Annotated in this window: 54 protein-coding genes (1 of these 54 cut by a window edge); 33 read left to right on the top strand and 21 right to left on the bottom strand. The window is 68.6% G+C overall.

The features are described from left to right. The 4 genes from ACIBH4_RS37015 to ACIBH4_RS37000 form a co-directional block, all read left to right on the top strand. Positions 1-2,054: the 3' portion of a multifunctional oxoglutarate decarboxylase/oxoglutarate dehydrogenase thiamine pyrophosphate-binding subunit/dihydrolipoyllysine-residue succinyltransferase subunit gene (locus ACIBH4_RS37015; protein WP_362521497.1), read on the top strand. The gene continues 1,702 nt to the left of window position 1, outside the view; 2,054 of the gene's 3,756 nt are visible here — the last part of the coding sequence; its start codon lies beyond the left edge, outside the window; its stop codon occupies positions 2,052-2,054. A 134-nt stretch (positions 2,055-2,188) separates the two neighbouring features. Further along, positions 2,189-2,365, top strand: a complete 177-nt coding sequence (locus ACIBH4_RS37010) for a DUF6104 family protein (RefSeq protein ID WP_329094229.1) — start codon at positions 2,189-2,191, stop codon at positions 2,363-2,365. A gap of 70 nt (positions 2,366-2,435) precedes the next feature. After that, complete coding sequence (locus ACIBH4_RS37005; RefSeq protein ID WP_362521450.1) at positions 2,436-3,233, top strand: DUF4097 family beta strand repeat-containing protein; 798 nt, start codon at positions 2,436-2,438, stop codon at positions 3,231-3,233. Beyond that, positions 3,230-3,919: a helix-turn-helix transcriptional regulator gene (locus tag ACIBH4_RS37000; RefSeq protein ID WP_362521446.1), complete on the top strand. Its 690-nt coding sequence runs from the start codon at positions 3,230-3,232 to the stop codon at positions 3,917-3,919. Before ACIBH4_RS37005 ends, ACIBH4_RS37000 begins: the two co-directional genes overlap by 4 nt. Positions 3,920-4,141: 222 nt before the next feature. Here the strand turns inward: ACIBH4_RS37000 and ACIBH4_RS36995 are convergent, their stop codons facing one another. Further along, positions 4,142-5,104: a zinc-binding dehydrogenase gene (locus ACIBH4_RS36995; protein WP_362521443.1), complete on the bottom strand. Its 963-nt coding sequence runs from the start codon at positions 5,102-5,104 to the stop codon at positions 4,142-4,144. 48 nt (positions 5,105-5,152) lie between these two features. Further along, the gene (locus tag ACIBH4_RS36990; protein WP_362521439.1) at positions 5,153-6,034 is read right to left on the bottom strand and encodes a hypothetical protein; all 882 of its coding nucleotides are present in this window, start codon (positions 6,032-6,034) and stop codon (positions 5,153-5,155) included. Positions 6,035-6,746: 712 nt separating this feature from the next. On the opposite strand from ACIBH4_RS36990, the gene ACIBH4_RS36985 reads away from it, so the two are divergent. Further along, on the top strand, positions 6,747-7,862 hold the full coding sequence (locus ACIBH4_RS36985) for a serine protease (protein WP_362521436.1): 1,116 nt from the start codon (positions 6,747-6,749) through the stop codon (positions 7,860-7,862). A 140-nt stretch (positions 7,863-8,002) separates the two neighbouring features. Here ACIBH4_RS36985 and ACIBH4_RS36980 read toward each other — a convergent pair whose 3' ends face one another. Beyond that, positions 8,003-8,356 (bottom strand): SSI family serine proteinase inhibitor, encoded by a 354-nt coding sequence (locus ACIBH4_RS36980; RefSeq protein WP_362769034.1) that lies wholly within the window; start codon positions 8,354-8,356, stop codon positions 8,003-8,005. A 529-nt stretch (positions 8,357-8,885) separates the two neighbouring features. Here ACIBH4_RS36980 and ACIBH4_RS36975 point away from each other — a divergent pair. The 5 genes from ACIBH4_RS36975 (at position 8,886) to ACIBH4_RS36955 (ending at position 17,708) form a co-directional block, all read left to right on the top strand. Further along, complete coding sequence (locus ACIBH4_RS36975; protein ID WP_362769031.1) at positions 8,886-10,478, top strand: hypothetical protein; 1,593 nt, start codon at positions 8,886-8,888, stop codon at positions 10,476-10,478. A 215-nt stretch (positions 10,479-10,693) separates the two neighbouring features. Beyond that, positions 10,694-11,884: a hypothetical protein gene (locus ACIBH4_RS36970; protein WP_362769028.1), complete on the top strand. Its 1,191-nt coding sequence runs from the start codon at positions 10,694-10,696 to the stop codon at positions 11,882-11,884. A gap of 125 nt (positions 11,885-12,009) precedes the next feature. Continuing rightward, positions 12,010-13,182, top strand: coding sequence for a hypothetical protein (locus tag ACIBH4_RS36965; protein ID WP_362769026.1), 1,173 nt, complete (start codon positions 12,010-12,012; stop codon positions 13,180-13,182). Between the two features lie 491 nt (positions 13,183-13,673). Next, positions 13,674-15,266, top strand: coding sequence for a hypothetical protein (locus ACIBH4_RS36960; RefSeq protein ID WP_362769020.1), 1,593 nt, complete (start codon positions 13,674-13,676; stop codon positions 15,264-15,266). Positions 15,267-16,115: 849 nt separating this feature from the next. Continuing rightward, a complete protein-coding gene (locus tag ACIBH4_RS36955; protein ID WP_362769020.1) occupies positions 16,116-17,708 on the top strand; it encodes a hypothetical protein in 1,593 nt (530 codons plus the stop codon). 17 nt (positions 17,709-17,725) lie between these two features. Here ACIBH4_RS36955 and ACIBH4_RS36950 read toward each other — a convergent pair whose 3' ends face one another. Both ACIBH4_RS36950 and ACIBH4_RS36945 read right to left on the bottom strand, forming a co-directional pair. Then, the gene (locus ACIBH4_RS36950) at positions 17,726-19,327 is read right to left on the bottom strand and encodes a hypothetical protein (RefSeq protein WP_362769017.1); all 1,602 of its coding nucleotides are present in this window, start codon (positions 19,325-19,327) and stop codon (positions 17,726-17,728) included. A gap of 317 nt (positions 19,328-19,644) precedes the next feature. After that, entirely contained in the window at positions 19,645-20,838 is a 1,194-nt protein-coding gene (locus ACIBH4_RS36945) for an NADP-dependent malic enzyme (protein WP_362521493.1), read from the bottom strand. A 278-nt stretch (positions 20,839-21,116) separates the two neighbouring features. Here ACIBH4_RS36945 and ACIBH4_RS36940 point away from each other — a divergent pair, with 278 nt between their 5' ends. Then, on the top strand, positions 21,117-21,647 hold the full coding sequence (locus ACIBH4_RS36940; RefSeq protein ID WP_362521409.1) for a CGNR zinc finger domain-containing protein: 531 nt from the start codon (positions 21,117-21,119) through the stop codon (positions 21,645-21,647). Positions 21,648-21,649: 2 nt separating this feature from the next. Here the strand turns inward: ACIBH4_RS36940 and ACIBH4_RS36935 are convergent, their stop codons facing one another. Beyond that, complete coding sequence (locus ACIBH4_RS36935; protein WP_362521406.1) at positions 21,650-21,952, bottom strand: S24 family peptidase; 303 nt, start codon at positions 21,950-21,952, stop codon at positions 21,650-21,652. A 90-nt stretch (positions 21,953-22,042) separates the two neighbouring features. On the opposite strand from ACIBH4_RS36935, the gene sodN reads away from it, so the two are divergent. The 3 genes from sodN to ACIBH4_RS36920 all read left to right on the top strand — a co-directional run bounded on the left by sodN (position 22,043) and on the right by ACIBH4_RS36920 (position 24,008). Further along, a complete protein-coding gene (gene sodN / locus ACIBH4_RS36930; RefSeq protein ID WP_362521403.1) occupies positions 22,043-22,444 on the top strand; it encodes a superoxide dismutase, Ni in 402 nt (133 codons plus the stop codon). Positions 22,445-22,785: 341 nt separating this feature from the next. Then, a complete protein-coding gene (locus ACIBH4_RS36925) occupies positions 22,786-23,211 on the top strand; it encodes an anti-sigma factor (protein WP_030924831.1) in 426 nt (141 codons plus the stop codon). Positions 23,212-23,228: 17 nt separating this feature from the next. Continuing rightward, a complete protein-coding gene (locus ACIBH4_RS36920) occupies positions 23,229-24,008 on the top strand; it encodes an RNA polymerase sigma factor SigF (protein ID WP_344893659.1) in 780 nt (259 codons plus the stop codon). Here ACIBH4_RS36920 and ACIBH4_RS36915 read toward each other — a convergent pair. After that, positions 24,005-24,400 carry a hypothetical protein gene (locus tag ACIBH4_RS36915; protein ID WP_362521399.1) on the bottom strand — a complete coding sequence of 132 codons (396 nt, stop codon included), beginning with the start codon at positions 24,398-24,400 and terminating at the stop codon, positions 24,005-24,007. The two genes, ACIBH4_RS36920 and ACIBH4_RS36915, sit on opposite strands and share 4 nt — an antisense overlap. Before the next feature lie 133 nt (positions 24,401-24,533). Between ACIBH4_RS36915 and ACIBH4_RS36910 the strand changes: the two genes are divergently transcribed. Both ACIBH4_RS36910 and ACIBH4_RS36905 read left to right on the top strand, forming a co-directional pair. Beyond that, positions 24,534-25,493: a diacylglycerol kinase family protein gene (locus ACIBH4_RS36910; protein ID WP_362521396.1), complete on the top strand. Its 960-nt coding sequence runs from the start codon at positions 24,534-24,536 to the stop codon at positions 25,491-25,493. 280 nt (positions 25,494-25,773) lie between these two features. Then, positions 25,774-26,028, top strand: coding sequence for a WhiB family transcriptional regulator (locus tag ACIBH4_RS36905; RefSeq protein ID WP_350949771.1), 255 nt, complete (start codon positions 25,774-25,776; stop codon positions 26,026-26,028). Positions 26,029-26,164: 136 nt separating this feature from the next. Here ACIBH4_RS36905 and ACIBH4_RS36900 read toward each other — a convergent pair whose 3' ends face one another. Next, positions 26,165-27,628: a histidine kinase N-terminal domain-containing protein gene (locus ACIBH4_RS36900; protein ID WP_362769014.1), complete on the bottom strand. Its 1,464-nt coding sequence runs from the start codon at positions 27,626-27,628 to the stop codon at positions 26,165-26,167. Between the two features lie 59 nt (positions 27,629-27,687). On the opposite strand from ACIBH4_RS36900, the gene ACIBH4_RS36895 reads away from it, so the two are divergent. The 5 genes from ACIBH4_RS36895 to ACIBH4_RS36875 all read left to right on the top strand — a co-directional run bounded on the left by ACIBH4_RS36895 (position 27,688) and on the right by ACIBH4_RS36875 (position 33,560). Next, positions 27,688-28,857, top strand: coding sequence for an 8-amino-7-oxononanoate synthase (locus tag ACIBH4_RS36895; protein ID WP_399173695.1), 1,170 nt, complete (start codon positions 27,688-27,690; stop codon positions 28,855-28,857). Next, positions 28,854-29,573, top strand: coding sequence for a GntR family transcriptional regulator (locus ACIBH4_RS36890; protein ID WP_350949774.1), 720 nt, complete (start codon positions 28,854-28,856; stop codon positions 29,571-29,573). The genes ACIBH4_RS36895 and ACIBH4_RS36890 overlap by 4 nt, the downstream gene beginning before the upstream one ends. 180 nt (positions 29,574-29,753) lie before the next feature. Further along, complete coding sequence (gene bioD, locus ACIBH4_RS36885; RefSeq protein WP_362521386.1) at positions 29,754-30,476, top strand: dethiobiotin synthase; 723 nt, start codon at positions 29,754-29,756, stop codon at positions 30,474-30,476. Positions 30,477-30,513: 37 nt separating this feature from the next. Next, positions 30,514-31,509, top strand: a complete 996-nt coding sequence (bioB, locus tag ACIBH4_RS36880; RefSeq protein ID WP_350949776.1) for a biotin synthase BioB — start codon at positions 30,514-30,516, stop codon at positions 31,507-31,509. A 398-nt stretch (positions 31,510-31,907) separates the two neighbouring features. Next, a complete protein-coding gene (locus tag ACIBH4_RS36875) occupies positions 31,908-33,560 on the top strand; it encodes an acetolactate synthase (protein WP_362769012.1) in 1,653 nt (550 codons plus the stop codon). A gap of 201 nt (positions 33,561-33,761) precedes the next feature. Here the strand turns inward: ACIBH4_RS36875 and ACIBH4_RS36870 are convergent, their stop codons facing one another. Further along, positions 33,762-35,468 (bottom strand): protein kinase, encoded by a 1,707-nt coding sequence (locus ACIBH4_RS36870; protein ID WP_362521379.1) that lies wholly within the window; start codon positions 35,466-35,468, stop codon positions 33,762-33,764. Between the two features lie 325 nt (positions 35,469-35,793). Continuing rightward, positions 35,794-36,003 (bottom strand): hypothetical protein, encoded by a 210-nt coding sequence (locus ACIBH4_RS36865; protein WP_362521376.1) that lies wholly within the window; start codon positions 36,001-36,003, stop codon positions 35,794-35,796. On the opposite strand from ACIBH4_RS36865, the gene ACIBH4_RS36860 reads away from it, so the two are divergent. Further along, complete coding sequence (locus ACIBH4_RS36860) at positions 36,002-36,400, top strand: thioesterase (protein WP_362521373.1); 399 nt, start codon at positions 36,002-36,004, stop codon at positions 36,398-36,400. The genes ACIBH4_RS36865 and ACIBH4_RS36860 overlap by 2 nt on opposite strands. Here the strand turns inward: ACIBH4_RS36860 and ACIBH4_RS36855 are convergent. The 6 genes from ACIBH4_RS36855 to ACIBH4_RS36830 all read right to left on the bottom strand — a co-directional run bounded on the left by ACIBH4_RS36855 (position 36,390) and on the right by ACIBH4_RS36830 (position 41,635). Then, positions 36,390-36,602, bottom strand: coding sequence for a biotin/lipoyl-binding carrier protein (locus tag ACIBH4_RS36855; protein ID WP_362521370.1), 213 nt, complete (start codon positions 36,600-36,602; stop codon positions 36,390-36,392). The two genes, ACIBH4_RS36860 and ACIBH4_RS36855, sit on opposite strands and share 11 nt — an antisense overlap. A gap of 251 nt (positions 36,603-36,853) precedes the next feature. Continuing rightward, complete coding sequence (locus ACIBH4_RS36850) at positions 36,854-38,155, bottom strand: HD domain-containing phosphohydrolase (RefSeq protein WP_362521367.1); 1,302 nt, start codon at positions 38,153-38,155, stop codon at positions 36,854-36,856. After that, on the bottom strand, positions 38,152-39,507 hold the full coding sequence (locus ACIBH4_RS36845; protein WP_362521364.1) for an HD-GYP domain-containing protein: 1,356 nt from the start codon (positions 39,505-39,507) through the stop codon (positions 38,152-38,154). The genes ACIBH4_RS36850 and ACIBH4_RS36845 overlap by 4 nt, the downstream gene beginning before the upstream one ends. Before the next feature lie 264 nt (positions 39,508-39,771). Further along, on the bottom strand, positions 39,772-40,716 hold the full coding sequence (locus ACIBH4_RS36840; RefSeq protein ID WP_362521358.1) for an NAD-dependent epimerase/dehydratase family protein: 945 nt from the start codon (positions 40,714-40,716) through the stop codon (positions 39,772-39,774). Positions 40,717-40,767: 51 nt separating this feature from the next. Then, a complete protein-coding gene (rsrA, locus tag ACIBH4_RS36835) occupies positions 40,768-41,034 on the bottom strand; it encodes a mycothiol system anti-sigma-R factor (protein ID WP_350949785.1) in 267 nt (88 codons plus the stop codon). Between the two features lie 64 nt (positions 41,035-41,098). Next, the gene (locus tag ACIBH4_RS36830; protein WP_386206211.1) at positions 41,099-41,635 is read right to left on the bottom strand and encodes a sigma-70 family RNA polymerase sigma factor; all 537 of its coding nucleotides are present in this window, start codon (positions 41,633-41,635) and stop codon (positions 41,099-41,101) included. A gap of 357 nt (positions 41,636-41,992) precedes the next feature. Between ACIBH4_RS36830 and ACIBH4_RS36825 the strand changes: the two genes are divergently transcribed. Beyond that, positions 41,993-42,730: a methyltransferase domain-containing protein gene (locus tag ACIBH4_RS36825; protein WP_362521350.1), complete on the top strand. Its 738-nt coding sequence runs from the start codon at positions 41,993-41,995 to the stop codon at positions 42,728-42,730. An 11-nt stretch (positions 42,731-42,741) separates the two neighbouring features. On the opposite strand, the gene ACIBH4_RS36820 is transcribed toward ACIBH4_RS36825, so the two are convergent. Beyond that, positions 42,742-43,479, bottom strand: a complete 738-nt coding sequence (locus tag ACIBH4_RS36820) for an SOS response-associated peptidase (RefSeq protein ID WP_362769009.1) — start codon at positions 43,477-43,479, stop codon at positions 42,742-42,744. 200 nt (positions 43,480-43,679) lie between these two features. Here ACIBH4_RS36820 and aroA point away from each other — a divergent pair, with 200 nt between their 5' ends. After that, complete coding sequence (gene aroA, locus ACIBH4_RS36815; protein ID WP_362521340.1) at positions 43,680-44,957, top strand: 3-phosphoshikimate 1-carboxyvinyltransferase; 1,278 nt, start codon at positions 43,680-43,682, stop codon at positions 44,955-44,957. Positions 44,958-45,024: 67 nt separating this feature from the next. Beyond that, a complete protein-coding gene (gene rsgA, locus ACIBH4_RS36810; protein ID WP_362521490.1) occupies positions 45,025-46,083 on the top strand; it encodes a ribosome small subunit-dependent GTPase A in 1,059 nt (352 codons plus the stop codon). A 78-nt stretch (positions 46,084-46,161) separates the two neighbouring features. On the opposite strand, the gene ACIBH4_RS36805 is transcribed toward rsgA, so the two are convergent. Beyond that, on the bottom strand, positions 46,162-46,605 hold the full coding sequence (locus ACIBH4_RS36805; RefSeq protein WP_362521333.1) for a DUF4442 domain-containing protein: 444 nt from the start codon (positions 46,603-46,605) through the stop codon (positions 46,162-46,164). Positions 46,606-46,744: 139 nt separating this feature from the next. On the opposite strand from ACIBH4_RS36805, the gene hisN reads away from it, so the two are divergent. The 6 genes from hisN (at position 46,745) to ACIBH4_RS36775 (ending at position 52,465) form a co-directional block, all read left to right on the top strand. Beyond that, positions 46,745-47,548, top strand: coding sequence for a histidinol-phosphatase (hisN, locus tag ACIBH4_RS36800; RefSeq protein WP_362521330.1), 804 nt, complete (start codon positions 46,745-46,747; stop codon positions 47,546-47,548). A gap of 478 nt (positions 47,549-48,026) precedes the next feature. Beyond that, a complete protein-coding gene (locus ACIBH4_RS36795) occupies positions 48,027-49,037 on the top strand; it encodes a PstS family phosphate ABC transporter substrate-binding protein (RefSeq protein WP_362521323.1) in 1,011 nt (336 codons plus the stop codon). Further along, a complete protein-coding gene (pstC, locus tag ACIBH4_RS36790; RefSeq protein ID WP_362769006.1) occupies positions 49,037-49,978 on the top strand; it encodes a phosphate ABC transporter permease subunit PstC in 942 nt (313 codons plus the stop codon). The genes ACIBH4_RS36795 and pstC overlap by 1 nt, the downstream gene beginning before the upstream one ends. Then, the gene (pstA, locus tag ACIBH4_RS36785) at positions 49,978-50,868 is read left to right on the top strand and encodes a phosphate ABC transporter permease PstA (protein WP_362521312.1); all 891 of its coding nucleotides are present in this window, start codon (positions 49,978-49,980) and stop codon (positions 50,866-50,868) included. The genes pstC and pstA overlap by 1 nt, the downstream gene beginning before the upstream one ends. Positions 50,869-50,906: 38 nt before the next feature. After that, complete coding sequence (gene pstB / locus ACIBH4_RS36780) at positions 50,907-51,725, top strand: phosphate ABC transporter ATP-binding protein PstB (RefSeq protein ID WP_399173688.1); 819 nt, start codon at positions 50,907-50,909, stop codon at positions 51,723-51,725. 20 nt (positions 51,726-51,745) lie between these two features. Next, positions 51,746-52,465, top strand: a complete 720-nt coding sequence (locus ACIBH4_RS36775) for a response regulator transcription factor (RefSeq protein ID WP_362521309.1) — start codon at positions 51,746-51,748, stop codon at positions 52,463-52,465. A 34-nt stretch (positions 52,466-52,499) separates the two neighbouring features. On the opposite strand, the gene ACIBH4_RS36770 is transcribed toward ACIBH4_RS36775, so the two are convergent. Together ACIBH4_RS36770 and ACIBH4_RS36765 are read right to left on the bottom strand one after the other, a co-directional pair. Continuing rightward, the gene (locus tag ACIBH4_RS36770) at positions 52,500-53,489 is read right to left on the bottom strand and encodes a serine hydrolase (RefSeq protein WP_362769003.1); all 990 of its coding nucleotides are present in this window, start codon (positions 53,487-53,489) and stop codon (positions 52,500-52,502) included. Positions 53,490-53,644: 155 nt separating this feature from the next. Beyond that, positions 53,645-54,532, bottom strand: a complete 888-nt coding sequence (locus tag ACIBH4_RS36765; RefSeq protein ID WP_362521301.1) for a phenylalanine 4-monooxygenase — start codon at positions 54,530-54,532, stop codon at positions 53,645-53,647. A gap of 131 nt (positions 54,533-54,663) precedes the next feature. Between ACIBH4_RS36765 and ACIBH4_RS36760 the strand changes: the two genes are divergently transcribed. Next, positions 54,664-55,131: an Lrp/AsnC family transcriptional regulator gene (locus tag ACIBH4_RS36760; protein ID WP_362521293.1), complete on the top strand. Its 468-nt coding sequence runs from the start codon at positions 54,664-54,666 to the stop codon at positions 55,129-55,131. Positions 55,132-55,258: 127 nt separating this feature from the next. On the opposite strand, the gene ACIBH4_RS36755 is transcribed toward ACIBH4_RS36760, so the two are convergent. Beyond that, positions 55,259-55,870 (bottom strand): TetR/AcrR family transcriptional regulator, encoded by a 612-nt coding sequence (locus ACIBH4_RS36755; protein WP_362521290.1) that lies wholly within the window; start codon positions 55,868-55,870, stop codon positions 55,259-55,261. 199 nt (positions 55,871-56,069) lie between these two features. On the opposite strand from ACIBH4_RS36755, the gene ACIBH4_RS36750 reads away from it, so the two are divergent. Further along, on the top strand, positions 56,070-56,507 hold the full coding sequence (locus ACIBH4_RS36750) for a nuclear transport factor 2 family protein (protein WP_362769000.1): 438 nt from the start codon (positions 56,070-56,072) through the stop codon (positions 56,505-56,507). The last annotated feature ends 191 nt before the right edge of the window (positions 56,508-56,698 follow it).

Raw genomic sequence — 56,698 nt, 5'->3', positions numbered from 1 at the left:
AGGCCGTGATCGGCATGGCCCACCGCGGGCGCCTCAACGTGCTCGCCAACATCGTCGGCAAGTCGTACGGGCAGATCTTCGGCGAGTTCGAGGGCAACATCGACCCGCGCAGCGCCCACGGCTCCGGTGACGTGAAGTACCACCTGGGCGCCGGCGGCGACTTCGTCTCGCCCGACGGCTCCAAGCTCAAGACCTCGGTCGTGGCCAACCCCTCCCACCTGGAGACGGTCGACCCGGTCCTGGAGGGTGTGGTCCGCGCCAAGCAGGACCTCCTGGAGCGCGGCGAGGAGGGCTTCACCGTCCTGCCGGTGCTCGTCCACGGCGACGCGGCCTTCGCGGGCCAGGGTGTGGTGGCCGAGACGCTCAACCTGTCGCAGCTGCGGGGCTACCGCACCGGCGGCACCGTGCACATCGTGGTCAACAACCAGGTCGGCTTCACCACCAGCCCGGCCAGCTCGCGCTCCAGCGTGTACGCCACCGACGTGGCCCGGATGATCCAGGCCCCGATCTTCCACGTCAACGGCGACGACCCCGAGGCCGTGGTCAGGGTCGGCAGGCTCGCGTTCGAGTACCGCCAGACGTTCCGCAAGGACGTGGTGATCGACCTCATCTGCTACCGGCGTCGCGGCCACAACGAGTCCGACAACCCGGGCTTCACCCAGCCGCTGATGTACGACCTGATCGATGCCAAGCGCTCCACCCGCAAGCTCTACACCGAGGCGCTGATCGGCCGGGGCGACATCACGGTGGAGGAGGCCGAGGGCGCGCTCCGCGACTACCAGGCCAAGCTGGAGAACGCCTTCGCCGAGACCCGCGCGGCGGCCAAGGACCCGACGGGCGAGTTCTCCCGTCCGGTCGACATGGAGACCGTCCCCTGGTCGCACGAGGACGTCAAGACGGCCGTCTCCGAGGAGGTCGTCAAGCGGATCGTGGAGACCCAGCTCAACATGCCCGAGGGCTTCACCGTCCACCCGCGCCTGCTGCCGGTGCTGCAGCGTCGCGGGCAGATGGTCGCCGAGGACCGCATCGACTGGGGGATGGGCGAGACCCTCGCCTTCGGCTCGCTGCTGATCGACGGCCACCCGGTCCGCCTCGTCGGCCAGGACTCGCGGCGCGGCACGTTCACCCAGCGGCACGCCGTGCTGGTCGACCGTGTCACGGGCGAGGAGCACACCCCGCTCAAGACGTTCAACCAGGGCACCACGAAGTTCTACGTCTACGACTCCCTGCTGAGCGAGTACGCCGCGCTCGGCTTCGAGTACGGCTACAGCGTGGAGCGGCCCGAGGCGCTGGTCGCCTGGGAGGCGCAGTTCGGCGACTTCGTCAACGGCGCCCAGTCGATCATCGACGAGTACATCACCTCGGGTGAGCAGAAGTGGGGCCAGCGCTCCGGCGTCGTCCTGCTGCTGCCGCACGGCTACGAGGGGCAGGGCCCCGACCACTCCTCGGCCCGCATCGAGCGCTTCCTGCAGATGTGCGCCCAGGACAACATGACCGTGGCCCAGCCCACGCTCCCGGCCAACTACTTCCACCTGCTGCGCTGGCAGACGCTGTCGAACCGGCACCGTCCGCTGGTGGTGTTCACGCCCAAGTCGCTGCTGCGGCACAAGGCGGCGATCTCGGCGGTGAGCGACTTCACCTCGGGGTCGTTCCGGCCGGTGCTCGGCGACACCACGGCTCCCCCGGCCGACGTCCGCAAGGTCGTGCTGGTCTCCGGCAAGCTCTACTACGACCTCGCGGCGGCCCGCGACAAGCAGGGCCGCAACGACGTGGCGATCGTCCGCCTCGAGCGGCTCTACCCGTTCCCCGGCGACCCGCTGGAGGCCGAGCTGAGCCGCTACTCCGCCGACATCAAGCTGGTGTGGGCGCAGGACGAGCCGCTCAACATGGGTCCGTGGCCCTTCCTGGGACTGAAGATGGCCGAGAATCCGGGTGTCTTCGGCGGGCGTTCGATCAAGCGGGTCTCCCGCAAGGCCAACTCCTCCCCGGCGACCGGCTCGCACTCCACCCACGAGGTCGAGCTGCAGCAGATGCTCGGCGAGATCTTCGACTAGGCGACCGACGGGTCCCAGACAGGCATCACCACGGAAGTCCCCCGCAGGAGCCCTTGCGGGGGACTTCCCCGTTGTCGCGGGCGTCACCGCGAGGGTGAACCACGGCGTCATCAGCGTCACTGAAGGAGAACGTGATGTATTTCACCGATCGGGGCATCGAGGAGCTGGTCGCGCGCCGGGGTGAGGAGGAGGTCACCGTGGTGTGGCTCGCCGAACGCCTGCGCGAGTTCGTGGATCTGAACCCCGACTTCGAGACGCCGGTGGAACGGCTCGCCACCTGGCTGGCGCGGCTGGACGACGAGGACGACTGACAAAAACACGATATATCTTGACCTTCCGGTGGACGCGACATATCGTGTTCACCAGAAGGAGGTCACGCACATGCGGCAGTGGACGATCGAGAAACCAGAGCAGCTCACCTTCGACTCCGTGAGAAAACTCAACGTGCGGATCGTGGCGGGAAAGCTGGCGGTGCTGGCCAGCGACGGCCCTCCCACACTTGAGGTCACCGAGGTCGACAGCCCTCCGTTGCTCGTCACCCACGACGACGACGGCACGCTCACCGTCACCTACAAGGACCTCACCTGGGACGGTCTGCTGGGCTGGCTTCGCCCCGGGCGCCGCAGGGCCACGCTGGCACTGACCGTGCCGAAGAACTGCCCGGTCAACGTGGGCGTGGTCTCCGCGTCCGCGGTCGTCGCCGGGTTCGAGGACCGCACCTCGGTCAGAAGCGTCTCCGGCGAGATCGTGCTCGACGGGGTGAGCGGCGAGATCAACGCCGACACCGTCTCCGGTGCCGTGGAGAGCCGCGGGCTGGTCGGAGACCTCTCGTTCAAGAGCGTCTCCGGCGAGCTGACCGTCGCCCAGGGCACACCCCGGCGGCTGAGCGTCACCACCATCTCCGGCAAAATCACCGCCGATCTAGAGCTCCCGCCGACCGGCCACGTCACGATGAACAGTGTCTCCGGCGACATCGTGCTCCGGCTCCCGTACACGGTCGAGACCGATGTCAAGATCCGTTCCACCTCGGGCAGGCTCGACACCGGCTTCGCCGAACTCGACCACTCCGTCCAGCCCGGCGCGAAGACACTGGGCGGCCGGATCGGCGGCGGCATGGCCTCACTCACGGCCAACACCGTCTCCGCCGACGTCACCCTCCTGAAGGGATCACAGGCATGAGCCCGGTCTTCGGCCACGGAAGGCTCCGGCTCTACCTCCTGAAGCTGCTGGAGGAGAGCCCCCGTCACGGCTACGAGGTGATCCGGCTTCTCCAGGACCGCTTCCTCGGCGTCTACTCACCCTCCCCCGGCACGATTTACCCGCGCCTCGCCCGTCTGGAGGAGGAGGGCCTCGTCACCCACGAGGTCGTGGACGGCAAGAAGGTCTTCACCATCAGCGACCGGGGCCGCGCCGAGCTCAACGGGCGGCTCGACGAGCTCGCCGACCTGGAGCAGGAGATCTCCGACTCCGTCCGCGACATCGCCCGCGAGGTGAAGGAGGACGTGCGCGACACGGTCAAGTCGCTGCGCGAGGAGCTCACCCAGATGGCGCGCGACGTACGCCAGGGCTCCGAGCAGGACTCGCGCAAGGTCTGGCGCGAGCAGAAGACGGAGTGGCAGCGCCAGAAGCAGGAGTGGCAGCGCCAGACCGACGCGTGGAAGGACGAGTGGAAGCGCGTCTGGGCCGACGGCTTCGCCGGCGAGGGGTCACGCGCGGGAGACGCCCGGCTCGGGCAGATGCTGGCCGATTTCGTCGAGGAGGTCCGCAGGGACGCGGCGTCCGCGCAGGTCAGCGAGGAAACCCTCGCGACCGCCCAGGACGCCCTGTACGACGCGGCCCGCCGCATCCGCGAAACGCTCCGATGACCTGCGGCGGTGCCTCGTACGGCACCCGCCGGTCGTGACGTGCGGCGCCCGACGGTCTCCATAAGATGGCGGCCCCGGAGCCGGTGAGCCCCCGGCCGCCGGACTCGCCGGCCCGTGGGCCCAGCCGGCCAGGGGACAGGCCGCGCCCAGGGTTCCCCGGGTCGCCCCACGGGGCCGGGCGACCCGTGCGGCCGCCCGGACGACCCACGGGATCGGCCGGGCTCATCCCGGCAGGGTGAAGACGACCTTTCCGAACAGCTCGCCCTCGTACATCGCCGCGAAGCCCTCGCGCGCCTCGGCCATCGGCAGGACGCGGTCGATCAGCGGGCGAGTGCCGGTCTGCTCCAGGAAGCGGGCCAGCCTGCCCAGCTGGTCGCGGGTGCCCATGGTGGAGCCGATCACGGAAAGCTGCAGGAAGAAAACACGGTTCAGGTCGGCCGGAGGGACCGCGCCGCTGGTCGCGCCGGAGACCACGATCCGGCCGCCGGGGCGCAGCGCCTTCAGTGAGTGCCCCCAGGTGGCCTGACCGACGGTCTCCATCACCGCGTCGACCCGCTCGGGCAGCCGGGCACCGCTCTCGAACGCCTGGTCGGCGCCCAGCTCCAGAGCCCGCGCCCGCTTGCTCTCCGAACGGCTGGTCACCCAGACCCGGTATCCCCCGGCCCGGCCCAGCAGGATCAGCGCGGTGGCCACTCCGCCGCCCGCGCCCTGGACCAGCACGGTCGAGCCCGGCTCAAGGCCCGCCTTGTCGAACAGCATGCGGAAGGCGGTCAGCCAGGCCGTCGGCAGGCAGGCGGCCTCCTCGAAGCTGAGCCCGGCGGGCTTGGGCACGAGGTTGCGCCGGGGCACGGTGACCCGCTCGGCGAAGGTGCCGTCGTACTTCTCCGAGAGCAGGGAGCGCTTCGGGTCGAGTGTCTCGTCGGCCCCGCTGCCGATCACCGAGTGCACGATGACCTCGTTGCCGTCCTCGTCCAGCCCGGCGGCGTCGGCGCCGAGCACCATCGGGAGTTGCTCCTCGCGAAGCCCCACCCCCCGCAGACTGAACAGGTCGTGATGGTTGAGCGAGGCGGCTCTCACCGTGACGGTGGCCCACCCGTCGGGAACCTTGGGTTCAGGGCGCTCACCGAGCGTGAGACCGTCGAGAGGATTGTCGGGATCGATCCGCGTGGCGGTTACAGCGAACATGGCCGCACCCTACGCCGTCCGCGTCGGGTCCACCGCGAACGGGGTGTCCTACGCCGTCCGTCTGATGGTTATGCCGGCCATTGTCCGCTCGACGTGTCCCTGCTCCCCCGAGGCCGCGACGTACACGCCGTCCTGGCAGGTCTCGGCGGAGAAGCGACGCCGCCGCTCGATGACGGAGAGTTCGATCGACGCGACGTCGCAGCCGGGGATCGGAGCCAGCACCAGCAGCGTCTCCCTGGCCCCGCCGAACCACAGCTGCGGCCCCAGCGGCTCACCGCGAAGGGTCTCCCCTCGCCCGGCCAGCCGCAGCGGGGGCCTGGCGTCGAGCACGAGGTAGCCGCCCTTGGTCACCCTGCCGCGCAGGTTGCGCGCCCAGAGCATCCGCTGTTCGAAGGGCATGCCGTTCTTGAGATCGCGCAGCGCCACGAACCACGGGTCGAACGCGAACAGCAGCACCTCCCCCTCGGCCGCGCTCATGGGAGGCCAGAGCGTGACCCCCTTGACCAGCCGCCGGATCATCGGTCGTCCCTGGGAGACCCCCGACGGGCCTCCCGAGGGCACGTTCAGTTGCCGGTAAGGACCGGTGTCGCCGTCGAGCCGGCCCGACATCGCGGGCCGCACCCCCAGCTTGGCGAGTCCCACCTCCACCGGGTAGCTCACCTCCGCCGCCGAACCGTCGGGGAAGACCACGTCGATGATCTCCCTGCCGCCCTCCTGGCGAAACCGCGGGTGAAGCACGTTCGGGACCTGCTCCGCGACGACGCCCGCCCGCGTGGGCACCGACTGCGGCGGGGGCGGCGGAACCACGTCCGGCTCCCGGCCCGTCAGCAGGTTCCACGCCACGAGTGCGACCAGCGCCGCGCCGGCGATCCAGCGCCACGGACCCCCCTGGGACCTCGCCTCGATGATGTCGTGCTGCCCACCGGCCACGTCTTCGGCCGCCTCCTGCGGAAGGTACGGTTCTCGGCCCCATCTTCGGGGCCCGGCGGTCTCGGCACCCGTGTCAGTACCGTCACGAATCAGAGTCGATACCCACGGGGAAGGTGCCGCCGCACCGCCGGGTCACCCGGCCCGCCGCGTCCGGCGCCCCGACGTCTGTGTTCCGGTGCCCGATGCACGACCTCCGAGCCCGTGTTGCGGGGGCCGATGCACGAGAGCGGGACTTCGACGTCCGAGCCTGTGCTCCGAGGTCCGATGCACGAGGGCCGGGGGCCGTGTTCCGGGGTCCGTGGTGCGACATCCGTGTCGCGGGACCCGTGTTCCAATATCGCTCTCGCGCCCGCGAGAACCCTGTACCGTCTCCCGGAAAATGACCATGAGAAGCCGTGACACAGCACCAAGAAGGTCACTTCGCTCCACGGCCGGAAGATACCGGAGTTACTTGAGAAGCTCTCGGTAATCGCTGTTACCGATGGTGCCGGCGATGTCCTAGCGACCACCACACAGCCATGGTGAGCTGCGGAAATGCCTATCCGTTAAGTTATAACAAATAGCTATTTAAATAACGAGACAGCATCGGATGGAACCGACCGAGACTTTTTCCCGTCAATTCCTGCCGAGTGCTCGATCCAGTCAGTAACGTTCCGATCGTTTTCCCGGCGAGGAGAAGTCCCGTCTCCCCGCTGAGAACGAAAGGAGCTTCATGAATTCCCGAGCACGGCGCCTCACGATCCCCCTCACCGGTGTTCTCATGATCGCCGGAGTGATCGGCGCCACCACCGGTGCCAACGCCGGTACGGCCCCCAAGGACGTGGTCAGTTCCGCCGCCTCCGAGACGGCAGGCGAGGCCACCGCCTTCTGGTCGCCCGAGCGCATGCGCAAGGCCACCGACGCCACCGGCGACGTCGACCTGAGCGTCAAGGGCGGCAGGTCCTCCAACGCCGCGGGCCCCGACGGCCCCGGCGGGTCGGTCCCGCCGATCGGCGCGGAGGGCGCCAAGTCCGCCAAGAGCAAGCAGGTGAACCTGCCCAACACCGTCGGGCGCATCTTCTTCACCCTGCCCGGCGCCAACCCTGCGGATCCGAAGAGCTGGAAGTACTGCTCAGGCAGTTCGGTCCAGGGCAAGTACCGCAACGTGGTCGCCACCTCCGCGCACTGCGTCTACGACGTGAAGACCAACCAGTTCTACGACAACTGGATCTTCATCCCGTCCTACTGGGACGGCAACCAGGCGTGGGACGGCAAGAACCCCTACGGCATCTACGCGGCCAAGTGGTTCAACGCGCACGACGACTTCGTGGTGAAGGAGGACTACGACTACGACTACGCCTTCGTCAACGTCCACTCCGGGTTCAAGGTGAACTGGGAAAAGGACAAGGACGGCAAGTGGCAGCCGATCATCAAGAACGTCGGCCGTCTCGGCGACAACGTCGGCGGGCAGGGCTTCGCCTGGAACCAGAAGGTGAAGAACTCCGTCTTCTCCTTCGGCTACCCGGCCGGCCTGCACCCCGACGGCGACAAGCCCTTCTCCGGCCGCACGATGAAGTGGTGCTACGGCACGACCGGCGCCATGCCGGCCGCGCCGAAGTACAACGTCCAGGAGCACGTCGGCTTCAAGTGCGCCTTCACCTCGGGCGCGAGCGGCGGCCCCTGGCTCTACAAGTACAAGAACTCCAGCCGGACCGGCTACCTGGTCGGCGTGAACAGCATCGCCTGGGACACCGACAAGAACGACCGGTACGACAAGATCTCCTCGCCGTACTTCAACGGCGACACCTACAAGGTCTACAAGACCGCGGCCAACCGCTGGACCAGCTGACTCGCGCGCTCCGGCCGGCTGTAAGGCCATTCGGCCGGCCGGAGTGAACGAGGAGGACCCGTCCCGTACGGGTGGCGGCCGACCACGAACCCGGTCTCCGGATCGCTTCGGGGAAGGCCGCCACTTCGCCCGGGAACGTTCTATGCACGCACCGACCTCCCAAGGTTGTCCGTGAAGGCGAAGAGGGGGCCGGTGGCGGCCCGCATCGAGCAGAGGCTGCCGTAGATGCGTTCGAACCGGATGAAGCGACCGTTCCATACCCCGGTGGCGGTCACCGTGACCGGGTCGTACTCCAACGTGCAGGCCACCCCCGGCCTCGGCCTGAGCTTGCCGGGATCGCCCAGCACGTCGGTGAGCAACGCGCACGCGTGGACCGCGTCGGGATGGGTGCTGCCGAGCCGATCGCACAGCAGCAGGGCGTGGCCCAGCGCGGGCAGAGGCTTCTCTCCCCGCGCGAGGCTCAGCACGAGCACCTTGCCGCTACGCGAGGGCATTTCCCCGGGAAACGGTCTCACCGGTGCGGGCATGATCTGGGCGGGCTCGCCCGGATGGAGCGGGAGCGGTCTCCTCACCTGCGGTCCTCGGTCATCGGGCCGCACCTGCGGCCCGGGAACGGGGTCGCGAGGGGGCGGTGTGGACGCTGCGGCCGTACCCGAGAAGTGGAGAAGACCGGCGAGAGCAAGGCAAAGAAGACGCCGCATGAGATCTCCCGAGGACGTGTGACGCGGATGCCGGCTCAGCCTGCCCTCTCCCGCACTCGTGAGACGGCCACCAGCCCCGGTGTTTCCCCAGTTCATACGGTCACATGACCCGCGGCGGGGGCCCCGATCAAGATGAAGGAGATCAGACGGTCCCTGCGGGTTCCCGGTTCCATGGATTTTGTAACAAAAATATAACGGTCCAACTGACTGCCCGTTTTATAGCTTTTTAACCCATCTTTACCGAGTACGGTCACCTCTTGTCTCTTTACGCATGCGTGGGTTGCCGTCCCGAGCGACGACCCATGACAAAGAAGGAGCTTCATTGAACTCCCGAGCCAAGCGCCTCATCCTCCCCGTGGGCGGTGCCCTCGCCGCCGCCACGATGATCGGCGCCACCCTCCCCGCCACCGCACAGGCGAGCACGGCCGATCCCGACATCAAGTCGTCGGCCCTCACCCCCTCCGGTAACGCGAAGGCCATCGCGGGCTACTGGACGGCATCGAAGCTGAAGTCCGCGGCGACCTACACCGCCGACTCCACCGTCTCCGCCAAGCTGACCAAGACGGGCGCCGCCAAGGCCGCCGCCGACGGCAAGCCCGGCGTCGTCGCCCCCACCGGTGAGGGCGCCAAGAGCGCCGGCAAGTCGCGGAACGTGAACCTCCCCATCACCGTCGGCAAGGTCTTCTTCGTCGACGACAAGGGCAAGGAGCGTTGGTGCTCCGGTAGCGCCGTGCAGTCGAAGTTCCGCAACCTGGTCGCCACCGCGGCCCACTGCGTCTACGACACCGACACGAACAAGCCGTTCAGTAACTTCGTGTTCATCCCGGGCTACTACCAGGGCAAGGCCCCCTGGGGCATCTACGTCGGCGCCAAGGTCAACACCCACGACGACTTCACGGTCTACGAGGACTACGACTACGACTACGCCTTCGTCAACGTCTACAACGGCATCAAGCAGACCGGCGTCAAGGAAGTGACCGCGCCCACGTACGCGGCGACCAAGGGTCACAAGTACACCGAGGACAAGGAGATCTCCAAGTCCGAGTACGAGTTGGGGATCGAGAAGTACGGCGAGAGCGGGCCGTACTGGAAGAAGACCCTCGACCCCAAGGTCGAGACCGTCGCCAAGCCCGCCGACGCCCAGCAGTACATCGAGCAGTACGTCAAGGATGGCCGCAACGGCGTCAAGCTGACCGCGGTCGAGGTCGTCGAGAGCGTCTACAAGGCCGCCCCCGACAACCTGGAGAACAACGCCAAGTTCACCCGCTTCAGCGACGACAAGGGCAAGGTCGCGATCAGCCAGGAGGAGTACAAGCAGCTCCTCAAGGACAAGTCCGAAGGCAACTTCCTCGGCAAGCTCGAGGCTACCAAGGACGCCAACGGCAACGAGATCGCCTGGTTCAAGACGCGCTACTTCATCAAGAAGTGGGTGAAGACCAGCGTCAAGGAGGTCTACTTCTACACCCGGTTCTTCGTGGTGCTCCTTGCCGACGCGGGCCGTCTCGGCGACAACGTCGGCGGCCAGGGCTTCAGCTGGAACCAGAAGCTGGGCAAGAAGGTCTTCACGTTCGGCTACCCGACCTCGGCCCACCTCGACGGCAACAAGCCGTACTCCGGTCACACCCAGAAGTGGTGCTACGGCACGACCACCGCCGCGCCCGTCGTGGCGGCCTACAAGGCCGAGGAGCACCAGGCGATCAAGTGCGCCTTCACCCCTGGCGCGAGCGGCGGCCCCTTCCTGCTGCAGTACAAGAACGCCAAGCGGACCGGCTACCTCAACGGTGTCGTGAGCCTCACGATCGACAGCGACGGCAACAAGCGCTACGACCGCGTCACCACCCCGTACTTCAACGGTGAGACGTACGGCATCTACAAGCACGCCGCCAACCTCTGGACCGGGAAGCTTCCCGCCTAGGCACAGGCTTCGTGAACGAGAAGGGGCCCGGTGCACATCGGGCCCCTTTTTCCACCTTCACGGGGTGCTTATACACCGTCAGGCACACTGATCAGGTAACAGAGTAAGAGCGGATCGGTCCAACGAACTGCCCAAAACCAAGTTGATCTGGAAAAATCACCCCTTACGCCCCTGGTAGCCACCAGAAACTCCCCGGTCCCCGGAAAGGATCCCCCATGTCCTCCCGCGCTCGGCGGCTCACGGCCACACTCGGCGGGCTGGTCGCCGCCTGTGTGACCATGACGTTCGCGTTCGCCGGGAGCGCGGCGGCCGCCCCGCTGTACGGCCCCCCCAACGGGATCACCTCGATCACGCTGACCAAGAGCAGCGCCGACATGAAGCGGATCGCGGAGTACTGGAGCCCGGCCAGGCTCAAGCAGGCGATGGACAACGTGCCGGCCACGCCCGGCAATCCTCCCTCCTCCGCGTCCCCCCCTTCCGCCTCTCCTTCCTCCGGCGGCCCTTCGGGGAGCGCGACGCCGGGAAGCGCCACCGCCGCCGCGGCATCCGGCACCGGGGAGACCGGCGCGGCCACCAGTGGGAAGAGTTCCACCATGTCCGGGAAGACCGCGCCGGTCGTCAAGCCCACTCTCCCGAAGAAGCGGGCCCCCTCCTCCGGCGGCTCACCGGTGACCGTGGGCAAGGTGTTCTTCCGGATCGGCGCCAAGGACTACTGGTGCTCCGCCTCCTCCGTGGCGGCGGCCAACCGTAATCTGGTCGCGACGGCCGGGCACTGCGCCTACGACGCCAAGACGGGCAGCCAGGCCGAATACTGGATCTTCATCCCCGGCTACGACAAGGGCAACACCCCGTACGGGATCTACGTCGGCCACTCGCTCAACCTGCACGAGGACTTCGTCGGCCAGGGCGACTACGACTACGACTACGCGTTCGTCACCGTGCACGACGGCTTCAAGTGGAAGGCCGGCAAGACGTCCGGCAGCTACGAGATGGAGAGCGTCGGGAGCCTGGAGGACAACGTCGGCGGGCAGGGCCTGGTGACCAACCGCGGCACCGGCCTGTCCACGGTCGCCTTCGGCTATCCCGCCGCCCCGCACCCCGACGGTTACCGGCCCTACGACGGTCAGCGGCTGAAGTGGTGCGACGGACGCACCATCAAGGTGAAGGCCCCCACCCGCCTGGTCGAGCAGGGCATCGCGCTGACCTGTGGCTTCACCAACGGTGCGAGCGGTGGCCCCTGGCTGATCTCCTACAGCAACGGCCTCGGCTACCTCAACGGCGTCAACAGCTTCGCCTGGGACGTCAACACCGACCGCAGGTTCGACAGGATCTCCTCGCCGTACTTCATCGCGTCGACCTACGTCGTCTACCACTGGGCCGCGACCCAGCAGGCGCCCCGATCATAACGCCGCCTTAAGAGAGTCTTAAGAGACCCTTATACGGGGTTTGCTCCGCCGATCGCTGCATAGGTTGCTTGTCGTCCCGCAGTTCCCGGATGTCCGGGAACGTTGCAGCGCAAGGAGCTCGTCTTTTGAAGCACTCTCTTCTCCCCCTCGGTGGCGCCGCAGCCACTACCGCCCTGTTGGCCACCACCCTGGTCGGCCCTCTCGCCGGCACTGCCCAGGCGGCCCCCGACTGGGCGACCGACCCGATGGCGAGGAACAACGCCTCGGCGATCTCGGTCATCAACTTCTGGGCGGCCTCGAACTTCGCCGCCCTCAAGAAGGCGACGGTCTACAACCCCGACCCCGGGGCACCGAAGATGAAGGTCGGCGGCGGTTTCTCCCCCGACGGCAGGCCCGGCAGCGTCGGTCCGACCGGCTCACAGAAGGGCGCCCCGTCGACCGCCAAGAACGTCAACCTGCCGAGGACCATCGGCAAGGTGTTCTTCGTCGTCAACGGTCAGTACCGGTGGTGCTCGGCCACCTCGATCCAGGGCAGGTACCGCAACCTGGTCGCCACGGCCGGTCACTGCGTCTACGACCCGGGCAGCAACAGCGACACCCTCGACAAGTGGGTCTTCGTCCCCGGCTACTACCAGGGCAAGACCCCGTGGGGCATCTACGTCGGCAAGTCGGCGTGGACGCACTACGACTTCGCCAACTACGAGGACTACGACAAGGACTACGCCTTCGTCACGGTCTACAACGGCGTCGCCTTCAACGGGGTCAAGCAGGTCACCAAGCGTGAGTACGACGGGTTCAGCGGCCCCAAGTGGTCACGTGGCTCGCGCTACCACATCCTGCTGTCGAAGGACGTCGGCCGTCTCGGCGACAACGTCGGCGGCCAGGGCTTCACCTGGAACCAGAGGACCGGCAAGACCGTCTACGTCTTCGGCTACCCCACCGCCCCGCACCCCGACGGCGACAAGCCCTACAGCGGCGTGACGCCCAAGTACGTGTACGGCAAGACGTCGGGCAAGGAGTACGTCTCCTCGGCACACAAGGTCGAGGAGCACGTCGGCCTCAAGGGCGCCTTCACTCCCGGCGCCGATGGCGGACCGTGGATCTCGCAGTACAGCAGCTCCACCCGCCTGGGACTCGTCAACGGCGTCACCAGCCTGTTCGGCGACCAGGACCAGAACGACCGCTACGACCTCATCACCTCGCCGTACTTCGACGGCGAGACCGCCGATATCTACCGCAAGGCCGCCAACGTGTGGTCCGGCAGGATCGTCGGCCCGAACGGCGAGCTCTACAGGTGACTCGCATCTCCTGAGGGGGTCTCCCCCTGACCGTTCGCGGGACCCGGCGCGCAGCGCCGGGTCCCGCACCCGTTTTCCGGGGGAAGAGGCGGGTTTCCAGGGATCGAGAAGGCGTTTCACAGGGCGATCCGGAAGCTTCTCCAACCGGATGTGAGCGTCTTAGACGTGCCCACCACGAAATCGGTGCCATCGACCCGATGTGATCTGCATCACATATCGATCATGACTTACCGTAACCGACCCATCACACCTAACCGGCTGCTTTCGCCTCACCCTTACCCCTATCTGCGAAAACAACCCGAGTCCGCCTCAATCGCAACATCAGCATCAGAAGTGTCTAAACATCACGAAACGGTCTCGGCTCGCCGGGTCCACCTCTTCCCTCTCAAACCGGCTTCCGGTGTTCAAGATCGGCGCTGTATGTTTCTGGCAATCCCTTTACTGACGCATGGGACGCAAGAGGCGTTCCACATCAGACCAAGGAGTTTCCCTTGAAGCGCATCCTCCTCCCCGCCGGTGGCGCCGTTCTGGCCACCGGTCTGCTGGCCGCCGGTCTGGCCGGCACCGCCAACGCCGCCCCCGACTGGGCCTACGACACGATGGCCAAGGACGCCCCGTCCGCGGTCGAGGTCGCCAAGTACTGGCTGTACGTCAACGACAAGACGAACAGGCTGGCCCAGGCCGAGCCCTACACCTGGGAGCGCAAGGCCACGCCGAAGCTGAACGTGGGCGGTGGCTACACCCCCGACGGCAAGCCCGGCACGGTCAAGCCGACCGGTGAAGAGAAGAAGGCCGCGGCGAAGGTCAAGAACATCAACCTGCCGAAGACCATCGGTAAGGTGTTCTTCGTCGACTCCAAGGGCGAGGACAAGTGGTGCTCGGCCACCTCGATCCAGTCGACCTACCGTAACCTGGTCGCCACGGCCGGCCACTGCGTCTACGACGACAAGGCCAACGCCAGCGTCATGGACAACTGGGTCTTCGTCCCCGGCTACTACCAGGGCAAGACCCCGTACGGCATCTTCGTTGGTAAGACCGCCTACACGCACTACGACTTCGCCAACTACGAGGACTACGACCGCGACTACGCGTTCGTGACCGTGTACAACGGTGTCCAGGTCGGTGGCGGCAAGAAGTCCCAGGTCACCGCGAAGGAATTCGCGGAGTTCAAGGGCGCCAAGTACGTCGACGAGAAGACCATCACCGAGGCCGAGTACAAGACCGGCGTCGAGAAGTACGGCCAGGACGGCCCCTTCAAGTCGAAGCTGGTCGACCCCAAGGTCGAGACCGTCGCCAAGCCGGCCGACGCTCACCAGCACGGCAAGGAGTACGCGACCACCGGTCGTAACGGCATCAAGCTGGTCGGTTCCGAGGTCGTCAAGTCGGTCTACGACGCTGCCCCCAACAACCTGGACAACAACTCCAAGGCCTGGTGGCTGAGCGAGAAGATCAGCATCAGCCTCGAGGAGTACAACACCCTCAAGGCCGCCAAGTCTGAGGGCAAGTTCCTCGGTGAGCTGCTCGAGGTCAAGGACAAGAACGGCAACGCCGTCTCCTGGAGCAAGCAGCAGTTCTTCGTCGCCAAGTGGGTCAAGTCGACCGCTCAGACGAAGTACTGGGTCGAGAGCTACTTCATCGTCGAGGACTTCATCAAGGACACCGGCAAGCTCGGTGACAACGTCGGTGGCCAGGGCTTCACCTGGAACCAGAAGCCGCAGCAGACGGTGTTCGTGTTCGGCTACCCGGCCGACGCGCACCCCGACGGCAACAAGGCCTACACCGGCGTTACGCCGAAGTGGACCTACGGCAAGACCACCGGCAAGTCCTACGTGCAGGCCGCCACGAAGGTTGAGGAGCACATCGGCCTCAAGAGCTCCTTCACCCCCGGCGCCGACGGTGGCCCCTGGCTCGCGCAGTACAGCAACGCCAAGCGTCTCGGCTACGTCAACGGTGTCACCAGCCTCTTCGGTGACCAGGACAGCAACGGCCGCTACGACCTCATCACCACGCCGTACTTCGACGGCGAGACCGCGGCCATCTACAAGAAGGCCGCCGCGGTGTGGTCGGGCTCGATCGTCAAGTAGTAGTAGCTCCCTGACGATCACCCGGGCCTGAGGGTCCAAACCTCAGACCCACAGCAACACCAGCTCCACCCAAAGCAACACCCGAAGGGGCCCGGCACATGCCGGGCCCCTTCGGCCATTCCCCCACCGGGATCGTCGCGGAAACGGCGACAGCCCGCACAACGTCGAAGGGCCCGGCACGTGCCGGGCCCTTCGACGTTGTGGGGTGCCGTCCAGTCGTGTCGTTCATCGGAATTCCCGGCAGCGCCGAGTCCGATGAACTCTTGGGGATCGCGAATGTGCCCTCGTGGCAGTTCACACACCCATGGGCAATGATCATCCCGCCTGCGCACCGCCACATCGCGTTCTCAGAGAGGACCAGCTCCTCCAGGCCGGGGAACCCCGCTCCTGCGGCCAACGTCGGCAGCAAAAGGATCAGGTCCCCTCTGGAGGCGCAAGGAGGGTGAGCCCGGTTTTCCGACGCGTTTTGCGTGCCTTCGGGCCCCTCAGAAAGCCTGGATCCCGAATCGACGGCGTCTTTAGACGCGGTTCCCACGGAATCGGTGCCATCAGGTTGATGTGATCTGCATCACACGTGATCGGTAACGGAATGTGTCGGACCAGTCACGACACATCCGTCACTTCAACAACAACCTTACGTCTATCTGCATAAACAGATAGACGCCCCCCAACTCCAGCATCAGCTTCACGGAAGCCCAAACATCACAGAATGGCATCGGTGCGATCAAGGGAATCTTTGATCCCCAAACCGGCTTCCGGTGTTCAAGATCGGCGCTGTATGTTTCTGGCAATCCCTTTACTGACGCATGGGACGCAAGAGGCGTTCCACATCAGACCAAGGAGTTTCCCTTGAAGCGCATCCTCCTCCCCGCCGGTGGCGCCGTTCTGGCCACCGGTCTGCTGGCCGCCGGTCTGGCCGGCACCGCCAACGCCGCCCCCGACTGGGCCTACGACACGATGGCCAAGGACGCCCCGTCCGCGGTCGAGGTCGCCAAGTACTGGCTGTACGTCAACGACAAGACGAACAGGCTGGCCCAGGCCGAGCCCTACACCTGGGAGCGCAAGGCCACGCCGAAGCTGAACGTGGGCGGTGGCTACACCCCCGACGGCAAGCCCGGCACGGTCAAGCCGACCGGTGAAGAGAAGAAGGCCGCGGCGAAGGTCAAGAACATCAACCTGCCGAAGACCATCGGTAAGGTGTTCTTCGTCGACTCCAAGGGCGAGGACAAGTGGTGCTCGGCCACCTCGATCCAGTCGACCTACCGTAACCTGGTCGCCACGGCCGGCCACTGCGTCTACGACGACAAGGCCAACGCCAGCGTCATGGACAACTGGGTCTTCGTCCCCGGCTACTACCAGGGCAAGACCCCGTACGGCATCTTCGTTGGTAAGACCGCCTACACGCACTACGACTTCGCCAACTACGAGGACTACGACCGCGACTACGCGTTCGTGACCGTGTACAACGGTGTCCAGGTCGGTGGCGGCAAGAAGTCCCAGGTCACCGCGAAGGAATTCGCGGAGTTCAAGGGCGCCAAGTACGTCGACGAGAAGACCATCACCGAGGCCGAGTACAAGACCGGCGTCGAGAAGTACGGCCAGGACGGCCCCTTCAAGTCGAAGCTGGTCGACCCCAAGGTCGAGACCGTCGCCAAGCCGGCCGACGCTCACCAGCACGGCAAGGAGTACGCGACCACCGGTCGTAACGGCATCAAGCTGGTCGGTTCCGAGGTCGTCAAGTCGGTCTACGACGCTGCCCCCAACAACCTGGACAACAACTCCAAGGCCTGGTGGCTGAGCGAGAAGATCAGCATCAGCCTCGAGGAGTACAACACCCTCAAGGCCGCCAAGTCTGAGGGCAAGTTCCTCGGTGAGCTGCTCGAGGTCAAGGACAAGAACGGCAACGCCGTCTCCTGGAGCAAGCAGCAGTTCTTCGTCGCCAAGTGGGTCAAGTCGACCGCTCAGACGAAGTACTGGGTCGAGAGCTACTTCATCGTCGAGGACTTCATCAAGGACACCGGCAAGCTCGGTGACAACGTCGGTGGCCAGGGCTTCACCTGGAACCAGAAGCCGCAGCAGACGGTGTTCGTGTTCGGCTACCCGGCCGACGCGCACCCCGACGGCAACAAGGCCTACACCGGCGTTACGCCGAAGTGGACCTACGGCAAGACCACCGGCAAGTCCTACGTGCAGGCCGCCACGAAGGTTGAGGAGCACATCGGCCTCAAGAGCTCCTTCACCCCCGGCGCCGACGGTGGCCCCTGGCTCGCGCAGTACAGCAACGCCAAGCGTCTCGGCTACGTCAACGGTGTCACCAGCCTCTTCGGTGACCAGGACAGCAACGGCCGCTACGACCTCATCACCACGCCGTACTTCGACGGCGAGACCGCGGCCATCTACAAGAAGGCCGCCGCGGTGTGGTCGGGCTCGATCGTCAAGTAGTAGTAGCTCCCTGACGATCACCCGGGCCTGAGGGTCCAAACCTCAGACCCACAGCAACACCAGCTCCACCCAAAGCAACACCCGAGGGGGCCCGGCACCAGCCGGGCCCCCTCGGCATTCCCCCACCGAATCCGGTCTTCTCGCAGAAGGCTCCCCGAGCGTGAAGACGACAGACGATCTCTGAGAGAACGCCTCTCCCCCATCACGAGAACCCCCTCGCGAGGGCCGTGTTCAAGGAGACGGCGCTCAGTGAAGATCGAGCTCAGGCGGAGTCGAGCTCCCTCACCCGCTCGTTCAGCTCCACCACCGGCCGCTCGGCGGTGTAAGGCTCCAGCCTGCGCCGCAGGTCCGCGACGTACGACCGGGTCCTGGCCGACTCCAGCCCCTTCGCCAGCTCCAGCGCCTCCACCGCGACGGAACAGGCCTCCTCCAGTTCCCCCGAGGCGAGCAGCCCGGCCGAGAGCAGCGACAGGTTGAACATCCGCCCGCGTACGTAGCGCCCGTCCATCTCCAGCGAGCGTCTCGCGTGCCCTACCGTGCCCGCCGTCGCCGAGGTCGCGGAAGCAGTGCGCGATCTTAGCCGCCAGGTAGGCCTCGTCGAAGTAGGAGATCCAGTCGGGCTCGTGGCCGGCCCTGCGCCGGTCGAAGGAGAGCTCGGCCTCGTGGAGGGAGCTCGCGCACGCCGCGCGGTCGTCCAGTGCCGCGTGCGCGTGGGCCTCCAGCACGTGCGTCTCGGCGAGCAGCGCGAAGATCCCCGCCCGCCGGGCCGAGAGCTGGGCCGCCCTGGCCAGGTCGAGCGCGTGGGCGGGCTGTCCTATGTATACGGCCTGGTGGCTCATCCCCGCGAGGATCTCGCCGCCGAGCCCGTGGTCGCCCGCCCCGCGCGCCAGGCGCAGCGCCTGGATCAGGTAGCGCTGGGCCAGGCCGTGCTGCTCCAGGTCGTAGGCCATCCATCCGGCCAGCCGGGTCAGCTCGGCGGCGGCCGAGGCCAGCGCCTTGCCGGTGTTCTCGGCGTACGAGCCGTCGGCGAGGAGCGGCGCGACCGACGTATCCAGATATTTCACGACAGCGGGACGGACTCTTCCGCCGCCGAACCTGTTGTCCAGCTCACCAAAAGACCGGGTGACCTCCCGGATCGCCGCGATGTCGTCCATGCCGACGCGCCGGGTGCCCTGCCCCTCGGGGCGGCCCTCCAACGGAAGGGTGAGCCAGCGCACCGCCCCGGCGGACCCGGCCCCGATCGCGAAGGTGGAGTCGAGTAAGAACCTGCGTCTCTCCACGTCCCCGCGCCACAGTGCTGTCACGGTCGAGATTCCCTCCTGCCACGTGTGGTCGAACTCCTGCCCGAGGTCGAGCGGCGTCAGAACGGCCGACAGGCCGAGATCCTCGGGGCTCACGGCCCTGCCGAGCCGGAGCGCGAAGATCTCGGCGAGCAGTCCGGTGACCGGGTCCCTGGGCCGTTGGCCCGCGATCCAGCGCAGCACGGAACTGTGGTCGTACCTCAGACCGGACAGGCCACGAGCCGCGCCGAGATCGTTGAGCCGGCGGGCCAGCCCCTTGTGGGTGAAGCCCGCCTCGGCGATGAGCCTCTGGAGTAGTCGGTTGGGCTCGCGTTCCATAGCTCCCCTCACCGCGAGAACCGTCTGCGTGCCGACGACGCGCGCGATCCGGCCGTGCGCGCAGCGGCCACCTGATGCACACCTTACGCACATAGGTAACTGAGAGCTCTTTTTATAGCACGATCCGTGACGAACGTCGGGGTTTCCGGAAAGCACGGACGCCCCTCGCCGTTCGGGCGAGGGGCGTCGGTGATCGCGCTGCCTGTGAGGTGTCCCGTGGAGCCGAGCGACCCCTCCGACGAGGTGCCCCCGGAGGCGGGCGACCTCTCCGATCCGGGAACCGTTCCGGGAACCGTTCGTGACCTGTGCGGTGTCTCCTAGAGGCGGGCGACCCCGTCGGCACGGGCCTGCGCGGCGACAGCGGCGACGACCGCCGGAGCCACGCGCTCGTCGAACGGGCTGGGAATCACGTAGTCGGAAGAGAGATCGTCATCCTCGACCACCCCGGCGAGCGCCTCGGCCGCGGCGACCTTCATGTTCTCGGTGATCGTGGTGGCGCGCACGTCGAGCGCCCCGCGGAAGACGCCGGGGAAGGCGAGCACGTTGTTGATCTGGTTGGGGAAGTCGGAGCGGCCGGTCGCGACCACCTGCGCGTACTTGCGCGCGATCTCCGGCCGCACCTCGGGAGTGGGGTTGGACAGCGCGAAGACGATCGACCCCGAGGCCATCGACGCGATCGCCTCCTCCGAGACCGTCGAGCCCGACAGTCCGACGAACACGTCGGCCCCCGCGAGCGCCTGCTCGGTGGAACCGCGCAGGCCCGACCGGTTGCTGTCGCGCGCCAGGGCCTCCTTCACCGGGTTGAGCCCGTCGCGGCCCTCGTGGATGAGCCCCTTGGAGTCGGCGACCGCGATGTCGCCGATGCCGGCGTTGAGGAGAATCCTGCTCACCGCGATCCCGGAGGCGCCGGCTCCGGCGACCACGACCCGCAGGTCTCCCAGCGAGCGGCCGGTCAGCCGTGCGGCGTTCTTCAGCGCGGCCAGCGCGACGATCGCGGTGCCGTGCTGGTCGTCGTGGAAGACGGGGATGTCGAGGATCTCGCGCAGGCGCGACTCGACCTCGAAGCAGCGGGGCGCGCTGATGTCCTCGAGGTTGATCCCCCCGAAGGAGGGGGCGAGCCGGACGATCGTCTCGACCAGCGCGTCCACGTTGGTGCAGTCGAGGCAGATGGGCACCGCGTCGACGTCCGCGAACTGCTTGAACAGCAGCGCCTTGCCCTCCATCACCGGCATGGCGGCGGCGGGCCCGATGTCTCCGAGGCCGAGCACCGCGGTGCCGTCGGAGACCACTGCGACCACGTTGGAGATCCAGGTGTAGTCCTTGGCCAGCTCGGGCTCGTCGGCGATCGCGCTGCAGACCCTGGCCACACCCGGCGTGTAGGCGAGTGCCAGGTCGTCGGCGTCACGGACCGGGACGGTGGAGCGGACCTCCAGCTTGCCGCCGCGGTGCAGGGCGAAGGCCGGATCCAGATCGAGGGCATCGAGAGATTCGAGAGAGACGGAGGATGGCATGACGGCCACAGCGACCCCTGTAGTTCATGTCAGACAGACGGATGTTTCCTTCGGAGGCGGCCGGAGGAGCCGTCCCGGGCTTCTGTAGCCGCTCGGGGCCTGCTCACTGGGCACGGTCGCCAGGAGGGGTACGGGGGTCACCCGTTGCTCGATTGTGCCACATGTTGAGACTGCCTCCACTGGAGGAAGTCCACTCACTTTCGCCGTCCGGGTGTTAGCCTCACCACATCGTGTAATACTCGAAATCCATGCCGCCTCTTACATTGACGGATCCCCAGATGGACCTCACCTCCTACGCGGAGCTGGCCGTACTACTGATCAACAGCCCCGACCGGCTCACCGGCCTCGAAGGGCTGCGTCTGCTTCTGGAAGAGGGCGGCCGCTACCGGCCGGGCTGCCGAATCACCAGGAGTGATCTGGAGGCCCTGCGCGACCTGCGCGAGGAATTGCTGATCGTGTTCGAGACCGCGGAGGCCGGCGACGAGGAGGCGGTGGTCGACCGGCTCAACTCGCTGCTCATCCACCACCCGGTCCAGCCGCAGATCTCCGGTCACGACGGCGAGCGCTGGCACCTGCACCTCACCGAGGGAGGCCGGATGGCCGACCAGTACGCGGTGGGAGCGGTGATGGGACTCGCCACCATGATCACCGACCTCGGCGTCGACCGGCTCGGCCTCTGCCAGGCGCCGCCCTGCCGCAGGGCCTATCTCGACACCTCCTCCAACCGGTCGCGCCGCTACTGCTCCGAGCGGTGTGCCAGCCGGGCCAACGTCGCCGCCTACCGTGCCCGCCAGAAGGTCGTCAGGTAGAGCTACCTGGCCCGCCAGAGGCCCGGCCAGTAGCGCAGCACCACCCGGCCGACGATCGACGACGCGGGCAGCGCCCCGAAGTCCCAGCTGTCGCGCCGCCCCGGCGCGCGCTGATTGTCGCTCTCCAGCCACCACCCGCCGTCCGCCTCCCACGCGGCGCGCTTGACGATGAGCACGGCGGGGTCGGACGGCAGCCGGGCGACGACCAGGTCACCGGGCCGCACGACCGCGCCGCGCCGCACCCAGAGCCAGTCTCCCGGTCGCAACGCGGGCAACATCGACTCACCCGCGACACGGACTCTCATCGAGCGTAACCCCCTCCCACGCGGGCATTCGGAGACGAGTAAGGTCGTTAACCGGACCATTCTGAACCTGGCATCAAGGAAGGATTTCCGATGCTCGCACGACTTATGCGCCCCAAGCACATCGCCTCCGCGCACTGCGACCTGCCCTGCGGTGTGTACGACCCGGCCCAGGCCCGCATCGAGGCCGAGTCCGTCAAGGCCATCATGGAGAAGTACGCAGGAAACGAGGACCCGGTCTTCCGCTCCCGCGCGCTCACCATCAAGGAGGAGCGGGCCGAGCTGGTCAAGCACCACCTGTGGGTGCTGTGGACCGACTACTTCAAGCCCCCGCACCTGGAGACCTACCCGCAGCTGCACCAGCTGTTCTGGGAGGCCACCAAGCTCGCGGGCGCGGCCGGCGGCAAGGGCACGGTCGACGTCGCCAAGGCCGACGAGCTCCTCGGCAAGATCGACGACATCTCCAAGATCTTCTGGGAGACCAAGGCCGCTTAAAACCCTCACAACGATGTTGTGAGAGGGCACCGGTGATCCGGATCGAGGAAACGTCCCCGGGACACCCCTTGATCCGGATCGGGGCCCGCGAGGAGGCGTCATCGCCGTCACGGCGTCCGGGTCGCGACGCCCGGTCGTCCAGCAGGCCGAACACCGGCGCGCCGGCGCGTCCGGTCACCGCCCAGGACCGCGATGCGCCAGGGCCGTCATTAAAAACAGTGCCCTTTTTGCGTATCTTCAGGGGCTCTTGATGGTGGCAAATCGCCCCGATCGCGAGTCCAAGCGGGCCAACCACCGTCTCAGGGCTGTAGGTTGCAGTCAGCGACTCTGCGAGGAGGAACGTGACCGAACACACCGAGGCGCCCGCGGTCGGCATGGGCGGGATCCGTGACGTGGTGAGCGTCCGGCTGCCGGCGACGAGCGCCTATCTGTCCGTGCTGCGTACGGCGACAGCCGCACTCGCCGTACGGCTGGACTTCACGCTGGACGAGATCGAGGATCTTCGGATCGCGGTCGACGAGGCGTGTGCGATGCTGCTGACCCAGGCTGTTCCCGGCACAGATCTGACCGCCGAGTTCGAGCTCACCGGGCAGCTGATGAAAGTGCGGGTCGAGGTCAGCACAGTGGGGAGCACGCCTCCGAAGCGCGACGACTTCGCGTGGATGGTGCTCACCGCCCTGGCTGACGATGTGGATGCCGTAACCGACTCCCCCGACCGTATGGCGATCGTCCTCCGCAAGCGCCGAGGCGCGGCGAGGCCGGCGTGACGGAAAGGACTCGTGCCATGGCCGCCAGCGACCACGCGGTGCCCGACCGGGTGCGTGCGCGCCTGCTCTTCGCGGAACTGGTGGAGTTGACCTCCGACGACCCGCGGCGTCAGCGCATTCGTGACGAGCTCGTCGAGCTCCACCTTCCCCTCGTCGAATACCTCGCCCGCCGGTTCCGCAACCGGGGTGAGTGGCTGGACGACCTCACCCAGGTCGCGACCATCGGGCTGATCAAATCGATCGACCGCTTCGATCTCGGCCGCGGGGTGGAGTTCTCCACCTACGCGACCCCGACGATCGTGGGCGAGATCAAACGCCACTTCCGTGACAAGGGCTGGGCGGTCCGCGTGCCGCGCCGCCTGCAGGAGCTCAAGCTCTCGCTCACCAAGGCGATCAGTGAGCTCTCCCAGCGGGAGGGGCGCGCGCCGACCGTGGCCGAGCTGGCCGCGTTCCTGAAGATGAGCGAGGAGGAGGTGCTCGAAGGGCTGGAGTCGGCCAACGCCTACTCCACGGTCTCCCTCGACGCGCCCGACTCCGGCGACGACGACGCGCCGGCGGTGGCCGACTCCCTCGGGATCGTGGACGACTCCCTGGAGGGTGTCGAATACCGCGAGTCGCTCAAGCCCTTGCTGGAGCGGCTGCCCCCGCGTGAGAAGCGGATCCTGCTGCTGCGTTTCTTCGGCAACATGACGCAGTCTCAGATCGCCACCGAGCTCGGCATCTCCCAGATGCACGTGTCCCGGTTGCTCGCCAGGACCCTCGCCCAGCTCCGGGAGGGTCTCACCGTCGACGACTAGCGAGAGGGCTGGTCGTGGTCTCCGTAGAGGGCGTGTGTCGTCGGCGGGGACAGCAGCGTGACCAGTCCGATCACCGCGAGGACGATCAGCGAGACGCCGATCACCCGCTGGTCGGACTGGATCATCGTGACCGAGACCGGGATGGCGAAGATCTGCGTCAGCACCCCCGGGCTCCGCGACCATCGCTCCGAGTGGAGCATTCCCCAGCCGACCCAGAGCAGGGCCGCGCCGATGATGATCCCGAACGCGGCGACGGCGATCGAGGTCATCAGGTCGGACGGCCGGCCGATCACCGTCTCCACTCCGGCGTAGCCGCCGAGGAGCAGGACGGTCGCGCCTTCCAGCGCCATGACGGCGGCGGCGACGGTGAGGGTCATCGGACGGTTCGACACGGGGCAACCCTATCGTCGGGTATGGCCGCCCGGCCCTTCCCCCACCCCGGCCCCGCTCCTCGTCCTCCCTCCCCGCGCATCAGGCTTCTCCTTCCGCCGCCTCAGCCCGGTTTCCGGCGGATACGCTGAGGTCATGCGCGCGATGCTCCTGGTGAATCCGAAGGCGACGACGACCAACCAGCGAACCAGGGACGTTCTCATCAGAGCGCTGAGCGCGACGATGAACCTCACCGTCGAGGAGACGGCCTACCGGGGGCACGCGATGCGGCTCTCCCGCAAGGCGCACGCCTCCGGCTACGACGCGGTGGCCGTGCTGGGGGGTGACGGCACCATCAACGAGGCGGTGAACGGGCTGCTCGACCCGGTGGACGGCAAGGCCGGCGACGAGGGCAGCTCGATCGACAGGCCCGCGCTGCTCGCGATCCCCGGTGGCAGCGCGAACGTCTTCGCGAGGGCCCTGGGCCTGCCGAACGACCCGGTCGAGGCGATGGGGGCGATCCTGGAGGCGATCCGCGACGACCGGAGACGGACCGTCGGACTCGGTCAGGCGATCTGGGGTGACCACAGTAGATATTTCACGTTCTGTAGTGGTCTGGGGTACGACGCCGAGGTGATCAGGGCGGTCGAGGGGATGCGGGGCACCGGCCGCAAGGCGACACCCACCCGCTATGTGAACACCGCGTTACACCACTATCTGTCGACCGACAAACGTCACCCGCCGATGACCGTCGAGGGCCCCGACGTGCCGCGGACCGGCGGCATCTTCATGGCCGTCGTCTCCAACACCTCCCCGTGGTCCTACATCGGCCCTCGGCCGGTCTCCCCGACCCCGTGGGCGAGCTTCGAGACCGGGCTCGACCTTCTGGGCCTGCAGCGTCTCGGCCTGCCCTTCATGCTCCAGCTGATGCCCCAGATCCTCGGTGAGCGCGACACGCTGCCGACAGGTCGCCACCTGGTGCAGCTCCACGACGAGAAGGAGTTCACCCTGAGCGCCGGGCGCCCCGTGGCGTTCCAGCTGGACGGGGACTACTTGGGAGAGGTCGAACGAATAACGTTCCGCTCTATCCCCGACGCGTTACAGGTCTTGGTCTAATCGGTTACGTGCGAGCCTGTGTGACGCATCCGACATCCATTTCAGGCAAAACGTTCCCCCAAACCTCTTGCGTGTACTAAGCGTGGCTGACAATCTCAAGATGACGTCGGAACGTAGGACCTTTGAGCGACCACCTCGCTCCCAGGCCACCGGCGATCAAGCGGGCAGTCCCCCGACCCGGATCACGGGCCGGGGATCCGTTCGCGCTGATTAGTGAAACTCTTCACAAAGTGAGCCGCCGGAGCCGACGCAAGGGCTCCTCTTACGAAGGAGTGGACGCATGGACTGGCGCCACCGAGCCGCCTGCCGTGACGTGGACCCCGAGCTGTTCTTCCCGATCGGCAACACCGGCCCCGCCCTGATGCAGATCGAAGAAGCCAAGCAGGTCTGCGGTACGTGCAGCATCAGCGAAGCATGCCTGAAGTGGGCCCTGGAATCCGGTCAGGACGCCGGTGTCTGGGGCGGCCTGAGTGAGGACGAGCGACGCGCGCTCAAGCGCCGCACGGCTCGTGCCCGCGCCCGCGCGAGCGTCTGACCCCTCCGCGCCGATCCTTCCGTCTCCCCCGGCCGGGTGACGAGCACGTCCCCGGCCTGGTGAGCCCGCCTTTCGTCCCGGGCGACAAGCACGTCCCCTCGCGAGAACGCGACCCGACGCGCTCCCCCTCCCCCGCTCAGACCGCGGGGAGGGGGATGCTCAGGCTCACCTCGGTCCCGCCACCCTGGCGTGGCTCGATGGCGAGACGCCCGGACAGCTCACCCACCACCAGGGTACGGACGATCTGCAGGCCGAGACTGGTGGCCTGGTCGAGATCGAAGTCCTCCGGCAGCCCGCTGCCGTCGTCGGACACGATCACATCCAGCCGCTCGGCCCCGCGTGACACGATCACTTGGAGCTTGCCCTGACGCTGCGCCAGCCCGTGCTGAACCGCGTTCTGCAGCAGTTCGGTGAGGACCATCGCGAGCGGCGTCGCGATCTCCGAGCGCAACACCCCGAACGCCCCGATCCGGGACGGCACCACCTGCGCCTCGGGCGCCGCGACCTCCCCCGTCATCGCGATCACCCGGTCGGCGATGTCGTCGAAGTCGACCTGCTCCTCGGGCGTGTGCGAGAGCGTCTCGTGCACGATCGCGATCGACCCGACCCTGCGCACCGCCTCCTCCAGCGCCTCCCTGCCCTCCGGCAGCTGCATCCGCCTGGCCTGGAGCCGCAGCAGCGCGGCCACGGTCTGCAGGTTGTTCTTCACCCGGTGGTGGATCTCCTTGATGGTGGCGTCCTTGGTCATCAGCTCCCGCTCGCGGCGCCGCAGCTCGGTCACGTCCCTGATGAGCACCAGCGCGCCGATTCTCCCGCCGCCGACGACCAGCGGGATCGCCCGCAGCTGCACGACCGTGCCGCCCGACTCCACCTCCGTCTCCTTGGGCTCCCGCCCGCTCGCGACGAGCATCAGGTTCTCGTTGATGGGCTCGTCGGAGTAGCAGAGCGTCGCGGTCGTACGGCCCAGCTCCGCGCCGACCAGGTCGGCGTTGAGACCCAGCCGCCGGTAGGCCGACAGCGCGTTCGGCGAGGCGTACGTGACACGGCCCGCCCGGTCGAGCCTGAGCAGCCCGTCGCCCACCCTCGGCGAGCGGACCAGGATCGGCTCGGCGCCGGAGAACGGGAAACGGCCCTCGGCCACCATCTGGGCCAGGTCGGAGGCGCTCTGCAGGTAGGTCAGCTCCAGGCGGGAGGGGGTGCGCGCGGAGGAGAGGTTCGTCGAGCGCTGGATGACGCCCAGGAAGTGGTCGGCCCGCCGCACCGGGATGGTCTCCTCACGGACCGGCACCCCGCTCGACCAGTCGGGATCGCCCTCACGGCAGATGCGCCGCTCGTTCCAGGCGGTCTCCAGGAGCGGCTTCTCCCCCGCCGACGCCGTCATGCCCACGATGTCGTCGTGGTAGACCGTCGGCCCCGTGGTGGGCCTCATCTGCGCGATCGCGATCCAGCCGGTGCCCTCCTTCAGGGGGATCCACAAGATCAGGTCCGCGAAGGAAAGGTCGGCAAGGAGCTGCCAGTCGGACACCAGCGAGTGCATCCACTCAAGGTCCGCATCGTCGAGCGCGGTGTGACGAACCGCCAGGTCGCTTAGAGTCGGCACCCGTGCATCATGCGTTCTTTGCAGGCCCGAACGCGAATCGGGTGAGTCCGGCTGGAAAGATGCCGCCTATGGAGCAGACCCCCGATCCGCTGGCCCGGTTCCGCACGGCGGCGGCCACGAGGGAGACGGCGGGGTTGCGGCGGGTCCTGCGCGCCCGCACACCCGACGACGACGGCCTGATCGACCTGGCCTCCAACGACTACCTCGGCCTGGCCAGGGACGAGCGGCTGATCGAGGCGGCCGTGGAGGCCACCCGCGCCTGGGGCACGGGCTCCACGGGCTCCCGCCTGGTCACGGGCTCCACGGCCCTGCACGCGCGCCTGGAGACGCGTCTGTGCGCCTTCACCGACGCGCGGGGCGCCCTGGTGTTCTCCTCCGGCTATCTGGCCAACCTGGCCGCCGTAGCGGCCCTGGGCAGGGACGCCCTGGTGGTCTCCGAGGCGGGCAACCACGCCTCCATCGTGGACGCCTGCCGGCTGTCGCGCTCACGGGTCGTGGTCACTCCGCACCGGGACACGACGGCCGTGGAGAAGGCACTCGCCGACCGGGACGAGGAGCACGCGATCGTGGTCACCGACGCGGTCTTCTCCGTGGACGGCGACCTGGCACCGCTTGAGGAACTGCACGCGGCGACGGCGCGCCAGGGCGCGCTGCTGATCGTCGACGAGGCGCACTCGATCGGGGTCGTCGGCGCTCGCGGGCAGGGTGCGGTGCACGCCGCGGGGCTCGCGGCCGAACCGGGTGTTGTGAGAACGATCACACTGTCGAAATCCCTGGGATCGCAGGGTGGAGCAGTGCTCGGCGCGCCCGAGGTTATCCAGACCCTCGTGGACACGGGACGCTCGTTCATCTTCGACACCGGGCTCGCACCGGGCAGCGTGGCGGCGGCACTCGCCGCCGTCGATATCCTTCACCATCAGCCCGAACTGCCCGGACTTGTCCGGACCAGGGCGAGGGAGCTGGCCGCGATGGCCCGTGACCTCGGCCTGGAGACCGGCGATCCGGCGGGCGCGGTCGTCCCCATCGTGCTCGGCCCGCCCGAGACCGCGCTTCGGGCCGCCCTCGTCTGCGCGGAACACGGGGTGCGCGCCGGATGCTTCCGGCCGCCTTCGGTGCCGGTCGGCCGCTCTTGCCTGCGGTTGACGGCACGGGCCAATCTGAGTTCCGATGATCTAGCGGTGATCCGGGGTGCACTCACCGCCGTGGCCGAGATGAAGGTGACCATGTGAGCGACGACTCCCCGCGGATCCCGAAATACTACGACGTCAAGCGCAGCCTGCTCAGCCTCACCAAGAGCCTGCCCGCAGGCAGCGCCCTGCCACCGGAACGGGCCCTCGCGGTCCGCTTCGAGACGTCGCGCACGACCGTGCGCCAGGCCCTGTCCGAGCTCGTGGTCGAGGGCCGCCTGGTGCGCATCCAGGGCAAGGGGACGTTCGTCGCGCAACCCAAGGTCGCCCAGGTCCTTCAGCTCACCTCCTACACCGGGGACCTGCGGACCGTCGGCCTCGAACCCGACACCAAGATCCTCGACATCAGCTACGTCACCGCCGACGAGGCGCTCGCCCGCCGCCTGGCGATCAACGCCGGCGGCCGCGTGCTGCGCCTCCACCGGCTGCGCCTGGCCAACGGCGAGCCGATGTCGATCGACACCACCCACCTGTCGGCCCGGCGCTTTCCCCGCCTCAGGCGGGAGCTGGAGATGCACTCCTCGCTGTACGAGACGCTGTACAACGCGTACAACGTGCGGCTGACCGACGCCGAGGAGATCATAGAGACCGTGCTCGCCACCCCGTACGACGCGCAGGTGCTCAGTGTGGACGTCGGCCTGCCGATGCTCCTGCTCACCCGGCACGCCTTCGACGCGGACGGCAACCCGGTCGAGTGGGCCCAGTCCCTGTACCGGGGAGACCGCTACAAGTTCATCACCCGCCTGCGCCGCCCCTGAGGCACACCGGTCCCGCGTACCCCGGCGCCGTTCCGTGCCCGCGCACGGCGACGTCCGCTCCCCTGAGGCGCGCGCCCGCACCGCCCGCGCGCCTCTCCACCGCCCCCACCGCCTCTTCACCACCCGCGCCGCCCGCCCCGCACCGCCTTTTCTGCGTCCACCCCGCCTAAGGTGAGACAGGTGAGCATTCTCGTGGTCACCGGGACCGACACCGGGGTGGGGAAGACGGTCGTCACCGCGGCGGTGGCCTCGCTCGCCAGGGAGCGGGGCTCCTCGGTCGCGGTGGTGAAGCCCGCGCAGACCGGGGTGTCCGGCGCCGACCCCGGCGACGTGGACGACGTCATCCGGCTGTCCGGAGTGGGGACGACCTTCGAGCTGGCCAGATATCCCGCCGCGCTCTCCCCCGCCGCGGCGGCCCGCCTGTCCGGCCTGCCACCGGTCTCCGTCGCGCGGGCCGCGGCCCGGATCGAGGAGCTGGCCTCCTCGCACCGGCTGGTGATCGTCGAAGGTGCGGGCGGGCTGCTCGTCCGCTTCGACGAGGAGGGTGCGACCCTCGCCGACCTCGCCCGCGCGCTCTCGGCACCGGTCCTCCTGGTGGTCAGGGCCGGGCTCGGCACCCTCAACCACACCGCGCTGACGCTGGAGGCGATGGCCCACCGAGGGCTGGAGCCCGCCGGGGTGGTGATCGGCTCCTGGCCCGCCGAGCCCGGCCTCGCCGAGCGGAACAACGTGGCGGACCTGGAGATGCTGGCCGCCCGGCCGCTGGCGGGCGCCCTCCCCGAGGGAGCCGGGCTGCTGGAGCGCGACGCCTTCGCCCGCGCGGCCCGCGCGGGGCTGGGTCCCACGCTGGGGGGCGGCTTCGACCCCGCTTCCTTCCGGGCCACCCTTAGGCTTTCCCCGTAGCCGAAGCCGCGGCCCATCTCCCCGCTGGAGGTATCAGATGAGCGACATCCTCGAGATCGCCCGGACGCAGGTGCTTGAGGAGGGCCGTGGGCTCGACGCCGCGCAGGCGCTCCGTTGCCTGGAGCTTCCCGACGACCGTCTCGACGAGTTGCTCGCCCTCGCCCACGAGGTGCGGATGAAGTGGTGCGGCCCGGAGGTGGAGGTCGAGGGCATCGTCTCCCTCAAGACCGGCGGCTGCCCGGAGGACTGCCACTTCTGCTCGCAGTCCGGGCAGTTCTCCTCCCCGGTCCGCGCCGTCTGGCTCGACATCCCCTCGCTGGTCGAGGCCGCCAGGGAGACCGCGGCGACCGGTGCCACCGAGTTCTGCATCGTGGCCGCCGTACGGGGCCCCGACCGGCGCCTGATGGACCAGGTCCGCGAGGGGGTGAAGGCGATCCGCGAGGCGGTCGACATCAACGTGGCGTGCTCGCTCGGCATGCTCACCCAGGAGCAGGTCGACGAGCTGGCCGAGATGGGCGTGCACCGCTACAACCACAACCTGGAGACCGCGAGGTCGCACTTCGAGAAGGTCGTCACCACCCACACCTGGGAGGAGCGCTGGGACACCTGCCTGATGGTGCGCGAGGCCGGGATGGAACTGTGCTGCGGCGGCATCGTGGGGATGGGCGAGACCCGGGAGCAGCGGGCCGAGTTCGCCGGCCAGCTCGGCGAGCTGGCGCCCGACGAGGTCCCGCTGAACTTCCTCAACCCGCGCCCCGGCACCCCCTTCGAGTCCTTCCCGCTGCTGGAGGGACCGGAGGCGCTCAGGACGATCGCCACCTTCAGGCTCGCGCTGCCCCGCACGATCCTGCGCTACGCGGGTGGCCGCGAGCTGACCCTGGGCGACCTGGGCACCCGTGAGGGCATGCTCGGCGGCATCAACGCGATCATCGTCGGCAACTACCTGACCACCCTCGGCCGTACGGCCGAGGCCGACCTCGGCCTGCTGGTGGACCTCAAGATGCCCATCAAGGCGCTCTCCGACACCCTCTGAGACCCCCTCGGAGCCTCGCGCGGGCTCGCGGAGATCACCCTCACCCTCAACCTGTTCGGGAACATCTCGGAGCCTCGCGCGCGGGCTCGCGGAGACGCGAAGGTCCCCGCGAGCCCGATCTCACCCGGCCACTGCCGAACTCCCGCCGGTTCTCGCCTTACCTCGTAGGATCCGCACTCCGCCTGTACCGGACTCCCCGCCGATCTCCGTCCCGCCACGGTGGGTCCGCGCTCCGGCCCGTACCGAACCCCCGTCGCCCCCGTACGGTGCCCGCCACCAGGCGTTGGGCGGTTCGATTCCCGACAGACACGATATGTGCCGGCCGCATTAGGCGATGGGATCGGGGCAGGGGGAACAATCCCTGTCCGGCTAAGTGACTGACTGGTAGGTTGCGCGATATGGAGTCTCCCAAGCACGCAGGTGACATAGCGGTCGCCGTCTCCAAGGCATATGGCATCGAGACCATGTTCACCCTGTCCGGCGGGCACATCTTCCCGCTTTACGACGGTGCGGTCCACGAGGGAATGCCCATCTTGGACGTACGCCACGAGCAGAGTGCCGTCTTCGCCGCGGAGGCGACCGCACGGCTGACGCGCAAACCCGGGCTGGCCGTGCTCACCGCGGGGCCCGGCATCACCAACGGCGTCAGCGGGGTGGCCACCGCGCACTTCAACGGCTCCCCCGTGGTGGTCATGGGAGGCCGTGCCCCGCAGTCGCGCTGGGGGTCGGGCGCGCTGCAGGAGATCGACCACCCGCCGCTGTTCGCCCCTATCACCAAGCTGGCCTTCACCGGCTCCGGTGCCGACTCCATCGCCCAGGACGTGGAGATGGCCTTCCGTACGGCCCTCGCCCCGCACCGCGGCCCCGTCTTCCTCGACTTCCACATGGATCACCTCTTCTCGGCCGCGCCCTCGCTTGAGGAGGCCCCCGAGACGCTGACCCCGTCCCCGCTGGAGCCCGACCCCGACGCACTCGCCTCGATCGCCCAGCTGATCGCCGAGGCCCGGCACCCGGTGCTGGTGCTCGGCTCCGACGTGTGGATGGATCGCGCCGAGGAGGTCGCCAGAAGCTTCGTCGAGGAATACCGCCTACCGGTCGTCCCCAACGGCCAGGGCCGCGGCATCCTGCCCGCCGGTCACGAGCTGCTGGTCACCCGGGCGAGGGGAATGGCGTTCTCGCAGGCCGACCTGGTGATCGTGGCGGGCGCCCCGATCGACTTCCGCCTCGGCTACGGCTGGTTCGGCGGCAAGGACGGCGCCCCGCTCGCCAAGGTCGTGCACCTGGCCGACGCGCCGTCACAGCTGACCACGCACATGGATCCCGTCGCCGTCGCCGCCGGCGACCTCTCGCTGCTCTTCTGGAGCCTCGGCGCGGCCTGTGCCAACGCGGGCGTCTCCCCCAAGACCTACGCGCCCTGGGTGACGCAGCTGTCCGAGGCCGCCTCGGCCGCCGTCGCCGCCGACGTCGACCTGCTGGAGTCCGCGTCCGACCCGATCCACCCGATGCGCATCTACGGGGAGCTGGCCAAGGTCCTCGCCGACGACGCCGTGGTGATCGGCGACGGCGGCGACTTCGTCTCGTACGCGGGCAAGTACGTCGAGCCGCGCCAGCCGGGCAACTGGCTCGACCCGGGCCCGTACGGCTGCCTGGGCACGGGCCTGGGCTACGCCATCGCCGCCAGGATCGCCCGTCCCTCCTCGCAGGTGGTGCTGCTGCTCGGCGACGGCGCGGCCGGCTTCTCGCTGATGGACGTCGACACGCTCGTGCGGCACCGCCTGCCCGTCGTGATGATCTGCGGCAACAACGGCATGTGGGGCCTGGAGAAGCACCCCATGCAGATGCTCTACGGCTACGACGTGGCCGCCGAGTTGCAGCCCCAGTGCCGCTACGACCAGGTGGTCACCGCCCTCGGCGGCGGTGGCGAGCTCGTCACCGACCCCTCGGAGATCGGCCCGGCCCTGCGCCGCGCGTTCGACTCCGGTGTCCCCTACATGGTCAACATCGCCACCGACCCCTCGGTGGCCTATCCCCGGCACACCACGGGCATCTGAAGGAGCGTCACCGGGCTCGCACACGAAGGACCGAAGGGGTCTCCCGTGGGCGAGCCCGTCGTCACACCACCCGAAATCAAGGCTCGCCCGTCGTCACCGCGCGAAGCCGGTGTGCCGACACACGACCTTGCCGGGGAGATCAGACCCGGAGGGAGCCGGTCACCCGGTCGTGATACCCGGTCAACGTTCGGAGACGGGCCGCTAGGACTTGCCCGTCGACGTCGGGGTGGGCGTCGGCGGGCAGGGGACGGGGGCGATGATGATCTCCACCGGCTTGGACGGGTCCCACATCGTGTCCGCGCCGGGGAGGGACTCGACCACCTCGGTGCAGTGCTCGGGTTTGACGTCGGCGCTGTAGGTGCGCTTCACCTTGAAGCCCGCCTGTTTGAGCGTCGCCTCCGCCGCCTCCGGCTTCATGCCGACGGTGCCGGGCACCCTCTTCTTCGGCAGCGGCGTCGGGCTCGGGGTCGGTGTGGGGGTGGGAGTCGGTTTCGGCGTCTTCGTCACCGTCGGGGTGGGGGTCGGCGTCCCCTCGTCCTCCTCGGCGGGCTTCGGGCTGGGCCGCCTGGTCGTCCGCGTCACCGTCGGGGTGGGCGAGGGCGTCCTGCGGGTCTTCACCGCCGACGGCTTCGTCTCGTCGACGGTGGGCGTGGCCACCGGCGGCTGCCCCAGGGAATTCGCGGCCTCCTTGGAGGCCGCCATCCCATTGATCGCCACCGCGACGAGACCCGCGCACATCACGACCGCGACCGCCGACGACGCGACCAGCACACTCCTGCTCCTCGGCTTCTGCGCGCCGCGGCGCCCGCGACCCTGCGCGACCGCCTCAGATCCCACCGTCGGCGAGGTGGAGTGCTGCGCGCTCCCCTGCCAACTACCGGTCGGAGGCTGGGCGCCCTGCCAGTTTCCCGCAGGGGCCTGGGCTCCCTGCCAACCTGTCTGCGGAGCGGCCGGTCCCTGCCCCTGCCCCTGCCAGCCGGTCTGTTCCTGCGGGCCGCCCTGGGGGGCCTGGGTCTGCCAGCCGGTCTCCGGCGGCCCCGCCTGCCGCGCGGACGCCGACAGCGTGTCGCCGCCCTCCGCACCGAAGGCGGCCTGTCTGGCGGCGGCGCTCATCGCCGCGGCGCTGGGGAAGCGCCGGGCCGGATCCTTGGCGAGGGAGCGCTCCACAAGTGCCCTCACCGCGGGCGGAACGTCCGGCGGCAGCGGCGGCGGCGTCTCGCGGATGTGCTTGAGCGCGATCGTGACGGGCGTGTCGCCGTCGAACGGACGCTGCCCGGCCAGGCACTCGTACGCCACCACGCCCAGCGCGTAGATGTCGACGGCCGGTGTCACGGGTGCGCCCTCGGCCTGCTCGGGCGCGCAGTAGGCGGCGGTGCCGAGCACCATGCCCGCGTCCGTCAGCCGGCTGGCGGAGTCGGACCTGGCGATGCCGAAGTCGGTGAGCACGAGCGTGCCGTCCGACCGCACCAGCAGGTTGCCCGGTTTGATGTCCCGGTGGACGATGCCCTGGTCGTGGACCGCCTGCAGTGCCGAGGCCGCCTGGGCGATGAGATCCATCGCGGCCCCGGGGGCGATGCGCCGCAGCCGCCCGAGCAGGCGGTCGAGCGGCTCGCCGTCGACGAACTTCATCACCAGGTATGCCGTCGCCCCCGCGCCGGGCACCTCGTGAACCCCGTAGTCGTACACGTCGACGACCCCGGGGTGGTTGATCGTCGCCATCGCCCTGGCCTCGCCCTGGAAGCGAACCAGGAAGCCCGGGTCGTCGGTACGGCCGGGAAGCAGCACCTTCACGGCGACGGTGCGAGCCAGGACGATGTCCTCGCCCTTCCACACCTCGCCCATACCGCCGGCCCCAATGCGGGTGCTTAGGCGATACCGCCCCGCCAGCGTCGTGCCTTGGGCCACCATGGCTCCCCCGTAACCCTCTTCACTCCTACCTCAGAGCTCTCCAACAAAGCGGATCCGCGTCGCGGCACCATCACGGCGCTGTAACGAAACCCTGCATGCCGCATGGCTCACAAACGAGATGCGTGCCGTAGCATCGCACAAAACCCGGCACTTTTAGGTGTACTTATCCACCTTGCAGGCTCTTGCGCCCAAAGCCACCCGAAAATCACAGAGGAAACAATCAACGCGGGCGCCACGGCGTCACCCCAAGACATCCGGGACGAACTCCGCAAAATCCTACAAGGCTCGGCAAAGAACATGTGAGTCGGGGTGAAGCCGAGCGGCGTCAACCGCTCGTGGTGCCGTGTTCGGCGCAGCGCGCGGACCAGCCGCCGGGGGTCACCTGCACCACCATCCGGCGGCGGCAGCGAGAACAGTAGCGGGGTGGCTCCATCGCGCGGGCCGACAGACACGCGGCGTGGTCGGCCTCGCCCTCCGGGCGCCCGCAGTGATCGCAGTACGAGGTCACGAGACCAGACCCTATGCTGACGCGCATGACGCTCGCTCCCGGTCTGCAGGCACGGCTGCTCATCATGGTGGAAACCGAGGACACCGCGACAAAGGTCGGCAGCGGTGACGTCCCAGTACTCGCCACCCCCCGCCTGCTCGCCCTCGCCGAGCGGGCCACCGTCCAGGCGGTCGCGGGTGACCTGGCCCCGGGCCAGACCTCCGTCGGCACCCGCGTCTTTCTGGAGCACCTGGAGGCCAGCCCGGTCGGCACGCATGTCGAGATCACCGTCGAGCTCACCGAGGTCGACGGGCGCCGCCTGGTCTTCGGCTTCACCGCCCGCGACCGGACGTCCGTCGTCGCCTCGGGAACGATCGAGCGCGTGGTCGTCGACCGTGAGCGCTTCCTCGCCCGGCTCGCCCGCGACGGCGGGACTACTCGATAACGGCGATCAGGTCGCCCTCCTGGATGACGTCGCCCTCGGCGACCTTCAGCTGGGAGATCACGCCACCGTCCTCCGTCAGGACCGGGATCTCCATCTTCATCGACTCAAGGATGACCAGGGTGTCACCGTCCTCGACGGGGTCACCCTCGGACACGAGGACCTTCCAGACATTCGCCACCATCTCAGCGCGGATCTCGGCCACCGGAAACTCCCATCGTTCAACGTCTCTCAACTGTGTCAGAAAAAGCTGATCACGCCCGCCTAGGAGGGCACCAGTCCCGAGTCGTAGTTTCCGTCGACGAACTCCTGCCGCTCCAGCGGCCCGGCGGGTCACTCCTCGTGTCCCGCACGCGGAAACGCGCCACGGCCTCGCGGGCGCCCGCGTCGACGTGGCCCCGCGCGAGTGCCTCGTCGGTCTTCCGTGGCGAACGACGGGCCTGCGTCCAGCGAGGTCTAGAGCCGGTGGATCGGAGCCAGCCTGTCGATCACACGGGCCATCGCCTCGACGACCGTCGGGTCATACTCCTGCCCCACCCCCAGACGGAGCCGTTCGAGGGCGGCGCCCGCCCGGTCGCGGTCGCTGGAACCGCCGACGAGGTCGTCGTAGGCGTTGGCCGTCTTGATGATGCGGCTCGCCATCGGAGACGCCTCCGCGCAGGTGTCGCACTGGCGGCGGACGATCTCGGCCACCCGGTCGAGCACCCCGGTCTGCCTGATCACCTCCGCTCCCAGCTCGGCGATGCGCCGCGCCTGCTCGGGGTCGGTGAGGACCGTCGCACCGCCGGGAATGGGATCGCGCAGCGACAGCTGGCCGATGTCGTGCATGAGCGCGGCGTACTCGAGCTCCAGCAGCTCGGGCTCCGCCATGCCGAGCTCCCGCCCCACCGCCACCGCCAGACGGCTCACCCGGCGGGAGTGCCCCGGCTCGACGTACCCGCCGACCTCGGTGACCCGTGACAGCGCCCGTACGGTCTGCAGGTAGGTGGCCCTGATCCCGGCGTACTTGCGGAAGGCGACCTGGGTGACGAGCAGCGGCGCCGCGAAGACCAGCAGCGCGGTCATGCCCATGCTGTGCGAGGCGAGCGCGAGCAGGATGCCGGAGGCGGCGACGGCCGCTCCCAGCGGCGCGGCCATCCGCAGCTCGTCGCGGACCGCCACCTTGAAGGCGGCACGCACCTGCTCGGCCCGCAGCATGGCGGCGAGCAGCACGTCGACCATCACCATGAGCAGGATGAGCAGGGCCATCACGCCGAGCGCGGGCCACCAACCGCTCTCCCCTCCCCCCGCGAGGTCGGACAGCGGCCCCGCCAGCGGCCGGTAGGCCAGCGCCAGCAGAGCACCGGTGAAGAGCCTGCGCGCCATCCCGTCCAGCTGGGGCGGGCGACCCACCGCGAGGTGCGGCAGCGCCCCCGCCACCATGCCGACCGACAGCACCGCGACGACCTGCAACGCCGAATGCCGGGTGGGGACACCCCCCATGTCCAGCAGGAGCGTGTAACCGAGCGCGGCCGCCGCGCCGATCGGGGCCACCTCCCTGTTGCCGGGCATGGTGAGCCTGACCAGCTCGCCGATCGCGATCAGCGCGCCGAAGGCGACGGCGAGCTGAGGGTCGAGCAGGCCGGTCGCGGCCGTGTGCGCCACCCCGGCCACCGCCACGAGTCCCGCCGCGCAGATCAGCAGGAGCTGGCCCGAGTCGAGCGTCCGGAGAACGCGGCCGGCGCCGGAGCCGTTCATCGCTCGGACACCACCGTTCATCGCTCGGACACCACCTGGATGGGCATGGTCGGGTCGTCGTGGTCCTTCGCGGTCGTCTCCGTCACGTCGGCCGGGGGCGTGACGACCGTGCGCGGCGGCTCCCAGCCGTGACGGTCGACGGCCTTGACGAACGCCACCACCATCACCGGGTCGAACTGGGTGCCGGCGCCCTTGCGCAGCTCGGTCATCGCCACCTCGCGCGAGCGGGCGTTGCGATAGGAGCGGTCGGAGGTCATCGAGTCGAAGGCGTCGGCCACCGCGATGATCCTGGCGAACTCCGGGATCTCGTCGCCCGCCAGCCCCATCGGGTAGCCCTTGCCGTCCTGCCGCTCGTGGTGGTGCATGATCCCGGCGAACGCCTCGTCCAGGAAGTCGATGCCGCGCACGATCTCCAGCCCGCGCATCGGATGGAGCTGGATGGCCGCGAACTCCTCCTCGCTGAGCGGGCCGTCCTTCTGCAGCACCTTGGTCGGCACGCCCAGCTTGCCCACGTCGTGGAGCATCCCCGCGTAACGGATCGCGCGCAACCGCTCCGATCCCATGCCGATCTCCTCGGCGATCATGCCTGCGGCCTTGGAGACGCGGGTGCAGTGGCCACGCGTGTAGTAGTCCTTGGTCTCCACGGCCTGGCAGAGCGCGGCGATCGTCGCGTCGTAGGAGCGCTGCTGCGCGAGATACTGGCCGAAGGCCCAGCGGGCCACGAAGAGCGGGAGCAGCACGAGCACCGCGGATATCGAGTTGACCGTGGCCCACAATCCGGCGATCAGCAGGCCGAAGGTGGCGTAGCCGAAGTAGGAGACCATGAACTGTGCCACGTCCCGCCGCGGCACCTGGTCGGCCTGACCGGTGAGCTTCAGCACGAGCGCGATCAGCACGAAGTTGAGGGGCACGAAGACGGCCGCCGCGCCCGCGAACGGCACGATGATGTCGTCGAACTCGGCGACGGTCGGCACCCCCGACCTGCCGCCGAGCCACACGTAGACCCGGCCGGCGACGTAACCGCAGATGGCGAACTGGGCACTGTTGAACAGCCGCTTCACCAGTGGCAGGCCGGGCCGCACGCTGAACATCGCCGTCATGCCGACCAGCGCCGCTCCCTCCGGGCCGAGCAGCACCACCGCGGCGAGCACGGCGGAGAAGCTGACCGACACCGCGGCCTGCCGGACGTGCAGCAGGGTGGGCACCGACTCGCACACCAGGAACAGCAGGGCCAGGACCATGAGGTTGGACCAGTCGAGCAGATCCAGCCCGCCGTCCGAGACCACGTTGTATCCGAGCAGCGCGAACGCGGCTCCGATGACAAGGATCAGATAGACCTTGGCAAACCACGGCAGTCCACGCAAAGCGGCCACCTTAGGGTTCCTAAAGGGCGCGTGCTCAGGTCCAGGAAATCCCAGGAAAGACTGAGGTGACCGTTTCCTTCAACATGCGCTGCCTCCACGTTGATTTCGCACCCAGGCTATCGAAGCGAACCTGATCAGGAGGGCGAGACGGCCAATCGCAAGCAAAGCGTAATCAAGCAATCACTGTAGGCCATGAATATCCGGAGTATCGGGTTCCGGAGCCGCGCCGGTGATCGCGCCGCCCACACGGGCGGGCACGCGGGACCCTTCGCGTCACGGGCTCGCGAGCCTGCTCCTCGCCCAGTCGACGGTGCTCTTCAGACCCACGGCCAGCTCCGTCTGGGGACGCCAGCCGAGCCCCTCGAACGCGGGGGCCGGGTCGACGGCCATCGCGGGGAGGTCGCCCAGGCGCGCCGGGGCCTCGCCCGGCTCGTCGGCGACACCCGCCGCCTCCGCGATCAGGGAGTGCAGCCTCCGGTCCGTGGTCTGGACTCCGGTGCCCAGGTTGAACCGGCCGCCGCCGCCCTCGGTGCCGCAGGCGCGGGCGAAGCCGTCCACCACGTCGTCGATGAAGATGTAGTCGCGGGTCTGAGTGCCGTCGCCGTACACCACCGTGGGGGTGCCGTTGAGCAGCGCGTCGGTGAAGATGGCGACCACCCCCGCCTCGCCGTCGGGCGACTGGCGCGGGCCGTAGACGTTGGAGAGCACCAGGGTGGTGTAGTCGATGCCGTGGAGCGCCTTGAACGTGGCCAGGTAGGTCTCCGCGCTCAGCTTGGAGGCCGCGTACGGGGAACGCGGGTCGGTCGCCGCGCCGCCGGGGACCGGGATGACCGCCGGCCTGCCGTAGACCGCGACCGAGGAGGCGAAGACGACCTTGCGGGCGCCTCCGCGGTGGGCGGCCGTCAGGACCGACGCGGTGCCCTCGACGTTGAGCCGGGCGTCATGGACCGGGTCGGCGACGCTCTTGCGCACGCTGATCTGCGCGGCGAGGTGGCAGACGACCTCGGGCCTCCACTCGGCGGCGAGGCCGATCAGGGCCGGGTCGCGGATGTCCATCATGTGCAGGGCGAACAGGGGATTCCTCGCGGCGCCGACCAGGTTGCCGCGGTCGCCGCCCGACAGGTCGTCCACGACCGCCACTTCGTGCCCGTCGGCCAGCAGCCGGTCGACGAGGGTGGATCCGATGAAACCCGCCCCGCCGGTCACGAGTATGCGCATGGTGAACCCCCATTGTCGTATGGCCAAGGCCGTACGACAGATCCTAGGAGGTCAGCGAGCCAGTTCGGAGCGCACCTGGTCGATACGGCTGAGCACCTTCGCCCTCAGGTCGGCCGAGACCTGGTCGCAACCGCAGTGTTTGGCGACGAGCTGCTTGACGACCTGCTCCAGGCCGTACTCCTCCAGGCAGGGGTGGCACTCGTCCAGATGCACGCGGATCTCGGCGCAGTTGCTCTCGTCGAGCTCACCGTCGAGGTAGGTGTAGACCTTGTCCAGGACCTCGCGGCAGTCGGTGTCGTGGTGGTCGCCGCAGCTCACGCGATCACCCCGCCCTTGGCCGAGAGGCCCGTGCCGACGGGTTCGTCGTTCCTGTCTCGCGCACTCACTTCGCACCTTCCGCGGGAACCAGGCCACGCTCGCGGGCGTAGTCCTCAAGTTGGGTCCGCAACTGGCGGCGGCCACGGTGCAGCCGCGACATCACGGTCCCGATGGGGGTCCCCATGATGTCGGCGATCTCCTTGTACGGGAAGCCCTCGACGTCGGCGAGGTAGACCGCGATGCGGAACTCCTCGGGAAGCGCGGCCAGCGCCTGCTTCACGTCGGTGTCGGGGAGGTGCTCAAGCGCCTCGATCTCCGCCGACTTCAGCCCCGCCGAGGTGTGCGACTCGGCCCTGGCGAGCTGCCAGTCCTCGATCTCCTCGGCGCCCGACTGCTTGGGCTCCCGCTGCTTCTTGCGGTAATTGTTGATGAAAGTGTTCGTCAGGATCCGGTAAAGCCACGCCTTGAGGTTCGTGCCTTGCTGGAACTGGTGGAAGGACGCGAAGGCCTTCGCGAAGGTCTCCTGAAGAAGGTCCTCGGCGTCCGCGGGGTTCCGGGTCATCCGAAGCGCGGCGGAGTAAAGCTGGTCGAGATAGGGCATGACATCCCGCTCGAACCGTGTGCTCCGCTGCTCCAGAGTCTCCTCGTCTGTCGCAGGGACCTGACCCACCCCCTTAAGATCGCCGGAGTCCTGCTGACGCGGGACACCGTACTGAGCGGAGAATACCCGCTCGACGGGGATAGACCGATCACCGGGGCGGGTGACGGGTTCGATCAAGGCGAGCATCTGCTTGCCAACCTCCGAAAGGATCGTGCGTTGTCCGCTTGCAACACACCCGCACCGCCATCTGTTCCCGCAAGATAGAAGGTGACGAACGACCCGGTACGGGGAAAAAGAAGATACGTACCGGCAGGTAGTTGAAAGACCACCGGATCCTCCCGACGCCAGGAGCTGCTTGTGCTGCCCATCCCGGCCGAAGAGCTGAACGGCTCAGGTGCGCTCGGGCCGTACTGGACCTTTTACCACGCGGTCGTGACCGAGCAACTGAGCCGATGGCTGCCGGAAAAACCGTCCACCGTCCTCGACATGTCCTGTGGGGACGGCCGCTGGGGTGTCCAGGCGGCGAAGTCGGGGCATCGGGTGGTCGAGGTGGTCGACTTCCGCAGGCCCGCGGACGGCCAGCCGCCGCACGACATCTCCAGGGTGAGCCAGGTGCGTGCCGACGACCTGCGCTTCCTGCCCGACAGCAGCGTGGACGCCGTGCTCGCCGAGGAGCGCGCGATGTCGGTGGAGCTCATGGCCGAGTCCGCGGTCGACGACATCGCCCGGGTCCTGCGTCCCGGCGGCCGTGCCCTGGTCTGCGTCGACTCCCTGGTGCTGGGGATGGCGATCCTCGCCGAGCAGAACTACTGGGCCCATCTGCGCCAGACCGGCGAGGTCATGCTCGTGCCCTGGCCCGACGGCAGCATCACCCGCTGCTTCAGCAGCGCACAGCTCCGCGAGCTGCTCACCGACGCCGGGCTGGAGGTCGAGTGGGTACGGCCCCGCACGGTGCTGTCCCCCTCGACGGTCGACCACGTGCTCGCCTCCGACTCCAGCGCGCTCACCTGGCTGGTCAACACCGAGCTGGACACCCATCCGGACGACGACGACACGGTGGGCATCCACCTGGTGGCCAGCGCCCGGCGCCCCTAGCGGGGATCCGTCTAGCCCTCCTTCAGGGGCTCGACGAGCTCGGGGCTGTTGTTCCGCACCGAGTTCACGGCGGTGGAGACCGGGTGGATCTCCAGGCCCGTGGAGCCCGCCGGGATCAGGAACCCCTTCGCGTCGGGCACCCCCGGGTCGAGCCACTCGCCCCAGCGGTCGCGCTCGATCAGCATCGGCATGCGGTCGTGGACCCTGCCCGCCTCGTCCACGGCGTCGGTCGTGATGATGGTGCAGGTCACCAGCCACGAGAGCGGGTCGTCGTCGGCGCGGCCCCGGTCCCGCCAGAACTCGTACAGTCCCGCCATCGCCATCACGCCGCCGTCGGCGGGGCGGACGAAGTAGGGCTGCTTCTTCGGCTTCCCCTTGGCGTCCTTCTCGTCCAGCACGGCCCACTCGTAGTAACCGTCCGCGGGGATGAGGCACCTGCGCTCGGCGAACGCCTTGCGGTAGGCGGGCTTCTCGGCCACCGTCTCCACCCGCGCGTTGATCATCTTGGATCCGATGGACGGGTCCTTCGCCCAGGCGGGGACGAGTCCCCAGCGGACCACGCGGAGCTGCCGGATCGGCCGGTCACCCGGCGCCGACTTCGGCACCCGGCTCATCACCGCGTACACCGGTTTCGTGGGCGCGACGTTGTAGTCGGGCCCGAGTTCCTCGTCGGCCGCTCCGTCGAGCTCGACCTGGAACTCCTCCAGCAACTCCTGCTTGCCCCGCGCAGACGCGTATCTCCCGCACATACCTCCACTTTGCCACGCCGCGACACGCCGGGACGTTCCCGACCCCGTTTTCCGATCTTGTCGCCCTCCGGCCCGCCCCCACCCGAGCCCGGCCGTCCCTCCGTCCCCGTCGTCCCTGTCGTCCCTGTCGTCCCCATCGTCCCATCCGTCCCCACGGCACGCACGGGCGGCGCGAGGCGGGCACCGGTAGGCTTTTGCCCATGTCCGCTCCGCTGTGGCCCGCGCCGACCGCGACCGAACCCGTCCGCGCGACCGTCCCCCTGCCCGGCTCGAAGTCCGTGACCAACCGTGCGCTCCTGCTCGCCGCGCTGGCCGACGGACCGGGAACGGTACGCCTGGCGCTGCGCAGCCGCGACGCCGACCTGATGGCGAACGCGCTGCGGACGCTGGGCGCGACGATGGTCCCCTCCAACGAGAGCGCCTCCAGCGTCGACTGGGCGATCACGCCCGGCCCCGTCACCGGTGGTGCCCGTATCGACGTGGGGCTGGCCGGCACGGTCATGCGCTTCGTGCCGCCGATGGCGGCGCTCGCCGAGGGCGAGGTCTTCTTCGACGGCGACCCGCACGCCCGCAAGCGCCCGATGGGCCCGATCCTACGCGCGCTGCGCGCCCTCGGCGCCGAGGTGACGGGCGACGCGCTGCCGTTCACCGTACGAGGACCGCTGGCGGGCGGCGAGGTGAGGCTCGATGCCTCGGGCTCGTCGCAGTTCCTCTCCGGCCTGCTGCTCGCGGGGGCGCGCTTCGAGAAGGGCGTGACGGTGCGCCACGAGGGCCCGCCGATCCCCTCTCAGCCGCACATCCAGATGACCGTCCAGATGCTCAGGGAGTTCGGCGTCGTGGTGGACGACTCCGAGCCCGACGTCTGGCGGGTCGAGTCCGGCCCCATCGGGGCGCGGGACTTCACCGTGGAGCCCGACCTGTCCAACGCGGCGCCCTTCCTGTGCGCCGCCATGGTGACCGGCGGCACGGTCACCATCCCCGCATGGCCCGCACGGACGACCCAGCCTGGCGACCAGCTTCGTACGCTGCTGGCGGACATGGGCGCCTCGGTGGAGCACACGCCCGAGGGACTGTCGGTCACCGGCACCGGGCGGATCGTCGGCATCGAGGCCGACCTGCGCGACGTGTCCGAGCTCACCCCGACGATCGCCGCGCTCGCCACCCTGGCGAGCTCACCCAGCAGGATCGGCGGCGTCGCCCACATCCGTGGGCACGAGACCGACCGGCTCGCCGCCCTCGTCGCCGAGATCAACGGCCTCGGCGGTGACGCGAACGAGACCGAGGACGGTCTGGAGATCAGGCCCCGCCCGCTCACCGGCGGGGTGTTCCACTCCTACGCCGACCACCGGATGGCGACCGCCGGAGCGGTGATCGGGCTGGCCGTGCCGGGCGTCGAGGTGGAGGACATCGCCACCACGGGTAAAACCCTTCCCGAGTTCGCCGCCATGTGGGCGGATATGCTGCGCGGCGCGCGGTGAGGGGCGAGCGGCCGGTAGGCCCCGCGGTCCTCCTCGGGGACGCGCCGGGCCGGAGAAGGCGGAGAAACTGAGAAAGCGCGAGTACGACGAGGACGACGTCAGGGTCAGGCCGGGAAAGGGATCCCGGCCCCGGACCCGGATTCGCCCTGCCCACGAGGACGCGGTCGCGGCGTTCGTGGTCGCCGTCGACCGCGGGCGCTACACGTGCCTGGTCGAGTCGGCGGGTGAGAAGGGCCGCCGCCGTAAGAAGGACCAGGCCGAGGGCGCCGCGATGAGCGGCAGGGTCGTGGTCGCCATGAAGGCGCGCGAGCTCGGCCGCAAGGGCATCGTGGTCGGCGACCGGGTGGCCCTGGTGGGCGACGTCTCCGGCATGGCCGACACGCTCGCCCGCGTCGTGCGGGTGGAGCCCCGCGCCTCCATGCTGCGCCGCTCGGCGGACGACACCGACGACACCGACGGCATCGAGCGTCCGGTGGTCGCCAACGCCGACCAGCTCGTCATCGTGACGGCCCTGGCCGATCCGCCGCCCAGGCCCCGCATGATCGACCGGATGCTGGTCGCGGCCTTCGACGCCGACATCGATCCGCTGCTCTGCCTCACCAAGTCCGACCTCGCCGCACCCGACGAGCTCGTCTCGCTGTACGACCCCCTCGGGGTCCCGTACGTGGTGGTCCAGAAGGGCGGTGGCCTGGAAGAGGTGCGAGAGCGTCTGAAGGGCCGGATCAGCGTGCTCGTCGGCCATTCGGGGGTGGGCAAGTCGACGCTGGTCAACGCCCTGGTCCCGGACGCCAACCGGGCCGTCTCACACGTGAACGCGGTGACCGGCCGGGGCCGTCACACCTCCACCTCGGCCGTCGCCCTGGAGCTGCCGGAGGGCGGCTGGATCATCGACACCCCCGGGGTGCGCAGCTTCGGGCTCGCCCATGTCTCGGTGGAGACGGTCCTGGCGGGCTTCCCTGACCTGGTCGAGGGCACCGTCCAGTGCCCGAAGGGCTGCAACCACCTCTCCGACGAGTGCGCTCTGGACGCCTGGGTGGCGGCCGGGCACGCCGACCCGGTCCGGCTCGCCTCCCTGCGCCGCCTGCTCGCCAGCCGCGAGGGCTCCTCCGACGACGACCAGTCCTGAGGACGCGCCGGTGACCGCCCCGGGAGGCGAGGCGGACCGGCGACGAGCGTGCGCCGCGACGTCAAGGGGTGCGACGCGTCAGTGGTTCAACCGGAAGGCCCAGGCGACGGTCATCTCGGACACGAGGGTGCCGTCGGCGGTCCTGATCTCGACGGCGACGTCGAACTCGGGGCGCTCCCCCGCGTCCAGTGTGGCCACGACCTCCTCGCGGGACGCCCGGAGGCGGGCCTCAGCGACGACCTCGCCCTTCGCGAGCTTGAGGTAGCGGATCGCCGCGCTCTTGGCCAGCGGGGTGGCCCGTGACAACTGGTCGCCGAAGGTGGAGAGCATCGCGGCGCCGGAGGCCGTCTCCGCGACGCTGAACAGGGCTCCGGCGTGCGGACCTCCCACGTGGTTGTGCAGCTCCGCCCGGTCCGCCATGCGGGCGACGGCGAAGCCCGGTTCCACCTTGTCGAACGAGATGCCCAGCGTCCTGGCGAACGGGACGCTCTGCAGCATGAAGTCACCCACGTCAAAGGTCATACCGGAATGCTACTCGCGAGTAACACCGATGCCAACGGATGTTTCACGTGGTATCCCGGCCTGGTAGGACGCGACACGATTGTTCCGCTTGCTCCCCGATCTCCGCCATTCGGCCGTCGACACGATAGCGTTGACGCCCGTGACGGGTTACAACGACGATCTTCGCCTCGCGCACGTCATGGCCGACGCGGCCGACGATCTGACCATGCGCCGGTTCAAGTCCATGGATCTGCGCGTGGAGACCAAACCCGACCTCACACCGGTGAGTGACGCCGACCAGGCAGCGGAGGAGGCGATCCGCGCCGCCCTCGGCCGGGCCCGGCCGCGCGACGCCGTCATCGGCGAGGAGTTCGGCGCGAGCGGCCACGGAGAGCGCTCCTGGATCATCGATCCGATCGACGGCACCAAGAACTACGTGCGCGGAGTGCCCGTCTGGGCCACGCTCATCGCCCTGATGGACCGGGGCCGCGTCGTCGTGGGCCTCGTCTCCGCCCCCGCGCTCGGCCGCCGCTGGTGGGCGGCCCGCGACAGCGGCGCCTGGACCGGCAAGAGCCTCACCAAGGCCACCAAGTGCCAGGTCTCCTCCGTCACCCAGTTGGAGGACGCCTCGTTCTCCTACTCCAGCATCGGCGGCTGGGAGGAGGCCGGGAAGCTCGACGCGTTCCTCGACCTGAACCGTTCCGTCTGGCGTAGCCGCGCCTACGGCGACTTCTGGTCACACATGCTGGTCGCCGAGGGCGCGGTCGACGTGTCGGCGGAGCCGGAACTCTCCCGCTGGGACATCGCGGCGCTGACCGTGATCGTCGAGGAGGCGGGCGGCATCTGGACCGACCTGTCCGGCGTTCCCGACGTCGACGGCGGCAGCCTGTTGTGCAGCAACGGCTCCCTGCACGGCGAGGTCCTCAAGCGCCTCGGCGACGGGCCGCTCACCCTCCCCGCCTAGCGGTTCGCCCCCTCTCACCCTCCCCGCCCAGCGGTTCGTCCCCCTCCCCGCCGACCGTCCTCTGGCGAGGGGCGCGGGGGGCGCCCACCCGCTCGCAGGGCCGCCGCCTCTCCGATCGGGAGCGTGCACCCGCGGTTCCGTTCAAGCGCCGCGTCGCGGATCCGGCCGCGTTACCTTCCGCCGGATGTCGGGAAGATGAACAAAGCGGCAAGTCCGGAAGATCCCGGCCTGAGCCGGGAACGTTCCCGCGACGCGGCCTCCTCGCCGGGGCACGCCCGGACCTGGGAGTCCCCGACGCCCCGCTCACCGGGCGTACGGGAGCGGAAACCGAGATCGAACTCCCGTCGACGCACCGGTATTCACATCCGTGGGCCTACCTCTTCCGGCCCCGGTCATGGCTCGTTTCATCTCCGTTCACTTTGCCCCACTTTTATCGAAGTCATCGAGAACGGATCTCACTACGGAGAAGGAACATACCGTGACCAGTGGACAGCGCCGCCTCAGCGCGGTGGCGACGGCCGCGCTCGTCGTATCGCTCGCGGCCGCGTGTGGTGGCGACGCCAAGCCCAACAGTGACGGCAGCACCACCGCCGCCACCAGCGCCTCCTCTGCCGACGCCGGGGCCGGTGCGGCCCTGAGCGGCGAGGTCAAGATCGATGGCTCCAGCACCGTGGCCCCCCTCACCCAGGCGGCCTCCGAGCTCTTCGGCGAGGAGCAGCCGCAGGTGAAGGTGCCGGTCGGCACCTCGGGCACCGGCGGCGGCTTCGAGAAGTTCTGCGCCGGCGAGACGGACATCTCGAACGCCTCTCGTGCGATCAAGGACGAGGAGAAGGCCGCCTGCGAGGCGAAGGGCATCAACTTCACCGAGCTCACGGTGGCCGTCGACGCGCTGACCGTGGTGGTTCCCAAGGAGAACGACTGGGCCACCTGCCTCACCACCGACCAGCTCAAGAAGATCTGGGAGCCGGCCGCCGAGGGCAAGGTCCAGACCTGGAAGGACGTCGACGCCAAGTTCCCGGCCGAGCCGCTCAAGCTCTACGGCCCCGGCACCGACTCCGGCACCTTCGACTACTTCACCGACGAGATCAACGGTGAGGAGGGCGCGAGCCGCAAGGACTACAGCCCGAGCGAGAACGACAACGACATCGTCACCGGTGTCGCCGGCGCCAAGGGTGGCCTGGGCTACTTCGGCTTCACCTACTTCGAGGAGAACGCCGACAAGCTGAAGGCCGTGGAGATCGACTCCGGCGAGGGCTGCGTGGCCCCGAGCGTCGAGTCGGCCCAGGGCGGCAAGTACACCCCGCTCGCCCGCCCGCTGTTCGTCTACCCCTCCGCCACCGCGGTGAAGCGGCCCGAGGTCGCGGCCTTCCTCGACTTCTACGCGGCCAACATCCACGCGATCGCCACGGACGCGAAGTTCATCCCGCTCAACGCCGAGCAGGAGGCCAAGCTCAAGGCTGACATCACCACGCTGAAGAGCGCCGGCTGATGTCGGCTCAGCACCGCACGACCGTTCCAGGGACCCCGGTGTCCCTGGCGCGGTCGCGCCCGCGTTACGGCGAGTCCGTCATCAAGGTCATTCTCCTGGCCGCGGCGATGGTGTCGGTGGCGACCACGATCGGCATCGTCCTCGCGCTCCTCGAACCGACCATCGAGTTCTTCGCTTCGGTGAGCTTCGGGGAGTTCTTCGGCTCCACCGACTGGGGTCCGCTGTTCAACCCGCCGGCGTTCGGCGTGTGGCCGCTCATCGTCGCCACCGTGGAGATCACCCTGATCGCCGTCGTGGTCGCCGTCCCGCTCGGACTGGCCTCCGCGATCTACCTGTCGGAGTACGCCTCCCACAGGACCCGCAAGATCTTCAAGCCGGTGCTCGAGGTCCTCGCGGGCGTCCCGACGGTGGTCTTCGGCTTCTTCGCCCTCACCTTCGTCACCCCGCTGCTGAGGGACCTCTTCCCCTTTCTGGAACTGGACGGCAAGAACGCGCTCGCCGCAGGCCTCCTGGTCGGCGTGATGATCATTCCGATCGTCGCGTCGCTGTCCGAGGACGCGATGGCCGCGGTGCCGAACGGTCTGCGCGAGGGCTCCTACGCCCTCGGTGCCTCCAAGATGCTCACCTCGGTGCGCGTCGTCGTCCCCGCCGCGTTCTCCGGCATCGTCGCCGCCGTCATCCTGGCGATCTCCCGGGCCGCGGGCGAGACGATGATCGTCGCGATCGCCGGCGGTTTCAAATCCGTCTTCACGCTCTACCCGGGCGATGAGATGTCCACGATGGCGGCCTTCATCGCCCAGGCCGGCTCCGGTGACGCCTCGGTCGGCTCGATCGCCTACAAGACCATCTTCGCGGTGGGTTCCCTGCTCTTCGTGATCACCTTCGCGATGAACTACCTCAGCGCCCGCATGGTCCAGAAGTATCGCGAGGTCTACGACTGATGGCCATCCTCTCCACCCCACGCTCGGCCGTACAGCTGGCGAGCAAGGGGCGCCCCCTCAAGGAACACCTCTTCCGCATCGCGCTGCTGGCCAGCCTCGCGATCGCCCTCCTGTTCCTGGTCATGCTGCTGGTATACGTCGTCGAGGAGGGCTGGCCGCGGCTCAACTCGATGCTGTGGGAGAACCAGCCCTCGATCCGCCGCCCGGAGACCTCCGGTATCCAGTCGGGCATCTTCGGCACCCTGTGGATCATCGGGCTCACCGCGCTCATGGCCCTGCCCACCGGCATCCTCGCGGCGATCTACCTTGAGGAGTACGCCGACAGGACCAAGTGGTACAACAAGCTGATCGAGCTGAACATCTCCAACCTGGCGGCCGTTCCCTCGATCGTCTACGGCATCCTCGGACTGGGCATCATCGCCCGCTGGATGCAGTTCGGCTTCACCGTCATGACCGGCGCGGTCACGATCTCGCTGCTCGTACTGCCCATCGTGATCATCTCCGCCCGCGAGGCGATCCGCGCGGTGCCGCCGTCGATCCGCGAGGGCTCGCTCGCACTGGGCGCCACCCAGTGGCAGACCATCTATCGGCAGGTGCTCCCGGCATCCATCCCGGGCATCGCGACGGGCTCGATCCTGGCACTCTCCCGCGCGATCGGCGAGGCCGCCCCGTTCCTGATGCTCGGTGCCGCGACGCTCGTCCGGTTCAACCCCGAGGGCGTCTGGAGCAGCTTCACCGTCCTGCCGCTGCAGATCTACAGCTTCATCAGCCGCCCCCAGGAGGAGTTCGCCATTCTCGCCGCGGCGGCGATCGTGATCCTGCTGGCGATCCTGCTCCTGATGAACTCCGTCGCCATCTGGCTCCGTAACCGCTATCAGAAGCGCTGGTGAGGTAAGAGATGTCCGAGATTGGAATTTCCGTGCCGAACGTGAACGTGCGCGGACCCGAAGTCCCCCGCACCATCGAAGCCCTCGACCCGGTCTTCACCGTCTCCGACCTCAGCGTCTTCTACGGCGACTACGAGGCGGTGCGCGGGGTCAACCTGACCATCGGCAACCGCGAGATCACGGCCATGATCGGCCCCTCCGGCTGCGGCAAGAGCACCGTGCTCCGCTGCTTCAACCGGATGAACGACCTGATCCCCGGCGCCCGCGCGGTCGGCGAGATCCGGTACCACGACGAGAACCTGTACGGCGACCACGTGGACCCGATCGAGGTCCGCCGCCGGATCGGCATGGTCTTCCAGAAGCCGAACCCCTTCCCCAAGTCGATCTACGACAACATCGCCTACGGTCCGCGGGTCAACGGGACCAGGGGCAACATGGACGAGATCGTCGAGGAGGCGCTCACCAAGGCCGCGCTCTGGGACGAGGTCAAGGACAAGATCAAGCAGAACGCGCTCTCCCTGTCCGGCGGACAGCAGCAGCGCCTGTGCATCGCGCGGGCGATCGCGGTGAAGCCCGACGTCATCCTGATGGACGAGCCCTGCTCGGCCCTGGACCCGATCGCGACCACCAAGATCGAAGACCTGATGCAGGAGCTGACGCGCGACTACACGATCGTCATCGTCACCCACAACATGCAGCAGGCCGCCCGCGTCTCGGACCGCACGGCCTTCTTCACCGCCGAGGTGGACGAGGACGGAGTGCGACACGGCCGTCTGGTGGAGTTCGACGAGACGAGCCGCATCTTCACCAATCCCAGCGACAAGCGGACCGAGGATTACATCACCGGCCGCTTCGGCTAACCCCACATTGGAGGATCCTGGTGATCCAGCCGCAGACGGCACCAGAGGTGGACGGGGACACACGGACGGCGCCCATGCTGCTGGTGGCCGATCCCGAGGCGGCCATGGTCCACGACCTGGCCACGGCCCTGGAACGCGAAGGCTTGCAGGTCATGGGCGTCACCGACGGCGCCCAGGCCCTGTTGCAGGCCGGAGCGCTGCGCCCCGACGTCGTTCTCGTCAGCGCCTCGCTGCCGGTCATAGGGGCGGTGGAGTTCGTCCGCGCGGTACGGCTGACGCGGGCGATCCCCGTCCTGCTGGGCGTGGGCGACGGTCACGCCCAGCAGGCCGTCCAGGCGCTGGCGGCCGGAGCCACCGCGTGCGTGGCCCGGCCCTACCGGGTGCCCGAACTGCTTCCCCTGATCCACTCCGCCTTCAACGGCGAGTCCGGGACCCGCAGGGCACTCGCGGTCGGCAGGGTGGAACTCGACGTCAACGCCTACCAGGTCAAGGTCGACGGCAGGATCGTCCACCTGCCGCTGCGCGAGTTCGAGTTGCTGCACTACCTGATGCGCAACGCGCACCGCACGGTGACGCGGGAGCAGATCATGCGGCACGTCTGGCACTCCACCGACACGACCTCGACCAACACCATCGCGGTGCACGTCAAGCGCCTCCGCGCCCGCCTGGGCGACACCGACGACCGGCTGATCCAGACCGTGCGAGGAGTGGGATACCGGCTGGTCGACAGGACGACGTAACGCCTGCCTCCCGCGGGTCGCGAAGGCGCTCGGCTCAGTTCGCGGCCGCCTCGCAACCGAGCCCGCCCCTGAAGGCGGCCATGAGGCGCTCGGCCACGCCCTCGACCCTTGCGATGCCCGTCTCCATGCTCGGGCTGTCATCGGTGAGGACGGCCACCGCGTAGTCGTGCCCGTGCCCGCGGATCAGCCCGGCGCTCGCGACCGCCCAGCGCCCGTTCGCCGCGTGCCGCAGCCAGCCGTTCTTCAGTGACACCTGGTCGCCCTCGCACGCCCCCGCGCTGATCCCCCACCTCTGCTCGGGCGTCACCCTTTTCATCAGTCCGAGCGCCCTGCGGCGTTCCGCGGGAGCCAGCGGACTCTTACCGGTGGCCAGAGCCCTGACCAGCCGGATCTGGTCCTCCGCGGTGGTCTGCGCGACGCCCCAGCAGTACTGGGCCGCGCACCCCCCGCTGGGGGTGTAGGTACGTTTGAGACCGAGCCTGCGGTTCGCACCGGCAAGGCCGGACTCCAGCCCGATCCGTTCGTACAGCCGGTCGGCCGCCTCGTTGTCGCTGAAGCGGATCATGTTTCTCGCGTCGGACCTGGCCCGCTCACCGAGCCGATGCCAGCGCGTCCCGAGCAGTAGTGCGGTCAGGATGCTCACCTTGGAGGTGTTGGCCGACGGCAGCTGCAGGGCCTGATGGTAGTGGTAGCGCCGGCCGGTGCCCAGGTCGCTCACCGAGGCGGCGGTTCTGCCGCCGTACCCGGCGAGATACACGTCGAGGCTCCGGCCGAGCTCCTTGGGGAGGATCCTCGGTGAGCGGGCGGCGCGTACCCGTCCTGAGTCGTGAGCTGCCCCGGCGCCGGGGAAGACGGGCGCCGGGACCACGGCCAGGAACGGCACGGCAGGAGGGCTCGGCGACGGCGCGACAGGGGCGGCCTGCCGCGCGGGGGAGGGCAGCGGCATGCTCACCGGTGTCAGGCCCTGGCACGTGCTGCAGGCGGCGGCCTGCGTGGTGACCAGCAGGACAGCGGCTGCGGCCACCCGTTTCCTTACTCCCATCCTCCACCCCAACCGTCTCCCCCATTACATGACGATCGGGATATATCCCACTACACATAGCAATAAGACGATCAAGCGAAATCTAGTCTGAAACAGGGCGTGCGCTATAGAACATCCCGCCGGACCGATGCCCGCTCTTAGCGAACGTCCGCGATTAGCCGGGTGATGACCTCGTCATCGCAGGTCGCCCAGAAGTCCCCGACGACGTCCTCAAGATGCTCCAGCGACTCCGCCCGGAAGAGTACGTCCTGATATTTCGTGATGTCGTAGTGCGTAGTGCCCATGGCGGCGATGTCCAGCGGGCGGATGTCCATCCCCCGGAACTCCTCGATCTCCCCGTACGAGGACAGGATGCCCGCGCCGTACGCCCGCAGCTCGCCCTGGTCCGTCATCACGCCGAACTCCATCGTGAACCAGAAGATCTTCGAGATGAACTCCAGCGCCCCCTTGCTCTCGACCCGCCGGGCCGCCGCTCCCGCCAGGCGGTAGAGCCGCGAGTAGCGGTCGGAGGCCAGCGCGTTGGCGTGCCCGATCACCTCGTGGATCACGTCGGGCTCCGGCGTGTACAGCGGCGTGGAGTGGTGCCGGATGTACTGCGTGGAGTGGAAGAGCCCGTCCGCCAGGACACCGTAGAAATCCCTGAGCGGCACCAACCCGGCGGCCGGGACGTAGCGGAACCCGGTCAGCGGTTCCAGCAGCTCGCTCACCTCCTGGAGCTGCGGGATGCGCTCGGCGGGCAGCCCGAGCCGATCGGCCGCGCGCAAATACTCGACGGTCGCGTACTTGTGGTGTTTCAGGCCCAGCTCCCGGCTGACCAGGGCCCACACCTCGTGCTCCTGGTCGGTGTACTCGGCTGTCGGGATGGGCGTACCCGGCACGTACTCCATGGCGAGCGCGGCGATCGCGTTGCGGCGCGCGCGGTAGACCGGATCGGCGAAACCGGGATGACCGGTGCCGAGCTCGACCTCGATCGAGCCGTCGTCACGGGTCGCCACCGGTGCGAAGTACTGCGCTTCCTCGAACATAAATGAAATGACAGCAATATCCGGAAACGTTGGCAAGAGCAGCCAGTTGTACTGGGCGATCCGCACAGAAACGTACCGTGGCACCTCGTCTATGCTGGTCGAATCGCCCAATCTCACGAGGACCCGAGGAGATGTCGATCGACGAGCTGGACGGCCGCCTCCTGGTCACCATGCGCGCCAACCCGCGCATCGGCCTGACCGAGCTGGCCCGCCTGCTCGGCGTGGCCCGGGGCACCGTGCAGGCCCGCGTCGAGAAGCTGATCGCCCGCGGTGTCATCGCCGACTTCGGCCCCACCGTCACCCCCGAGGGCGCCGGATACCCGATCCTCGCGTTCGTCTCACTGCAGATCGCCCAGGGGCGCCTGGACGAGGCCGTCCAGGCCCTGGAATCACTTCCCGAGATCCTGGAGGTGTACGGCACGAGCGGCCAGGCCGACCTGCTCTGCCGGGTGGTCGCCCGCAGCACCCCCGACCTCCAGGAGATCATCGCCCGCATCCTGGCCTCGCCCGCGGTCCAGCGGACGGACACCACGATCGCCCTCTCCATCCAGGTCCCCTACCGGATCGAGCCCCTGCTCCGCGCCGCCTCCGGCGCCTGAGGCCGCTCGCTCTCCCCTCCTGCGACTTTGCTTCAGCCGAGGACGTCCGCGACGTCGTAGATGCCGTGAGCTCGCGCCCGCGATCCCCTCTGCGGCCCTACTTCCCCTCGGTGGGCCGGGAGATGGGTCATCGGCGGGCCTCAGGCGTCCGTAGACCGGCGAAGACGATGGCCAGCGTGCGACGCCTCAGGTCGTCGTCCCAGCCCGCGTGGAGTGCCCCCTGACATATGCCGGTCAGCAGGGCGATCACCTCGTCGAGACGGACGTCCTCACGAACCGTACCGGCCTCCTGGGAGCGGACCAGAAGCGTCTCGATCCCGTCGCGCAACACCCGCACCGAACTCGCGACCTGGAGGTCGACACCTGTCTCGGCCAGGAGGCCGACGACCGTCCTCTTCCGCGCCGCCTGCTCGACCATACGGGCGACGAAGGTGAACAGCGCTTCCCCAGGAGCGTCATCGTCGGCGAGCACGGCCATCTCCCCGTCCAACCTGCTCAAGAGGCCTTTCATGATGGCCTGAAGCAGAGCCTGCTTCGTCGGGAAGTGCTTGAAGACCGTGCCGATGGCCACCCCCGCACGGGCGGCGACCTCCTCGGTCGACGCGGAGGTGCCCTTCTCGGCGAAGACGGCCTCGGCGGCGGCGAGGATGCGGTCGCGGTTGCGCTGGGCGTCCGCACGCAACGGCCTGGCGCCACCGGACGCACCCGTCTCACCCGCCGAAGGATTCGTGGTGGTCATCCAGCCAGTCTTCCTTGTCCTCGCCCCTGCCGCCTGCCCGTCTCGATGTTCGCCCCCTGCCGGCTCTGCTCGTGCCCACGAAGTGCGGCGTCCTCGCGCGCGAGGTACGACGTTGACAAAGTGAGTCACCACTCATGATTATAAAGATGAGTTTCCACTCACCTTAGTGGCCACAACGGCCGTCACGAAGGGATTCACCATGACCGAATCCACCCTCGCTCCTGGTCCCCGCGAGATCTTCGAGCGCGTGCGGCGACACTGGCTGGAGAACCTCGGCGGCTTCGGGAACGAACTGGCCGAGAACGCCGTCGTCGAAATTCCCTTCGCGCCACCTGGCATGGCCAGGCGACACGAGGGGAAGGAGGCGTTCCTGCTCTTCTCCGGCCCTGAACAGGCCGCCTTCGCCAACCGGTTCGCCTTGGACGAGGTCCGCGACGTGGTCGTTCACGAGACCACCGACCCCGAGGTCATCGTCGTCGAGTACGAGCTCGCCGGCAGGGTCCTCGCCACCGGCCGGCAGGCGTCTTCCCCCTTCATCGGGGTTCTCAGGGTGCGGAACGGGAAAATCGTCAACTGGAGGGAATACCAGAACACCCTGGCCATGATCGAGATCATTGGACAGCCACAGCGAACCTGACGGTCACCTCCGGTAACACCCGTGAAGCGAAAAGGGCTTCCGTCTCACGGCGAGCCCCTTCCCCTCACAAAGGCCCGGGAGCTCCCCTGGAGCCCTTGCCCCTACGCGCCTGCCGGCCCGGAACGCGGAGGCTCGGGAGCCCTGGCCTTCAACGCCTGGAAGTCCGGAACACCGCCAGAGCGCCGCCGGGA

It is taken from the genome of Streptosporangium sp. NPDC050284 (assembly GCF_044459525.1).
GTDB lineage: Bacteria > Actinomycetota > Actinomycetes > Streptosporangiales > Streptosporangiaceae > Streptosporangium.
This window is presented reverse-complemented; position numbering and strand designations above follow the sequence as displayed.

What these genes read in the sequence shown, in the direction of transcription:
- ACIBH4_RS37010 (WP_329094229.1), top strand. Translation starts at nt 2,189, where the DNA reads ATGTATTTCACCGATCGGGGCATCGAGGAGCTGGTCGCGCGCCGGGGT.
- ACIBH4_RS36820 (WP_362769009.1), bottom strand. Translation starts at nt 43,479, where the DNA reads ATGTGCGGGAGATACGCGTCTGCGCGGGGCAAGCAGGAGTTGCTGGAG.
- pstC (WP_362769006.1), top strand. Translation starts at nt 49,037, where the DNA reads ATGTCGGCTCAGCACCGCACGACCGTTCCAGGGACCCCGGTGTCCCTG.
- ACIBH4_RS36755 (WP_362521290.1), bottom strand. Translation starts at nt 55,870, where the DNA reads ATGACCACCACGAATCCTTCGGCGGGTGAGACGGGTGCGTCCGGTGGC.
- ACIBH4_RS36935 (WP_362521406.1), bottom strand. Translation starts at nt 21,952, where the DNA reads ATGAGAGTCCGTGTCGCGGGTGAGTCGATGTTGCCCGCGTTGCGACCG.
- bioB (WP_350949776.1), top strand. Translation starts at nt 30,514, where the DNA reads ATGAGCGACATCCTCGAGATCGCCCGGACGCAGGTGCTTGAGGAGGGC.
- ACIBH4_RS36875 (WP_362769012.1), top strand. Translation starts at nt 31,908, where the DNA reads ATGGAGTCTCCCAAGCACGCAGGTGACATAGCGGTCGCCGTCTCCAAG.
- ACIBH4_RS36860 (WP_362521373.1), top strand. Translation starts at nt 36,002, where the DNA reads ATGACGCTCGCTCCCGGTCTGCAGGCACGGCTGCTCATCATGGTGGAA.
- ACIBH4_RS36970 (WP_362769028.1), top strand. Translation starts at nt 10,694, where the DNA reads ATGTCCTCCCGCGCTCGGCGGCTCACGGCCACACTCGGCGGGCTGGTC.
- ACIBH4_RS36905 (WP_350949771.1), top strand. Translation starts at nt 25,774, where the DNA reads ATGGACTGGCGCCACCGAGCCGCCTGCCGTGACGTGGACCCCGAGCTG.
- ACIBH4_RS36840 (WP_362521358.1), bottom strand. Translation starts at nt 40,716, where the DNA reads ATGCGCATACTCGTGACCGGCGGGGCGGGTTTCATCGGATCCACCCTC.
- ACIBH4_RS36945 (WP_362521493.1), bottom strand. Translation starts at nt 20,838, where the DNA reads ATGCCATCCTCCGTCTCTCTCGAATCTCTCGATGCCCTCGATCTGGAT.
- sodN (WP_362521403.1), top strand. Translation starts at nt 22,043, where the DNA reads ATGCTCGCACGACTTATGCGCCCCAAGCACATCGCCTCCGCGCACTGC.
- ACIBH4_RS37005 (WP_362521450.1), top strand. Translation starts at nt 2,436, where the DNA reads ATGCGGCAGTGGACGATCGAGAAACCAGAGCAGCTCACCTTCGACTCC.
- ACIBH4_RS36870 (WP_362521379.1), bottom strand. Translation starts at nt 35,468, where the DNA reads ATGGTGGCCCAAGGCACGACGCTGGCGGGGCGGTATCGCCTAAGCACC.
- ACIBH4_RS36830 (WP_386206211.1), bottom strand. Translation starts at nt 41,635, where the DNA reads ATGCCCTATCTCGACCAGCTTTACTCCGCCGCGCTTCGGATGACCCGG.
- ACIBH4_RS37000 (WP_362521446.1), top strand. Translation starts at nt 3,230, where the DNA reads ATGAGCCCGGTCTTCGGCCACGGAAGGCTCCGGCTCTACCTCCTGAAG.
- ACIBH4_RS36765 (WP_362521301.1), bottom strand. Translation starts at nt 54,532, where the DNA reads ATGTTCGAGGAAGCGCAGTACTTCGCACCGGTGGCGACCCGTGACGAC.
- ACIBH4_RS36940 (WP_362521409.1), top strand. Translation starts at nt 21,117, where the DNA reads ATGGACCTCACCTCCTACGCGGAGCTGGCCGTACTACTGATCAACAGC.
- ACIBH4_RS36865 (WP_362521376.1), bottom strand. Translation starts at nt 36,003, where the DNA reads ATGCGCGTCAGCATAGGGTCTGGTCTCGTGACCTCGTACTGCGATCAC.
- pstA (WP_362521312.1), top strand. Translation starts at nt 49,978, where the DNA reads ATGGCCATCCTCTCCACCCCACGCTCGGCCGTACAGCTGGCGAGCAAG.
- aroA (WP_362521340.1), top strand. Translation starts at nt 43,680, where the DNA reads ATGTCCGCTCCGCTGTGGCCCGCGCCGACCGCGACCGAACCCGTCCGC.
- ACIBH4_RS36985 (WP_362521436.1), top strand. Translation starts at nt 6,747, where the DNA reads ATGAATTCCCGAGCACGGCGCCTCACGATCCCCCTCACCGGTGTTCTC.
- ACIBH4_RS36910 (WP_362521396.1), top strand. Translation starts at nt 24,534, where the DNA reads ATGCGCGCGATGCTCCTGGTGAATCCGAAGGCGACGACGACCAACCAG.
- ACIBH4_RS36980 (WP_362769034.1), bottom strand. Translation starts at nt 8,356, where the DNA reads ATGCCCTCGCGTAGCGGCAAGGTGCTCGTGCTGAGCCTCGCGCGGGGA.
- ACIBH4_RS36920 (WP_344893659.1), top strand. Translation starts at nt 23,229, where the DNA reads ATGGCCGCCAGCGACCACGCGGTGCCCGACCGGGTGCGTGCGCGCCTG.
- ACIBH4_RS36760 (WP_362521293.1), top strand. Translation starts at nt 54,664, where the DNA reads ATGTCGATCGACGAGCTGGACGGCCGCCTCCTGGTCACCATGCGCGCC.
- ACIBH4_RS36850 (WP_362521367.1), bottom strand. Translation starts at nt 38,155, where the DNA reads ATGAACGGTGGTGTCCGAGCGATGAACGGCTCCGGCGCCGGCCGCGTT.
- ACIBH4_RS36895 (WP_399173695.1), top strand. Translation starts at nt 27,688, where the DNA reads ATGCCGCCTATGGAGCAGACCCCCGATCCGCTGGCCCGGTTCCGCACG.
- ACIBH4_RS36805 (WP_362521333.1), bottom strand. Translation starts at nt 46,605, where the DNA reads ATGACCTTTGACGTGGGTGACTTCATGCTGCAGAGCGTCCCGTTCGCC.
- ACIBH4_RS36750 (WP_362769000.1), top strand. Translation starts at nt 56,070, where the DNA reads ATGACCGAATCCACCCTCGCTCCTGGTCCCCGCGAGATCTTCGAGCGC.
- ACIBH4_RS36950 (WP_362769017.1), bottom strand. Translation starts at nt 19,327, where the DNA reads ATGGAACGCGAGCCCAACCGACTACTCCAGAGGCTCATCGCCGAGGCG.
- ACIBH4_RS36995 (WP_362521443.1), bottom strand. Translation starts at nt 5,104, where the DNA reads ATGTTCGCTGTAACCGCCACGCGGATCGATCCCGACAATCCTCTCGAC.